50 protein-coding genes and 2 tRNA genes (1 of these 52 running past the window's edge) are annotated in these 57,671 nt (G+C 63.3%); 24 read left to right on the plus strand and 28 right to left on the minus strand.

Annotation, left to right across the window (positions count from 1 at the left end):
• Positions 1-183: 183 nt before the first annotated feature.
• Entirely contained in the window at positions 184-585 is a 402-nt protein-coding gene (locus ACREBX_RS19440; RefSeq protein WP_431563380.1) for a MerR family DNA-binding protein, read from the minus strand.
• 41 nt (positions 586-626) lie between these two features.
• On the opposite strand from ACREBX_RS19440, the gene ACREBX_RS19445 reads away from it, so the two are divergent.
• The 3 genes from ACREBX_RS19445 to ACREBX_RS19455 all read left to right on the plus strand — a co-directional run bounded on the left by ACREBX_RS19445 (position 627) and on the right by ACREBX_RS19455 (position 4,277).
• On the plus strand, positions 627-1,391 hold the full coding sequence (locus ACREBX_RS19445) for a MauE/DoxX family redox-associated membrane protein (RefSeq protein ID WP_431563381.1): 765 nt from the start codon (positions 627-629) through the stop codon (positions 1,389-1,391).
• A gap of 78 nt (positions 1,392-1,469) precedes the next feature.
• Positions 1,470-3,038, plus strand: a complete 1,569-nt coding sequence (locus ACREBX_RS19450; RefSeq protein ID WP_431563382.1) for an alkaline phosphatase D family protein — start codon at positions 1,470-1,472, stop codon at positions 3,036-3,038.
• A gap of 42 nt (positions 3,039-3,080) precedes the next feature.
• Positions 3,081-4,277, plus strand: coding sequence for an alkaline phosphatase family protein (locus tag ACREBX_RS19455; protein ID WP_431563383.1), 1,197 nt, complete (start codon positions 3,081-3,083; stop codon positions 4,275-4,277).
• Here the strand turns inward: ACREBX_RS19455 and ACREBX_RS19460 are convergent, their stop codons facing one another.
• Positions 4,278-4,799, minus strand: a complete 522-nt coding sequence (locus ACREBX_RS19460; protein WP_431563384.1) for a homogentisate 1,2-dioxygenase — start codon at positions 4,797-4,799, stop codon at positions 4,278-4,280. It lies immediately after the preceding gene.
• A 1-nt stretch (position 4,800) separates the two neighbouring features.
• Positions 4,801-6,609: a DNA mismatch repair endonuclease MutL gene (gene mutL, locus ACREBX_RS19465; RefSeq protein WP_431563385.1), complete on the minus strand. Its 1,809-nt coding sequence runs from the start codon at positions 6,607-6,609 to the stop codon at positions 4,801-4,803.
• Positions 6,610-6,801: 192 nt separating this feature from the next.
• On the opposite strand from mutL, the gene ACREBX_RS19470 reads away from it, so the two are divergent.
• The 6 genes from ACREBX_RS19470 (at position 6,802) to ACREBX_RS19495 (ending at position 12,784) form a co-directional block, all read left to right on the plus strand.
• On the plus strand, positions 6,802-7,848 hold the full coding sequence (locus ACREBX_RS19470) for a rod shape-determining protein (RefSeq protein WP_431563386.1): 1,047 nt from the start codon (positions 6,802-6,804) through the stop codon (positions 7,846-7,848).
• Between the two features lie 281 nt (positions 7,849-8,129).
• Entirely contained in the window at positions 8,130-9,038 is a 909-nt protein-coding gene (gene mreC / locus ACREBX_RS19475; protein ID WP_431563387.1) for a rod shape-determining protein MreC, read from the plus strand.
• Positions 9,035-9,556 (plus strand): rod shape-determining protein MreD, encoded by a 522-nt coding sequence (locus ACREBX_RS19480; RefSeq protein ID WP_431563388.1) that lies wholly within the window; start codon positions 9,035-9,037, stop codon positions 9,554-9,556. Before mreC ends, ACREBX_RS19480 begins: the two co-directional genes overlap by 4 nt.
• Before the next feature lie 18 nt (positions 9,557-9,574).
• Positions 9,575-11,482, plus strand: a complete 1,908-nt coding sequence (gene mrdA, locus ACREBX_RS19485) for a penicillin-binding protein 2 (RefSeq protein WP_431563389.1) — start codon at positions 9,575-9,577, stop codon at positions 11,480-11,482.
• A complete protein-coding gene (gene rodA / locus ACREBX_RS19490) occupies positions 11,479-12,585 on the plus strand; it encodes a rod shape-determining protein RodA (protein WP_431563390.1) in 1,107 nt (368 codons plus the stop codon). Before mrdA ends, rodA begins: the two co-directional genes overlap by 4 nt.
• 123 nt (positions 12,586-12,708) lie before the next feature.
• Positions 12,709-12,784, plus strand: a tRNA-Lys gene (locus ACREBX_RS19495).
• A gap of 125 nt (positions 12,785-12,909) precedes the next feature.
• Here the strand turns inward: ACREBX_RS19495 and ACREBX_RS19500 are convergent.
• The gene (locus ACREBX_RS19500) at positions 12,910-13,719 is read right to left on the minus strand and encodes a hypothetical protein (RefSeq protein WP_431563391.1); all 810 of its coding nucleotides are present in this window, start codon (positions 13,717-13,719) and stop codon (positions 12,910-12,912) included.
• Positions 13,720-13,781: 62 nt separating this feature from the next.
• Here ACREBX_RS19500 and ACREBX_RS19505 point away from each other — a divergent pair, with 62 nt between their 5' ends.
• Positions 13,782-14,024: a helix-turn-helix domain-containing protein gene (locus ACREBX_RS19505; RefSeq protein ID WP_431563392.1), complete on the plus strand. Its 243-nt coding sequence runs from the start codon at positions 13,782-13,784 to the stop codon at positions 14,022-14,024.
• Positions 14,025-14,027: 3 nt separating this feature from the next.
• Here the strand turns inward: ACREBX_RS19505 and ACREBX_RS19510 are convergent, their stop codons facing one another.
• Positions 14,028-14,657 carry a tyrosine-type recombinase/integrase gene (locus ACREBX_RS19510; RefSeq protein WP_431563429.1) on the minus strand — a complete coding sequence of 210 codons (630 nt, stop codon included), beginning with the start codon at positions 14,655-14,657 and terminating at the stop codon, positions 14,028-14,030.
• A gap of 117 nt (positions 14,658-14,774) precedes the next feature.
• On the opposite strand from ACREBX_RS19510, the gene ACREBX_RS19515 reads away from it, so the two are divergent.
• Positions 14,775-15,344 (plus strand): hypothetical protein, encoded by a 570-nt coding sequence (locus ACREBX_RS19515; protein ID WP_431563393.1) that lies wholly within the window; start codon positions 14,775-14,777, stop codon positions 15,342-15,344.
• Positions 15,345-15,834: 490 nt separating this feature from the next.
• Here ACREBX_RS19515 and ACREBX_RS19520 read toward each other — a convergent pair whose 3' ends face one another.
• From ACREBX_RS19520 to ACREBX_RS19570, 11 genes are all read right to left on the minus strand, one after another.
• Positions 15,835-17,247: a HEPN domain-containing protein gene (locus ACREBX_RS19520; protein WP_431563394.1), complete on the minus strand. Its 1,413-nt coding sequence runs from the start codon at positions 17,245-17,247 to the stop codon at positions 15,835-15,837.
• Between the two features lie 74 nt (positions 17,248-17,321).
• Positions 17,322-18,110, minus strand: coding sequence for a hypothetical protein (locus ACREBX_RS19525; protein ID WP_431563395.1), 789 nt, complete (start codon positions 18,108-18,110; stop codon positions 17,322-17,324).
• 282 nt (positions 18,111-18,392) lie between these two features.
• Positions 18,393-19,091 (minus strand): hypothetical protein, encoded by a 699-nt coding sequence (locus tag ACREBX_RS19530; protein WP_431563396.1) that lies wholly within the window; start codon positions 19,089-19,091, stop codon positions 18,393-18,395.
• 56 nt (positions 19,092-19,147) lie between these two features.
• The gene (locus tag ACREBX_RS19535) at positions 19,148-19,750 is read right to left on the minus strand and encodes a hypothetical protein (RefSeq protein WP_431563397.1); all 603 of its coding nucleotides are present in this window, start codon (positions 19,748-19,750) and stop codon (positions 19,148-19,150) included.
• Between the two features lie 41 nt (positions 19,751-19,791).
• Positions 19,792-21,018, minus strand: coding sequence for a hypothetical protein (locus ACREBX_RS19540; RefSeq protein ID WP_431563398.1), 1,227 nt, complete (start codon positions 21,016-21,018; stop codon positions 19,792-19,794).
• A gap of 240 nt (positions 21,019-21,258) precedes the next feature.
• Entirely contained in the window at positions 21,259-23,289 is a 2,031-nt protein-coding gene (locus ACREBX_RS19545; RefSeq protein WP_431563399.1) for a glycoside hydrolase family 97 protein, read from the minus strand.
• Positions 23,290-23,320: 31 nt separating this feature from the next.
• Positions 23,321-24,367 carry a cupin-like domain-containing protein gene (locus tag ACREBX_RS19550; protein WP_431563400.1) on the minus strand — a complete coding sequence of 349 codons (1,047 nt, stop codon included), beginning with the start codon at positions 24,365-24,367 and terminating at the stop codon, positions 23,321-23,323.
• Positions 24,360-25,844, minus strand: a complete 1,485-nt coding sequence (locus ACREBX_RS19555) for a tryptophan 7-halogenase (protein ID WP_431563401.1) — start codon at positions 25,842-25,844, stop codon at positions 24,360-24,362. The genes ACREBX_RS19550 and ACREBX_RS19555 overlap by 8 nt, the downstream gene beginning before the upstream one ends.
• Entirely contained in the window at positions 25,841-27,391 is a 1,551-nt protein-coding gene (locus tag ACREBX_RS19560; protein ID WP_431563402.1) for a tryptophan halogenase family protein, read from the minus strand. Before ACREBX_RS19560 ends, ACREBX_RS19555 begins: the two co-directional genes overlap by 4 nt.
• Before the next feature lie 72 nt (positions 27,392-27,463).
• Positions 27,464-30,871 (minus strand): TonB-dependent receptor, encoded by a 3,408-nt coding sequence (locus ACREBX_RS19565; protein ID WP_431563403.1) that lies wholly within the window; start codon positions 30,869-30,871, stop codon positions 27,464-27,466.
• Positions 30,872-31,171: 300 nt separating this feature from the next.
• The gene (locus ACREBX_RS19570; protein ID WP_431563404.1) at positions 31,172-32,701 is read right to left on the minus strand and encodes an MFS transporter; all 1,530 of its coding nucleotides are present in this window, start codon (positions 32,699-32,701) and stop codon (positions 31,172-31,174) included.
• A 55-nt stretch (positions 32,702-32,756) separates the two neighbouring features.
• Here ACREBX_RS19570 and ACREBX_RS19575 point away from each other — a divergent pair, with 55 nt between their 5' ends.
• Positions 32,757-33,761 (plus strand): LacI family DNA-binding transcriptional regulator, encoded by a 1,005-nt coding sequence (locus ACREBX_RS19575; protein WP_431563405.1) that lies wholly within the window; start codon positions 32,757-32,759, stop codon positions 33,759-33,761.
• A gap of 51 nt (positions 33,762-33,812) precedes the next feature.
• Here ACREBX_RS19575 and ACREBX_RS19580 read toward each other — a convergent pair whose 3' ends face one another.
• Positions 33,813-34,229, minus strand: a complete 417-nt coding sequence (locus tag ACREBX_RS19580) for a Rap1a/Tai family immunity protein (protein ID WP_431563406.1) — start codon at positions 34,227-34,229, stop codon at positions 33,813-33,815.
• A gap of 184 nt (positions 34,230-34,413) precedes the next feature.
• On the opposite strand from ACREBX_RS19580, the gene ACREBX_RS19585 reads away from it, so the two are divergent.
• Positions 34,414-37,383, plus strand: a complete 2,970-nt coding sequence (locus ACREBX_RS19585; RefSeq protein ID WP_431563407.1) for a DUF2339 domain-containing protein — start codon at positions 34,414-34,416, stop codon at positions 37,381-37,383.
• Positions 37,384-37,413: 30 nt separating this feature from the next.
• Positions 37,414-37,665 (plus strand): hypothetical protein, encoded by a 252-nt coding sequence (locus ACREBX_RS19590; RefSeq protein ID WP_431563408.1) that lies wholly within the window; start codon positions 37,414-37,416, stop codon positions 37,663-37,665.
• A 21-nt stretch (positions 37,666-37,686) separates the two neighbouring features.
• On the opposite strand, the gene ACREBX_RS19595 is transcribed toward ACREBX_RS19590, so the two are convergent.
• The 6 genes from ACREBX_RS19595 to ACREBX_RS19620 form a co-directional block, all read right to left on the minus strand.
• Positions 37,687-38,886, minus strand: coding sequence for an ABC transporter permease (locus ACREBX_RS19595; RefSeq protein WP_431563430.1), 1,200 nt, complete (start codon positions 38,884-38,886; stop codon positions 37,687-37,689).
• Between the two features lie 8 nt (positions 38,887-38,894).
• Positions 38,895-39,626 (minus strand): ABC transporter ATP-binding protein, encoded by a 732-nt coding sequence (locus ACREBX_RS19600; RefSeq protein ID WP_431563409.1) that lies wholly within the window; start codon positions 39,624-39,626, stop codon positions 38,895-38,897.
• On the minus strand, positions 39,623-40,933 hold the full coding sequence (locus ACREBX_RS19605; RefSeq protein ID WP_431563410.1) for an efflux RND transporter periplasmic adaptor subunit: 1,311 nt from the start codon (positions 40,931-40,933) through the stop codon (positions 39,623-39,625). The genes ACREBX_RS19600 and ACREBX_RS19605 overlap by 4 nt, the downstream gene beginning before the upstream one ends.
• Positions 40,930-42,357, minus strand: a complete 1,428-nt coding sequence (locus ACREBX_RS19610; protein ID WP_431563411.1) for an efflux transporter outer membrane subunit — start codon at positions 42,355-42,357, stop codon at positions 40,930-40,932. Before ACREBX_RS19610 ends, ACREBX_RS19605 begins: the two co-directional genes overlap by 4 nt.
• A 437-nt stretch (positions 42,358-42,794) precedes the next feature.
• Positions 42,795-42,879 (minus strand) — tRNA-Leu (locus ACREBX_RS19615).
• A gap of 100 nt (positions 42,880-42,979) precedes the next feature.
• Positions 42,980-44,434, minus strand: a complete 1,455-nt coding sequence (locus tag ACREBX_RS19620; RefSeq protein WP_431563412.1) for a coniferyl aldehyde dehydrogenase — start codon at positions 44,432-44,434, stop codon at positions 42,980-42,982.
• Positions 44,435-44,593: 159 nt separating this feature from the next.
• On the opposite strand from ACREBX_RS19620, the gene ACREBX_RS19625 reads away from it, so the two are divergent.
• The 3 genes from ACREBX_RS19625 (at position 44,594) to ACREBX_RS19635 (ending at position 47,061) form a co-directional block, all read left to right on the plus strand.
• Positions 44,594-45,781: an acetyl-CoA C-acyltransferase gene (locus tag ACREBX_RS19625; RefSeq protein WP_431563413.1), complete on the plus strand. Its 1,188-nt coding sequence runs from the start codon at positions 44,594-44,596 to the stop codon at positions 45,779-45,781.
• A gap of 282 nt (positions 45,782-46,063) precedes the next feature.
• Positions 46,064-46,531, plus strand: a complete 468-nt coding sequence (locus tag ACREBX_RS19630; protein ID WP_431563414.1) for a hypothetical protein — start codon at positions 46,064-46,066, stop codon at positions 46,529-46,531.
• A 131-nt stretch (positions 46,532-46,662) separates the two neighbouring features.
• A complete protein-coding gene (locus ACREBX_RS19635) occupies positions 46,663-47,061 on the plus strand; it encodes a hypothetical protein (protein WP_431563415.1) in 399 nt (132 codons plus the stop codon).
• A 46-nt stretch (positions 47,062-47,107) separates the two neighbouring features.
• Here ACREBX_RS19635 and ACREBX_RS19640 read toward each other — a convergent pair whose 3' ends face one another.
• Complete coding sequence (locus tag ACREBX_RS19640) at positions 47,108-47,566, minus strand: SH3 domain-containing protein (RefSeq protein WP_431563416.1); 459 nt, start codon at positions 47,564-47,566, stop codon at positions 47,108-47,110.
• A 125-nt stretch (positions 47,567-47,691) separates the two neighbouring features.
• Between ACREBX_RS19640 and ACREBX_RS19645 the strand changes: the two genes are divergently transcribed.
• The gene (locus ACREBX_RS19645; protein WP_431563417.1) at positions 47,692-48,690 is read left to right on the plus strand and encodes a 2-hydroxyacid dehydrogenase; all 999 of its coding nucleotides are present in this window, start codon (positions 47,692-47,694) and stop codon (positions 48,688-48,690) included.
• Positions 48,691-48,808: 118 nt separating this feature from the next.
• On the opposite strand, the gene ACREBX_RS19650 is transcribed toward ACREBX_RS19645, so the two are convergent.
• From ACREBX_RS19650 to ACREBX_RS19665, 4 genes are all read right to left on the minus strand, one after another.
• Positions 48,809-48,940: a hypothetical protein gene (locus ACREBX_RS19650; protein WP_431563418.1), complete on the minus strand. Its 132-nt coding sequence runs from the start codon at positions 48,938-48,940 to the stop codon at positions 48,809-48,811.
• 213 nt (positions 48,941-49,153) lie between these two features.
• Positions 49,154-50,557, minus strand: a complete 1,404-nt coding sequence (locus tag ACREBX_RS19655; RefSeq protein ID WP_431563419.1) for an NAD(P)H-dependent flavin oxidoreductase — start codon at positions 50,555-50,557, stop codon at positions 49,154-49,156.
• A gap of 99 nt (positions 50,558-50,656) precedes the next feature.
• Entirely contained in the window at positions 50,657-51,799 is a 1,143-nt protein-coding gene (locus ACREBX_RS19660) for a glycosyltransferase family 4 protein (RefSeq protein ID WP_431563420.1), read from the minus strand.
• Positions 51,796-52,701, minus strand: a complete 906-nt coding sequence (locus ACREBX_RS19665) for an alpha/beta fold hydrolase (protein ID WP_431563421.1) — start codon at positions 52,699-52,701, stop codon at positions 51,796-51,798. Before ACREBX_RS19665 ends, ACREBX_RS19660 begins: the two co-directional genes overlap by 4 nt.
• Positions 52,702-52,855: 154 nt before the next feature.
• On the opposite strand from ACREBX_RS19665, the gene astD reads away from it, so the two are divergent.
• From astD to ACREBX_RS19695, 6 genes are all read left to right on the plus strand, one after another.
• A complete protein-coding gene (astD, locus tag ACREBX_RS19670; RefSeq protein ID WP_431563422.1) occupies positions 52,856-54,301 on the plus strand; it encodes a succinylglutamate-semialdehyde dehydrogenase in 1,446 nt (481 codons plus the stop codon).
• A gap of 77 nt (positions 54,302-54,378) precedes the next feature.
• On the plus strand, positions 54,379-55,167 hold the full coding sequence (gene cobA, locus ACREBX_RS19675; protein WP_431563423.1) for a uroporphyrinogen-III C-methyltransferase: 789 nt from the start codon (positions 54,379-54,381) through the stop codon (positions 55,165-55,167).
• Positions 55,164-55,460: a DUF2849 domain-containing protein gene (locus tag ACREBX_RS19680; protein WP_431563424.1), complete on the plus strand. Its 297-nt coding sequence runs from the start codon at positions 55,164-55,166 to the stop codon at positions 55,458-55,460. Before cobA ends, ACREBX_RS19680 begins: the two co-directional genes overlap by 4 nt.
• A gap of 1 nt (position 55,461) precedes the next feature.
• Positions 55,462-57,093 carry a nitrite/sulfite reductase gene (locus tag ACREBX_RS19685; RefSeq protein ID WP_431563425.1) on the plus strand — a complete coding sequence of 544 codons (1,632 nt, stop codon included), beginning with the start codon at positions 55,462-55,464 and terminating at the stop codon, positions 57,091-57,093.
• Entirely contained in the window at positions 57,086-57,499 is a 414-nt protein-coding gene (locus tag ACREBX_RS19690) for a DUF934 domain-containing protein (protein WP_310254417.1), read from the plus strand. The genes ACREBX_RS19685 and ACREBX_RS19690 overlap by 8 nt, the downstream gene beginning before the upstream one ends.
• Positions 57,492-57,671 carry the 5' end (the start) of a phosphoadenylyl-sulfate reductase gene (locus ACREBX_RS19695; RefSeq protein WP_431563426.1) on the plus strand. It continues 621 nt past the right edge of the window, so only the first 180 of its 801 coding nucleotides appear in the window; its start codon is at positions 57,492-57,494; the stop codon falls past the right edge of the window. The genes ACREBX_RS19690 and ACREBX_RS19695 overlap by 8 nt, the downstream gene beginning before the upstream one ends.

Raw genomic sequence — 57,671 nt, forward strand, 5'->3', positions numbered from 1 at the left:
CCCACTTGTGGGGAGGTGACAGCGCGAAGCGCTGACGGAGGGGGCTGGCGCCCGCCCGCAACGTCGCTTCAGGCCGCCAACCCCCTCCACCACCTTCGGCGGTCCCCCTCCCCGCAAGCGGGGAGGATCTTATGGCCGCATTCGGCCGTTAGCCGCCGTTTCCGGAACCGGTTTAACAAAGTCTTACGGCTCGAACGCCGCCAATATCGGGCAAGGTCCCTTATCGCTCGCCGCGCATTGGTCGGCGAGGCGCGCGAGGGCGGCACGTGTTGCGGTCATCTGCGCGATCTTTTCGTCGAGCACCTCGATCCGCTGCCGCGCGAGGGTACGCACGCGCACGCGGTCGTCGCTCGCCTCGAGCGCGAGCAGTTCGGAAATCTCGTCGAGCGTGAAGCCCGACGCCTGGGCCGAACGGATGAATTTGAGGCGCCGCAAATCATCCTCGCCATAGCGGCGGATCCCGCCCCCCCAGCCGTCGCCGCCGCTGCGTGCGGGTGTGCCCAGCAGCCCGCGGCGCTGGTAGTAGCGTACCGTTTCGACCCCGACGTCGCCGGCGGCCGCCAATTTGCCAATCGTCAATTGCATCGCTTGACTCCGTACCATGGTACGGACGTTATATGGGGCGCATGACAAAGCAAGCAACCCTTCCCGCAGGCCGCAAGACGGCCGTTCTCCATCGCATGGTCATGCCGGGGCACACCTGCCCCTATGGCCTCAAATCGAAACATCTGCTCGAAAGCCGCGGCTTCACGGTCGACGATCGCTGGCTGACGACGCGCGAGGAAACCGACGCGTTCAAGGCCGAGCATGGCGTCAAGACGACGCCGCAGACCTTTATCGACGGCGTGCGGATCGGCGGCCATGACGATCTGCGCCGTCATTTCGGGCTGAAGGTCGCCGATCCCGACGCGACGAGCTACACGCCGGTGATCGCGCTGTTCGCGATGACCGCGCTGATGGCGCTCGCGACCAGCTTCTCGGTCTATGACGACGCCTTCACGCTGCGCGCCGCCGAATGGTTCATTTCGTTCAGCATGATCGTCCTCGCATTGCTCAAGCTGCAGGACGTCGACAAATTCGCGACGATGTTCCTGAATTATGACCTGCTTGCCAAACGCTGGGTGCCCTACGGCACCGTCTACCCCTTTGCCGAGGGGCTCGCGGGCGTGCTGATGACCGCGCATGCGCTGCCCTGGCTGTCGATCCCGCTCGCGCTTTTCATCGGCGGCATTGGCGCGGTGTCGGTGTTCAAGGCGGTCTATATCGACAAGCGCGACATCAAATGCGCGTGCGTCGGCGGCAGCAGCAAGGTGCCCTTGGGCTTCGTCTCGCTGACCGAGAATGTGATGATGGTCGCGATGGCGCTGTGGATGGCGCGGATGTGGTTCTGATCTTCACCGGCATCGGTCATTGATGAAACATATGGCTGGGCTATCAGGGGCTTCGATTCGCCCCCACGGAGCCCAGCCATGTATAACCGCCGTCACTTTCTTGCCGGTGCCGCCCTCGCCGGCCTTGCCGCTCCGGCGATCCTGCGCGCCGAAGGCGGGATTTTCCGTGAGTTTCCGTTCAGCCTCGGCGTCGCGGCGGGCGATCCGGCGAGCGACGGCTTCGTCATCTGGACGCGCCTCGCCCCCGAACCGATGGAGCGCCATGGCGGGATGCCGCTGGCGAATTTTCCGGTCGACTGGGAGGTCGCGAGCGACAGCGGCTTTCGTGACGTCGTCGCCAAGGGGACCGAACTCGCGCGGCCCGAACTCGCGCACAGCGTCCATGTCGAGGTCGCGGGGCTGCAGCCCGACCGTCCCTATTATTACCGCTTTACCGCCGGCGGCGAGCGCAGCCTGCGCGGCCGCGCGCGCACCCTGCCTGCGCCCGGCGCCAGGGCCGATGCGCTGAAATTCGGCGTCGCCGGGTGCCAGCATTTCGAGGCGGGGTTCTTTGGCGCCTATCGCCACCTCGCACGCGAAGACCTCGCCTTCGTCTATCATTATGGCGACTTCATCTATGAATATAGCGAGGAATATCTGTTCAACACCGGGCTGCCGACGCGCCCGGTGCGCAAACATGCGTTTCGCGCGTTGGTCGACATCGGCGATTTCCGCACCGCTTATGCGCAGCAGCTTGGCGACATCGACCTGCAGGCAGCGCGATCGGTCCATGCCTTCCTGTCGAGCTTCGACGATCACGAGATCCGCAACGACTGGGTGTCGGACGTCGACAATTGGAAACTGGGCCTCGACGGCAACGATCCCGAAGCGGCCTCGCCCGAAGTCTTCATGCTAAAGAAACAGGCGGCGATGCAGGCGTGGTACGAGCATATGCCGGTGCGCAAGGCTTTGCTCCCGCGCGGCGGAATGGTCGCGCTCAACCGCGAGTTCCGCTGGGGCGACCTGATGGCGATGCAATTGCTCGACACGCGCCAATATCGGGACGACCAGCCGTGCGACGACGGCTTCAAGCCCGCTTGCCCCGATGTGTTCGCCCGGGATAGGCAGGTGCTCGGCAAGGCGCAGGAGGAATGGCTCGGCCGCAATCTGGCGAAGGGCGGCACGACCTGGAACGCCTTTGCGCAGCAGATCACGATGATGTCGCTCGACCGCCGGCGGAAGGCCGACGAGCCCAAGAAGATTGTCAATCTCGACAGCTGGGCGGGTTATGAAGCGCCGCGCGAGCGCATCGTGTCGCGCATGGCGGGGCTCAAGAACAATATCGTGCTGACCGGCGACGAGCACCAGAATTTCTGCGGCGACCTGGTGTCGAAGGACAAGGTGGTCGGCGCCGAATTCGTCGCGACATCGATTTCGTCGGGTGGCGACGGCAGCGATCAGCGGGGCGGCACCGATGTGTTCCTCAGCCAGAACCCCGAGCTCAAATTCGCGAACGACCAGCGCGGCTATATCGTGTGCGACGTCAATCGCGACGCCTGGCAGACGCATTTCATGGTTGTCGACAAGGTCACGACGCCGGTGAATATGCTGTCGAAACGCGCGACGGGGGTGGTCGAGCGCGATGTCGCCGGAATCAAGATGGCGTGACGTGTCGCCGGACGGTCACACAAGCGCCATAGCGGAGCGCGCATGAACCGCCTCCTCCCGCTGCTGCTCGCCCTCCTGCTTCCCATCGCCGCGCACGCGCAGGAGAGCGACGAGCGCAAGCCCGTCCCGATCCTGATCTCGATCGACGGCTTTCGCGCCGATTACCTCGATCGCGGCATCACGCCGAACCTGTCGCGGCTCGCGGCCGAAGGCGCACGCGGCAAGCTGCGGCCGTCCTTTCCGACCAAGACCTTCCCCAACCATTATGCGATCGTGACCGGCAAGCGGCCCGACACGAACGGGATCGTCGGCAACAATATGATCGACCCGCGGCGCCCCGATGTACGGTTCAGCCTTGGCGATCCGAAACAGTCGCTCGACCCCTTCTGGTGGGACGAGGCCGAACCCGCATGGGTGACGGCCGGCAAGGCGGGCGTTCGCAGCGCGACGATGTTCTGGCCGGGCAGCGAGGTCGCGATCCACGGGAGCCGGCCACCCGACTGGCTGCGCTACGACGCCGATGTAAGCTATGCGCAGCGGATCAATACGGTGCTCGACTGGATGCGGCGTCCCGCCGACATCCGCCCTGCCTTCGTCACCCTCTATTTCGAGGCGGTCGACGACGCCGGGCACAAATTCGGTCCCGACAGCGCGGAAGTGAACGCGGCCATCACCGATGTCGATGCGCGTATCGGAGACCTTGTCTCGGGTCTGGCCGCGATGGGGCAACCCGCGCAGATGATCGTCGTCGCCGACCACGGGATGCGCGCGATCGACGAAAGCCGCGTGATCCAGCTCGCCGACCTGATCGACCTTCCCAGCATCGTCGCGGTCGAAACCGGCCCCTATGCCGCGATCGAGCCTGCCGCCGGGACCGACGACCGCGTGTACAAGGCGCTGCTGAAACCGCACAATCATATGACCTGCAACCGCCGCGAAGAGCTGCCCAAGCGGCTGCACTATGGCCAGAACCCGCGCGTTGCCGCGATCATCTGCATCGCCGAACCCGGCTGGTCGATCATCGCGGGCACGCCGACCTGGCCCGTAAAGGGCGGCGCGCACGGCTATGACAATCAGGATCCCGAGATGCTCGCGCTGTTCGTCGCGAGCGGCACGGGTCTGAAAGGCGATGTCGGGACGATCGACAATATCGAGGTCTATCCGCTGCTGATGCGGCTGATCGGCGTTACGCCGCTGCCAAGCGACGCCAACGGGGTGCTGACCAACCGCCTGCCCTGATCAGTCGCGCAGCACCGCCATCGCGTGGATCGACGCGGTCGGCGCGTTGACGATCTGGAGCTGGTAGCGCCCCGGCGTCACGTCGAATTCGACCATCTTGCGGATGCCCGAACAGGCGGGGCCATGACCGTGCGTGACCGATTTAACCACCACGCCGTCGCGCACCAGGTCGATCCAAGCGCCCGCGTCGAGCGCGACGATGAGCCGTCCCGACTTCTTCGCCTCGATCGGGATCATGCCGCCGAATTTATAGACGTCGGGCTTGCGTTCGGGTGCGATCCCGTAGCGCAGGCTTTCGAAACGATGCAGCGGCAGTTCGGTCCGCGCAGCGCCGAGCGGCGACCAGTCGGCACCAAGATCGTCGCCATAGGCGTAGATGGTCTTGCTCGACGTGTTGCGCGCCCAGTCGGCGAGTTCGGGCGGCAGCACGAGCGCTGCGGAACAAGAAGGCGCTGCGGGCGCTGCAAACACCGCCGCGGGCGATACCGCGGCCAGCAAAATGGCGATGATCCGAACCTTCATCCTATTTCCTCCCGAACAATTTCTCGACATCGTCCATCGCGAGCTTCACCCAGGTTGGGCGCCCGTGATTGCACTGGCCCGAATGCGGCGTAACCTCCATCGTGCGGAGCAGCGCGTTCATTTCGGCGACGCTGAGCGTGCGGCCGGCGCGGACCGAACCGTGGCACGCCATCGTCGCGGCGACCAGTTCGAGTTTTTCGCTGAGGCCAAGCGCGGCGTCGTAACCGGCAAGATCGTCGGCGATGTCGGTGACGAGCTTCTGGCAGTTGATCGCGCCGAGCATCGCCGGGGTCGCGCGCACCATCACCGCCGCGGGGCCGAAGCGTTCAAGCTCAACCCCGAGCGCCGCGAGTTGCGGCGCCGCAGCCTCGAGCCGGTCGCATGCGGGCTCGTCGAGTTCGACGACCTCGGGCAGCAGCAGTCCCTGCGACGGCACCGCCTGCCCGCTCATTCCGCGGCGCAGTTGCTCAAGCACGAGCCGTTCATGCGCGGCGTGCTGATCGACGATCACGAGCCCGTCTTCGGCCTCGGCGACGATATAGGTTTTCGCGATCTGGCCGCGCGCGATGCCGAGCGGGTGCGACTCGGCCTGCGGCACGGGCGCGGTCGCGGGTTCGGCGCGGCCCATCGGCAGCGCATCGCGCGGCGGCGAAAAGTCGACGATGCGATCGTGCAGCAACGCCGTTGTCGCACCATCTCCCAAATGGGTAGATGGGATTTGCGAATACGACGGATGCGCGGCGAACAAGGTCGGCGCGGGCTGCGGCGCCACCGGCTCCTGCTGCCAAGCCGCAAGCGCCGCTTCGGCGGGACGCTGGACGCTGCGGAAGCCATGTTCGTCGAGCGCACGGCGGAGGCCGCCAACGATCATCCCGCGGATGAGCTGCGGGTCGCGGAAGCGCACCTCGGTCTTCGCCGGATGGACGTTCACATCGACCTCGCCCGTGGGCACATCGAGGAACAGCGCAACGACCGGATGGCGATCGCGCGCGAGCAAATCGGCATAGGCGCCGCGCAGCGCGCCGACGAGCAGCCGGTCCTTCACCGGGCGCCCGTTGACGAACAGATATTGATGGTCGGCAATACCGCGATTGTAGGTCGGCAGGCTGATCACGCCGCCCAGATGCACGTCGCCGCGGTCCAAATCGACGCCGATGCTGTTTGCGGCCAGATCGCGCTGGGTCAGCGCGGCGACGCGCGTCAGCTGGTCCTGCCCGCCCTGGACATCGAGCACCCGGCGCCCGTCGTGCTCGACGGTGAAGCCCACGTCGGGCCGCGCCATCGCGAGCCGCCGTACGACATCGAGGCACGCGGCATATTCGCTGCGACCGCTACGCAGGAATTTGCGCCGCGCGGGAACGCGCGCGAACAAATCCTCGACCATCACGCGTGTGCCCTTGGCCAGCGCCGCCGGCCCTTCGGCCACCACCGCGCCATTGTCGACGACGCGCTTCCAGCCGTCGCCGCCCGCCACGCGGCTTTCGAGCGTCAGCCGCGCGACGCTCGCGATCGAGGGCAAGGCTTCGCCGCGGAAGCCGAGCGTCGTGACGTCCTCGATCGCGTCATCGGGCAGCTTCGAGGTCGCATGGCGTTCGAGCGCGAGCGCCATATCGGCGGCGGTCATTCCGCAGCCGTCATCCTCGACTTCCAGCCGTGAAATCCCGCCCTCGGCGATTCGCACCGAAATGCGAGTCGCACCGGCGTCGATAGCGTTTTCAACCAGTTCCTTGAGCGCCGCGGCAGGTCTTTCAACCACTTCACCGGCTGCGATCCGATTTACTAGCTTTTCCGGCAGGCGACGTATTGACATGGCCGCTCTCCTAGCGCAGTCGAACGCAAATCGCGACCCATCCGCACAGCCCTGATCATTTTGTCCAGCCACCCCAAAAGGAAGAGCCGGAATCTCCCCCTGATTGTAGCTGTCGCCGGCCGGGCGCACGGATAAATCACGACAGGGGCGTGTCCATCAGGGGCACGGCTTCGATGACAGGAAGCAGTATCGATGTCCTTCTTTTCCCGCTGGTTCAAATTCAATTCCCAAGACATGGCTATCGACCTCGGCACTGCGAACACGGTGGTCTATGTGCGCGGCAAGGGCATCGTCCTGAACGAGCCTTCGGTGGTCGCAGTCGAAACGATCAACGGGATCAAGCGGGTGAAGGCGGTCGGCGACGACGCCAAGCTGATGATGGGCAAGACCCCCGACAGCATCGAAGCGATCCGTCCGCTGCGCGATGGCGTCATCGCCGACATCGATGTCGCCGAACAGATGATCAAGCACTTCATCACCAAGGTGCATGGCGGCAAGCCCAACGCATTCCGCAGCCCCGAAATCGTGATCTGCGTCCCCTCGGGCTCGACCAGCGTCGAACGCCGCGCGATCCGCGACGCCGCGTCGAACGCCGGTGCCAGCGAAGTGTGGCTGATCGAGGAACCGATGGCGGCCGCGATCGGTGCCGACATGCCTGTCACCGAACCGATCGGTTCGATGGTCGTCGACATCGGCGGCGGCACGACCGAAGTCGCGGTGCTGTCGCTCCGCGGCCTTGCCTACACCACGTCGGTCCGCGCGGGCGGCGACAAGATGGACGAAGCCATCGTTTCCTACGTCCGCCGCCATCATAACCTGCTGATCGGCGAAGCGACTGCCGAACGGATCAAGAAGGATTTCGGCATCGCGCGCATCCCCGCCGACGGCGTCGGGCTGACGATCCACATCAAGGGCCGCGACCTTGTGAACGGCGTGCCCAAGGAAATCTCGATCAACCAGGCGCAGATCGCCGAAGCGCTGTCCGAACCGATCGGCACGATCGTCGAGGGCGTGCGCATCGCGCTGGAAAACACCGCCCCCGAACTCGCCGCCGACATCGTCGACCAGGGCATCGTGCTCACCGGCGGCGGCGCGCTGATCGCCGAGCTCGACGAGCTGCTCAAGGATGCGACCGGCCTCCCAGTCACGGTGGCCGACGACCCACTGACCTGCGTCGCGATCGGCACCGGCCGCGCGATGGAAGACCCCGCTTTCCGCGGCGTTCTCCAGCAAGCCTGATCGCGTAGGTCTTAAGGCCGAGAACCCCTGACTGACGCGCTCGAGGTTTGAAGCGATTTTGTTCAGGGCTAGGAGGCGAGGCGCAGGCATATGAGAATATTCCAAGGCTTGCCGACGCGGCCATGGGCAAAATCGGTCAAATCCCGAAGGGACGTCGAAATGGCTTCGATCTCGCCGCCGCGCGGCCTTGCAGATAGAACCACTATCCGCAGCGGCCACGCGACCGCAATATCTTCGCCATTTCGGCGCCTCGATCGCGTCAGTCAGGGGTTCTCGGCCTAATGGTCCGCCCGGCACATCGACGTCCGGGACAATCCCGAAAGGCTCAGTACAGCCTGTTCGTTGCCTATGTCATCGCGGTGACAGGGGCAGTGGCGGGCCTGTTGCTGGCGATCCTGTCGGTCGTTGATCCCATCGGCTTTGCCCAATTGCGTGTGGCGAGCCAGGAAATCGCCGCACCCGTCGCACGCGCCTCGCGGTCGGTGATCGGGTCGATTTCGGGCATCGACGATACGGTTGGCGCCTATGTCAGCGCGGGCACGCAGAACCGCCGGCTGCGCAAGGAACTCGCCGACACGCGGCGCGAGCTCGTCGCGACCAGCTCGCTGCAGGAAGAAAACCGCCAGTTGAAGGCGCTTCTGAAGCTGCAGGAAACCGACAAGACCGCGCTCGCCAACGGCTATCTGCTCACCTCGACCTCGACGAGCAGCAAGCGCATCGCGCTGCTCAGCATCGGGCGCAACCTCGGTGTCGCAGCGGGCCAGCCCGTGCGCGGCGCCGACGGCCTGATCGGCCGCGTGCTCGGCGCCGGCCCCTCGGTGTCGCAGGTGCTGCTGCTCACCGACGTCGACAATATCGTCCCCGTGCGCCGCGCGCGCGACGGGCTGCCCGCGCTCGCCAGCGGCCGCGGCAACGGCGACCTCGACATCCGCACGCTCAACATCGCAAACAACCCGTTCAAGCCGGGCGACATCCTCGTCACCTCGGGCACCGGCGGGCTCTATCCGCCCAACATCCCGGTCGCGATCGTCGTCCGGCGCCAGGACGACGGTGCCCTCGCACGCCCGCTCGCCGACCCGGGCAAGGTCGACGCGGTCTCTGTGCTGCGCCCCTACACCCCCGACAATATCGAGGCACAGGGCCTGCCCGGCCCCGCGACGCCGCCCCCCGCCCCCGCCGGCGCGCCATGAACCAGAAGGGTCCGCGCCTCGGCGAACCGGCATCGCTGTGGCGGATGCGCTTTGTTCCGGTTGCGAGCGTGATGTTCGCCTCGGCGCTGCCGCTGATGCTGCCGTTGATCGCCAGCTCGCCGGTGCTGCCGCCGCTCGGCCTGCTGTTTTTCCTGTGTTGGCAACTGCTGCGCGCCGAAATGTGGCCGGTGTGGATCGGGCTGCCGCTCGGCCTGTGGGACGATCTGTTCAGCGGCGCGCCGATCGGCACCGCGATGGGGCTGTGGACGATCGCCAGCATCGCAATCGCCTATTCGTCGCAGCGCATCTATTGGCGCGGCTTTTTCCACGACTGGGCGATTGCCGCTGCGTCGGTCGCGATCATCCAGTCGCTTGGCGCGCTGATCACCCACCCGCATGCCGCGACGGGCCGCGTGCTCGGCCTCGTGGTGCCGCAGATCATCATCTCGGCCCTGCTCGTCCCCCTGTTCATGCGCCTGACCGGCAAGTTTGACAATTTCCGCCTGAAACGCCGATAGACTGGTTCCAACCCCCTAATGCCGAAGAAGAAGAGTCCGCCGATTACCGAAGCCTGGAGGGGCATTACCTTCACCCGCCGCGCACTGGTCGTCGGCGGCGCGCAGGCGGCGGTCGGCGTCGCGCTCGCGACGCGCATGGCGTATATCTCGGTTGTCGACAACGACCGCTATGTTCTTGAATCGGAAAGCAACCGCGTCAACCTGACGCTCGTTCCGCCGCGGCGCGGCTGGATCGTCGACCGCAGCGGCAAGGCGCTTGCGAACAACCGCGTCAGCCTCCGCATCGACATCATTCCCGATCGCCTGCACAACAAGGAACTGGTGCTGGGGCAGTTGCAGACCCTGCTGCGCCTCGACGGCGACACGATGGAGCGCATCAACCGCGACCTGAAGGCGGCATCGGGATTCCAGCCCGTCGCGATCAAGGAAGATATGACCGAGGCCGAGTATAGCTCGATCCTCGTCCGCCTGCCCGAACTGCCCGGCATCGCGCCGCAGCGCGGCTTTGCCCGCAACTATCCGACCGGCGCGGCGGTTGGCCATCTGATCGGCTATGTCGGCGCCCCGAATGCCGAGGAATATCAGAAGGCCAAGGATCCGCTGTACATCACGCCGGGGTACAAGATCGGCAAGGACGGACTGGAGAAATATTTCCAGGACATGCTGAAGGGCAAGCCGGGGGCGCGGCGCGTCGAGGTGACCGCGCGCGGCAAGGTCGTCCGCGATCTCTCGACCCAGGCCGACGTGCAGGGCAAGACGGCCCATCTGACGATCGACGCCGACCTGCAGGAATTTGTCGCGCGGCGGATGGGGCGGGAGTCGGGCGCGGCGGTCGTCATCGACTGCCAGAATGGCGACATCCTCTCCTTCGTCTCGATGCCGAGCTTCGATCCGAACAGCTTTTCGGACGGGATCAGCAGCAGCGAATATGCCTGGCTGCGCGCCGACGATCACCAGCCACTGATCAACAAGGCGACGCGCGGCCTCTATCCGCCCGGATCGACGCTGAAGCCGATGGCCGCGATCGCCGCGGTCGAACATGGTGTCGACCCGAGCGAACGCCACACCTGCGTAGGGGGCTACCGCCTCGGAAGCCGCTTCTTCCGCTGCCTCGGCACGCACGGCAGCCTCGATATGCCGTCGGCGATCATGAAGAGCTGCAACAGCTATTTCTACTGGCTCGCGCACCGGCTCGGCTATGACGCGATGGCCCCTACCGCCCGGCTGCTCGGGCTCGGCGAGGAATTCCAGCTTGCGGGCAGCAACCAGCGCTTTGGCACCATCCCCGACAGCGCGTGGAAAATGAAAAAATATGACCAGATATGGTCGGCCTCGGACTCGCTCAACGCCGTCATCGGACAAGGCTATGTCAGCGTAAACCCGCTCCAGCTCGCCGTGATGGCCGCGCGGATCGCATCGGGGCGCCGGCTTTACCCGCGCCTGATCAATCGCGAGTTCAAGAATGAGCCCCTGCCCTTTTCGCCCGAAGCGCTCGCCGTTGCGCGCCACGGCATGGACCTTGTCGTCAACGGAGCCGGCACCGCGGTGCGCAGCCGCCTGCCGCTCGACGGCATCACGATGGCGGGCAAGACGGGCACCGCGCAGGTGCGCGGGCTCGGCACCGGAAACGGCAAAAGCGGGACGTGGAAATTTCGCGATCACGGCCTGTTCATCGGCTTCGCGCCCGTCGTCAATCCACGCTATGCGACGGCCGTCGTCATCGAACATGGCCTGGGGGGCGCGCGCGCTGCGGCACCTGTGGCCAAGGATTTCATGACCTTCCTCTTCGACCGCGAAAAGGCGATGGAGGCGCTCGAAACCTTCGAGGCCGGCTGGGGCGGCACGATCAAGGAACGCATGGACCGCGACTATGCCGCATGGAAATCGGGCGCATCGAGCGACCCCAAACCGGGGGTTCCGCAATGATTCCCGTTCCGCCCGCCATCCAGCGCATCCCGTGGAAACTGATCGCGATCCTCGCGGGCATCACCGGCTTTGGCCTGCTCGTCCTCTATTCGGCGGCGGGCGGCAACTGGGCGCCCTGGGCGCTGCAGCAGGGATTGCGCTTCCTCGTCTTTCTGACCGCGGCACTGGTGATCGGCCGTTTCCCGCTCCGTATTTTCGAAAACTTTGCCTATCTCGCCTATATCGGCGTCCTCGTGCTCCTGATCGCGGTCGAGCTTTTGGGCTTTGTCGGTGGCGGCAGCCAGCGCTGGCTGAACCTCGGTTTCATGAACCTGCAGCCATCCGAGCTGATGAAGGTTACGATCGTCGTCGCGCTCGCGCGCTTCTATGCGCAGCTACCTCCCGGAAATACGCGGACCTTTACCGCGTTGTGGCCCGCACTCGTCATGATCGGCCTGCCCGCCGCGCTCGTCATGTTACAGCCTGATCTGGGCACGGCGCTTTCGATCTGTATCGGCGGCGTCGTGGTCATGTTCGTTTCTGGCCTGCCCTTCTGGTGGTTCGGCAGCGCGGCGGCTGCAGGCGCGGCGGCGCTGCCGGTGCTCTTCTCGATGCTGCATGACTATCAGCAAAAGCGCGTGCTGATCTTTCTCGACCCCGAAAGCGATCCCTTGGGCGCCGGCTATCATATCAGCCAGTCGAAGATCGCGATCGGTTCGGGTGGCATCGGCGGCAAGGGCTTCCTCAACGGGTCGCAAAGCCACCTCGACTATCTGCCCGAAGGCCACACCGACTTCATCTTCGCCACGATGGCCGAGGAATGGGGGCTGATCGGCGGGCTCGCGCTGCTCTTCGGCTTCTTCCTGCTGCTGCGCTGGTCGACGCGCGTCGCGCTCAAGGCGCGGACGCGTTTCGGACAGCTCGCCGCCGCGGGCCTCACCATGACGATCTTTTTCTATATCGCGATCAATCTGATGATGGTGATGGGCCTCGCTCCCGTCGTCGGCATTCCGTTGCCGCTCTTTTCCTATGGCGGCTCGTCGATGCTGACGATCATGACCTGCGTCGGTATCCTGCTCGCGATCGAAAACGACAGCAAAACGGGCACGCGCCGCTTTCATTGAGAAAAAACTTCGACAAAAAATCATCGGGGGCATTGCCATCCCCACAGCGCCATGATAGCGGGCCGCTCGCTTCGCAGCAAAGAGGGCAACTCTTCGCAGCAAGGCACGCCGGAAAACGGCAGTGGACGCATAGCTCAGTTGGTAGAGCAGCTGACTCTTAATCAGCGGGTCCTAGGTTCGAGCCCTAGTGCGTCCACCATTTTCTCCCAGTAAATCAGCGAGTTACTGGACTTAAAAACGGCCATTTGCGATCGCTGAAATCTTATAAAGACCTATAAAGTCACCAGCCGGGCAAAAGTGTCGGCAAGGCCCCGAATTCAGCCCTCATTCTTCAATGGGTTCAGAATTCTCTTCCGTCGCAGATTCGGTGACGATGGCCGAGTTAGGGTTATCGGCAGACTGCCTTCCTCCATAACCTTGAGTTCTCAACTCGTTTCCTCGACGAATCTCTTCGTTGCGCTCAGAAATTGCTACCGCCTCTTCTTCCGCCTGTTGCTGCTTGTCGGCTAGAATTTGGTTGCGGGCATCACGGCAAGGTTGGACCACCCCCTGAAAGCCTGCATCGCTCTGAGAGAGCTGTATCGTTTCCTCTCCCTCCGTCAGCTGGAACCGAGCAACGATCCTATCTGCGGACGCCACCTGATAGGCATCGATCTTGCTGGGAAGCACTCCCTCCGGGTTCGAGCTGAACTCGACCTCGTTGTTATAGCGAGGAGCGGTTCCCAGAATTCTTTGGGACGAGGCAGAATCCAACCGCAGAAAATATGGTACGAACACGCCTCCCCGCACGTAGGTGGAACTCGGGTAGAACTTTGACTGCATCTCAGCCGGAGCGCCTCCTTTGTCGAACGACGTAAAACTGTAGCGCAAAGCTCCGCTGTCAGAGCATGTCACACGGACCAAGAAGTCGAAATCGTCGGCGATTATGTACTGTGCAGCGCTGGCAATTTCCCGATCGGTGAGAGCATCCGTTTCCGAAGTTATTCGCCAAGAGCCCGCAACGGCTTGGACCTGTTCGACCAACGACGGAGTTGGATCATTTTGATCCTCATTTTTTTGCGGCACCTCCGAACAGGCGACCAATCCTAACGCTAAAACACAGGCTCGAAAACTTGCTGCTGCTGCCGCTACCAAAACACCCTCCCCTAGATATGGAAAAACGGCATATGGGATAATGGCATTTACGACAATGCTCGATGCCCAAAACGATCTTCACTGACGCGAATCTGATCGTAATTGGGGCACTCAAGGACGAGCGTTTGCGGGCTGGAATTAAGCAGGCAGAACTCGCCAAGAAGATTGGCAAGGACCAAAGCTGGGTCAGCCTCGTCGAAGGTTCGCAACGGCGAGTTGATGTCGTCGAATTCATTCAGATTGCGAAAGCGCTCGGCGCCGATCCGATAGACCTGCTTCGACAGATCATCGATCAGATGGAATAGGCGCTAGAGGTTCACGACCTTCCTCATAGCTTCAGCGTCGACGTCGATGTATCGCTGCGTCATTGCCAGTGATCGATGACGAGCCAGAGCCTGAACGTCTCTCAAACTGCCTCCGAACCTTCCAATGTTGCGAGCGGCTTGGGTTATAAATGTGCGTCGGCCGGAATGGCTTGAACAGCCAACCAATCCGACCGCTTTATACCAAGCCTGAAACATATTCACGATGACCTGAGGCTCCGCTGCCCCGGATCGGCTGGTCTGGATGACCCTTCCCCCAAACGAAACGGGCTGAGAGCTAGCGAGAAGCTCCTCAAGCGACGATTTGATGTGCTTGGACATAGGGATAACGCCACCGCTTCGCCCCTTGCTCGCTGCGTTTTCCAGCCTGATCTCATCGGAGACATTGCCATCCGGGGTAAGGACCATCGACCACGTGATGCAGGCGATTTCCTTCGCCCGCAGCCCGGCCTTGAACGACAAAAAAAATATCGTCTTATTCCGGATTGGGTGCCTCGTTCGACATAAGTAATCCAGCACCGAATTTATTTGTTGCTGACCGAGCACTTTCGCCTGCTTCCCGAGCATAAATACCTCATGTGATTGTCGTTGAATGTTGTATTTATATAATAACATCACGACATCATATTTCCTATGGCACGAGAAATGCGAAAGATTACAACTAATTACTCACGCTCATTATGAAACTAACATTCTATAACGAAACGATTTTTTACGGACACAGAAAGGCAAATGACCCTAATTGCATCAATCAATGACTACCGAGACTGGATCAATCCCAACTTGCGCCCAAACGTATATGCAGTCGGTACGCTCAAGCAGCGTCGCCAATGTCACGACGGCGCTATCGCCTATCAGATGGTCGGGAACTACGATCGATACGATCAGATGTATTCGCAGTTCATCCGAAGACTAAGCATCGCCACCTATGGCCGAAAGCACTGGAGGCGGTATCGTGAGCTTCTGCCAAACTGCGCATCGCTCGAAGGGGGCACGATCTCATCATACTCCAAAGGTCGCCGCCACGGTATCGACCCGCATTCTGCAAAAGAAGGCATCCGGTTTCACATCAACATGTGCTTCCAGCGTCCAGGATGGATTCCCTTCGAACAGTTCAAGATCGAGGTGGTTCGCACTTGGACAGGGATGGATTGGGCGCTGCCGAATATCGTCGTTGGAATCTCGAGCGGAGATTGTGTCGCATACTCGTTGAAGGAAGGGCCTCAAACCCTGTTAGCGAACTCGATGAGCTGGCCACTTTCTGGGGCATCATCGGCGACACCTAATAGCAGTGCCTGCTAGCACTAAACTGTACCCATGACGAACCCGAAGCCGCCATCAACTAGCTTCTAGAATTGGCTGGGCCTCACTATAGGCTCCCTATTGACAACCCGTTCCGACGCCCTCTCTCTCGCTGCAAGGCATAGCTTTGCGGCTTAGCTATAATAATGCCTAAATAGAATTTATAATATTAAATCATCAATAAGAAATTATATTGCAATGTTAATGATTAATGTGCGCAGCTTGCCGATCGAAGAGAGGCAACAATTTAATATAATCTAGATAGACACTTTTTATCTTATTCAATCGATTATCGCCGGCCGTCAGGAGCAACGTACCATCGGTGGCCAGTGCTTCGATCTCGGCATCGGTAGGAACTTCACCGTTGTCCATCTCCTTAAGACGCAGCGCAGGAATTGGCGAAGGCGATCTTAGATCAGATCATCATGTCAACGGCTCGATCATAATCAGAAGATTACCTGAACTTGGCAATATAGCGAGCGACGGTGCACTAATAATGCGCAACGTCCTCCGACCAAAGCCTTTCAAAAGTTCGATGTCTTCCCAAATTTTCGGCAATTTTCTCCGCCGGGACGCCAAGTCTTTCAAGGAAAAGTACCGTCAATATCATTGATATACGCTCACTTTCATATTGAAGCCCGCTGGGATCAAGAGAATTTTCCTCGAGTTCTGCGACATAGTGAGTGTAGTAGTTTCTGGTATCGACAACCGATCCTATGAAATTCTTGACATTAAATTTTGGAGCAGAATCGCCAAATCTTTCTTGCATGTCTTTGAAGAGAGTTCGGAGGCGCTGCCTAAGACTTGGCTCGTTAGTGAAACGCAAAGTCGTCCGCAACTTTTCCGTCATCTCCTTCGACGTGGACGCCGGTATCGCAGAAACAAGCGCCGCCTGAAGAGCGTTGTGATCCGCTTCGTCCATCAATGGACTTGGCTGTATCGTACGATGAAAAGCCTCTAACGCCTGTATGGCTAACAAAAACCGGACGTTCACGAACATAGACTTGTCGGCGACTACCGTGGTTAGCAAGTTCAGGACAGCTCCGAGCGTATCGAACTGATCTAGCCAATTCGTGAGTGCATCAGAACAAGCACTGATCAGTTCCCGTGCTGAGATGACCGGCAAATCTCCAGAGCGACGATTTCCTGATGGGAACATCATGCTGGTGAGCACATCGACTGTGACTGCCCGCTCTCGATTCTGTCCCACACGCTCGACCGGACCTTTCAAGCGCAACGTCTGGGAAGGCAGATGACATCCCATGCAAAGCGAAGCCAACCGCTGAATTTTCCATGCATTATCCATATGCCAATTAAGCGACTTAGGTTCGTGCGGTGTCGCAACGAGAGTAATCTCCGATATCAGCGCAATCTCGATATCGCTCTTCGGCTGCGTTCGCATAGTCGTCGAAATCGACAATTCTTGATCGACTGCTGTGACGAGAAGTTCCTCATTCGAGGTACGTGAGGTGATCGACATAATCCGAGTGTCGAAATCGAAGCCGGAATCGAACGGCTTTTCTCCGAGCCATTTTTCGATTCCGTCAAACCGAAAATAAGATTTCAAAAAGAGAGGCTCGTCGCTATTCGAAAAATGGAGTCCGGCCGCAGCAACGTTTGCATGATACGTTTCAGTTCCAAAACCAGGGAAATTAAGGGTTCTGGATTGATTCAAGCATTCAAACAGCGAGATCAACTGCCCCTTGTTCGTTATGCCATGAATCGTCACATCTTCTTCGGCGGCGTCGGCGAAGGCGTCTGCAAGTTGGCGCAGCATTCCCGAAAGGGCTAAGCTCACTCCGACATCGGGATCAAATGAAAGTGTTCCAGATACACGATGATCAGGTGTCTCAGGAAGCCACCAAGCGCCCTCGGCGGAAAACGTATCTTGAAAATATAGCACTGATCATTTCCTCGTTTTGGGTGCTTACGATTCAGTGCTGCTGCGCCCCCCTGCATTTAGGACGGCTGCGTGCATCATGAGGGTATGAAACCTGTAGTCAGAGAATCCACTTCGGTATCAAAATATTGGTTTGGGCTCCCCGTCGCTTCAGACCAAAATTTATTGAGCGCAATTCGGAATGGAGTGGCTTTCCGAGAACTCGCTGGTTGAGAAGCTTTCGGCCAATGGCTGAAAACGTCCGTTCTCAGAAAACAAATCTCACAATAGTATGCGGCCGAAACATGAGAAAACTTGCCCTCCGTGACAGCGACACACCGAGCATCGTTCCGTTCGAGAATTTCGTAGAAAGGTTGAATATAAGCGTAGGTCCAGAATTCTTTTGGAATCACCCCAGAGGCGGCGGAGAATGAAATCGGCGATTTTGAAACCTGCACGCGCCCAACCGAAGCGATATCGCCCCGAGCGCAAGCATCCAGAAACTCCTTTCGAAGAGCATCTTCCGGTTTCTCACCGTCCTTCAGGGAGGCACATTCTGACCACCGGCTATCAACGGCCAAATGACGAAAAACCTCATGCATCGGCATCCAGCGGGACTCGGGCTTCGAAAGTTCTCCGTTCATTTCGCTGGACGGTCTGGGAGCAGATAATTTGAATCGCCACCACACGTTCCGTTCGAACCATCCGATCGAATAGAAGTGCCAAGCGGAGCCTGCTATCCCGAATGCGAGAAGCACCACTCCTAGCCAAAAGGAATAGATTGAAGCCCATTCTGGGAAAGCATCAGGCGCAAATACACCTATGAGGCCGACACCCGCCGAGGCAGGAAATCCGATCCACTTAGGTAGTTTTGAGACAGCCCCCATTCTGCATCCATACCGGGAACCAACATCAAGGCAAAGATGGTCGATCTAGACTTTGCGGAAATCCCGAACTAGCGTCTTCGCATTAAACGGAGAGATACAGGAAATGACTGAAAATCAAAGGGACAGTGGCCAGAACCGTGAAGAGCGTAGCGCTAATCCGCCTCCCCCTCCCCCTCCGGCCAGTGAGACCCCTCCTCCACAAAAGAAGGGCTGAGCGCATGACAGGCAGCAAACCTACCCCTTACATTCCAGACCACGCTCGACCACCACCGCCGCCGCCGCCTAGCTCGCCTCCCCCGCCTCAGAAGCCGAAGATGTAGGACGTCGGAAACAATCGACAATTCGCTTCATCCAACCCGCTCGGCTCGGAATGCTGATTAGGCGCATCTCGACCTGACGAATCCGTGATGCCGGTATGAAGGTAAGGTTCGCTCCCCAACCGTCGATCGACACCGTTTCCCTGTAATCTTGTTCGTCACCCTCGGGCGGGACAACACGATCGACATACATGGCAATGTCGCCGTTGTTCCCCGCCACGAATGGGCCAAAGGGTAGCGCTCTCATTTGATAAGTTTGCGAGCAGTGCAACCAGGTCCGATCTTCCAATTGCACAGAGATTTGAGTGGCCGGAAAACGGCTGTTTTCTGCGACTACGGCGCTCCATGCCGACGGTGTATCATCAGTCCACGAAATCCCCGATTGCCGAAGAAAATATCTGTAGATTCTGCGTCCCCACAGACGCCATGAAACACCGAATAGGACGGTTCCTGCAGTCGATGCAGCAATTGACCACTCGACCTTCCAGCCTTTTGTTATCGAAAGCAGAGCAATCGTCACGATTCCGAATGCCGCAGCTCGGAATGGGATATCAATCCCTTTGTGATGATCTCGAATGCCGGAATAAGCTATGACATATGCAAGGTATCCTGCGCCCAGGCCAACTTGGATATGCAACGGCAAAGAGAGCAATTTTTCGTTCATATCTATCCCCTCGCTCAGTCACCCGGATGCGTTGGCCGTCGCAAGACAATTCCTGATCACAGCCCCAGCCGGCGTCGTGCGAAGCCTTCAAATGCGTCGATTTCCTTGGCAAGCGCAGTTGCCTCCTCGTTGAGGATGTCGATCCGCTCTTGGACAAACGGTTTCGGATCCTCAGGATCGTCGTGCGTGGGGTGTACTGTGCGCAAATCGTTAGAACCGTGAACAGGCCAGGTCTTATTTGCGAGAGTTTTTGAGAACTTTCGAATGGCTTGATGGGTGCAACCCCAACGCTCGTTCAGAGCTGCATCTACGAAATCGTATCTTGAACCCTGCCAGTGGGACACCTTGAAAAGCCCCGCCGTCCCCGGATCAATGTATGACCCCACGCCGAAATCTTGGTCTTTTAGAAAATCAATAATCTCTTGCGGGATGGTTTCAACGATCAGGTCAAAAAGTTTCAAATCATGAGCGCTTGCGGCCTTCCTCCCAGAAATCTCGGCGAAAAGCCAAGCGATCGCTGTCGTAAAAATTGCCGCCGTTTTTGCAGGGTCGATTGGGCGAGCGTGGTCGGGCCAAAGGCCAATTACGATGGCAATAATGAGAGCGCAGCCCGTCGTTAATCGGCCTTGAAGGGTCGTGAGGTGATCAAGAAATTTCATTAAGCGGAAACCCTAGCAAGAGTGAACCTCCAAACTCCGAGCTAATCGCCGAAAGAGTGAAGATTCTTTACCAAATCGCCTGTCAGCGGCAACTGCTTCGCATAAAATCGCTCAATCTGATCTACCGACGTCCCAGCATTTTTTGCCAAGCTGTAGATGTTGACCTTTCCTTTCGAGTTTATCAATCGCATGCAAATGGCGGTGTGGCGCAGCGAATAAAGCGAGTATTTTTCTCCGGTGCTTGGGTCGTTTTCAATTCCTGCCTTGTCCATCACTTCCTTGAACTGACGAGCAGCAATTCGACCTGCCGTTGTTCGATTTTCGTACTCCGGAAAGAAGAGAAAGTCGGATGGCTGAGAATCCGGGTTGCGAAGCTTAATTCTTTCAAACACCGACACCGCCGCTTCCATCGTGTTGCTTATGCGCCGGCCGGTTTTCCCGGTTCTGACGTTGATCAGGAGTCTTCTTGGTTCGTCGCCGGCGACAGAAACATCTCGGTGCTTCAAAGCGAATAGCTCGCTCGTCGTGGGGCGGACGAAGGAATGGACAACGAAGATAATGAGGTCCCGCATCTCAGCGGTGATGCGAACTCCCCTCACCTTCTTTTCATCGTCCGCTAAAGCCTTCGCAGCTCTCAGCAGCTTTTGATATTTGTCGTCCTGTTTCGAAACCAACGGATAGAAGTCAAACCGAGATCTCGGACTATCCTTCTGCGGCGTCCTTGGAGTGGATGGAATGCTATCGATAGCACCGTCATCTCGGGCGAGCTTCAAGACATTTCTTAATGTGGCTGAGATTGAATTCAACGTCGACGACTTCAAATCCGGCCGCCGCCTCCTGACATCTTCGATATACTCTTGATACTGGCGAGTCTTAATCTCTCGCACGTCTTTCCCCCGAAAAGCGGGCATCAATCCCCACTCGGGATTCACAATGCACAGCTTGATCGTACGGACATAATTGGCGTTGCGCTCCCCCCTGTCGATCCGTGTTTGCCCAGCTCGAATGAGCCGATCCGCATAATACTCGAACGAAAATTCCCGTTTGACCGTCTTGATTCCGCTGAGCAAATCCTGAGCAAGGTCCTCGGCAGCCTGACGAGCCTTAACTTTCGACGTCTCCTTGGTGGATCGAACCTTGTTGCGCTTCTCGCTCGGAATCCAAATTCTCGCCATCCAATATGGGCTAGCGTTGACCCTATAGATTGCGAGCCCCGGGCGAAGGATTTGGATTGGCTCGGACAGGGCGTTCGGTGAGGGTTTAGCCATGCCATGTTTTTAGAGAAAAAAACTATAAAGTCATCCTATAAAGTCTCGTATAAACCTTTGAAAATCAACTTGTACGTAATAACTCTTAATCAGCGGGTCCTAGGTTCGAGCCCTAGTGCGTCCACCATTTTCTTGACATATGATGGCTTCATCTGGCGCCTCCGGCCGGAATGGGATGCAGGTCGGTCAACTCCGATTTTGCCGCCTGTCAAGCCGCTGAAATTATAGTGGGCCCCGGTTTCACGGACGGGTGTCCAGAAGCTTGAAGCGGATCGCAACCCCGCCACCCGGCGCCATTGCCAGATCCAGGCTGTCGGCGCTCGTCACCAGGCGCTTGCTGATCGTCAACGCCGCCGGGTTGGTGCGATAGTCCGCGCCCGGTCCATCGGCATAGATTTGCGCTTCATAGCGCTTGCCGGGCGCGAGGAAATCGAGCCGCTGTGTCAATTTCCGCGCCTCCTCGTCGGTGATGCCGCCGAGATACCAGTCGCCCTGCCCGCGCGGCTGGCGCGCGATGACGACATAATCGCCGATGGCGCTCTGCAGCGTGTGCGACACCTCCCAATCGGCGGGGACGTCGCGGATGAATTGAAAGGCATCGAGCCGTGCCTCGTAATTTTCGGGGAGGTCCGCCGCCATCTGGATCGGCGAATAGATCACGATATATTCGGCGAGCTGCGTCGCGAGCGTCGACTGCACCCGCCGCGTCAGCTCCTTGCCGCTCCGCGCGATGTCGAAGATTCCCGGCGTATAATCCATCGGCCCGGCGAGCATGCGCGTGAAGGGCAATATCGTCATATGCTCGGGCGGGTTCGTGGGATTGCCCCACGCATTGAATTCCTGCCCGCGCGCGCCCTCGCGGCTCACCCAGTTCGGCCAGGTGCGGCGCAGGCCCGTGTCCTTCACTGGTTCGTGCGTGTTGATCGCGATATGCAGCTTCGCCGCGCGTTTCACGACGTCGAGATGGTGGTGCACCGCATATTGGCCCGCGAACCATTGCCGTCCGCCGTCGCCATCGACGATCGTGCCGCTGTGGCGGACATAGCCGGTCTTGATCAACGACACGCCGTTGTCGGCGTAGAGCTCGAGCGCCGCATCAAGCTGACGCGCGTAATTTTCGATGCCGCCGCCGGTCTCATGATGGCCGATCAGTTTAACGCCCCTGGTCTTGCCATAGCGGGTGATCTCGGGAAGGTCGAAATCGGGATAAGCCTCGGCAAAACTGAACTTGTCGCCATTGGCGATCCAGTCGCCGTCCCAGCCCTTGTTCCACCCCTCGACGAGCACGCCGTCGAAGCCATATTTCGCCGCGAAATCGATATAGCGTTTGACGTTGGCGGTGTTCGCGCCGTGCGTCGGCCCGCTGCCCCAGGTCGATTTCTCGAGGTGCATTTCCCACCAGATGCCGACATATTTGCCGGGTTTGAACCATTTGCCGATGTCGGGAAGCTTGTTCGGCTCGTTCAGGTTGAGCGCGATCCGGCTGTCGGCGAGCGCGCCGGGAGTTTCGCCGACCAGCACGGTGCGCCACGGCGTCGTGAACGGCCCCGCTTTCTTCGCCAGCGTCCCGTCGGGCCACGGCATCAACCATGCGCTGTAGGTGCCCGCGCCATTGCCTTCGAGCAACATCGAGGGGAAATCGACCAGCGCCGCTTCGTGGAAAGACAGATAGAGACCGTTATCGCCCTTCAACGTCAGCGGCGTTTCGGCGAGCGTGATCCGCCGCGCGTCGGTCTGGGTATAGAGATATTCGTCGCGCTCCTGGCCGAGACCCTGATACCACCACGCCTGATAGGCGCCGACGGTGCGGAATTGCGTCTGATCGGTGGTGACCGAAACCGTTTGTCCTGCCGGAATAGCGGCATAATCGTACCGGAAACCGAACCCGTCGTCGAACAGGCGGAAGGTCACGCCCACCGCCTTGTTCAGCGCGGTGTCGCCCGCGAGCGTCACCGACAGGTCGTTGTGATGGTCGCGGATCAGCCTTTGTTCGCCCCATGGCTGTTCCCAGCTCGTATCGACCGACGACCGCTTCGCATGGCCGATCGCCGTAAAGCGCGGATCGGCCTCGCCCGCGAAGCGCAATCCCAGCCGCGACGGCGCGATCACCGTCACATTGCCGCGCTTGACCTCGTAAAGCGCCTCGCCGCCTTCGACCGAAACGCACAATTCGAGCCGCTTGTCCGGCGACTGCGCACATTCGCGCGCCGCCGCGGGCGATGCAATCGCAAGCATCGAAAGGCCGAACAAAAGGGACGTTTTGGAGATCATTTCATTCTTCTTTTTGCTGGGGAAGCGTGGATTATTTCTGGAAAGCCGAAAGCAGTTGCTGGCGCAGCATCGCGCGCTCATCGGGACGCATCGGGCCGAGTGCCCCGCGCAGCGCCGCGGGGATATGCCCCGATGCGATACCGGGATCGCCGAACACATGGGCGTCGAACATCGCCCGCCAATAAGCGCGCTCGCCGGGCGGCAGGTCCTTGAGCGCGAGCAACGCTGCGAGAAAAATATCGTTCGGCCTTTCGATCCCCTTGGCGGTGTCGCCCCACCAATAATTTACCATCGCATTGTATGGGTCGAGCGAGGCGACATGGTGCCACCAATATTTGGGGATGAAGATCGCGTCGCCGGGTTCGAGCAACGCAACCCGCGCCGCAGCAAGCGCCTCGCGGAAACGCGGGAAGCGGTCGAAATCGGGATTTTCGGGGTCGACGAGCGATAGCGGCGGCGGATTGTCTAGCGGGCCGATATAGAGGTTCGCGGCTTGGTCGGGCGGAAACAGGATGAAGCGCCGCCGCCCCGCGATGACGCACGCCAGATTATGGTCGCGGTCGTTGTGCGTCTGCGTCTTTACCGCCCCGCCGAGCCACAGTTTCGGGCCAACCGCGGCGGGCAGCAGCAGCATCGGATTCTGCCGTATGAATTCGGGCAAGGCGTCGGCGAGCGACAGCATCTGGATTGCCACCGTCGGCGCATTCTCCTGCCCGATCAGCCCCTCGATCCGCGCCAGCGTTTCGCGCAGCGGCGCGCTCCGTTTGGTGAAGGTGAATTCGCGCATGTCGGCGCGATAGGTAAAGCGTCCCCCGGCGCGCGCGGGTGCTTCCATCACCGGCACCGCCGCGCCGCGGTCCATTCCCGCGAGATAGGCGTTTAGGCGGCCGGGCGAATGCCGCCCGGCCGCCAGCGCGACCCAGTCGTCGAACAATCCCTTGATGACGACGGGCGTTTCGGCTGCAACGAGCGCGGCAAAATCAGCTGGCGCCGGCGCGCCACGCGCGGCGATACGCGGCAGCGTGTCGAGCGGCGACGGCTGCCCTGCGGCGGCCCCGAGACGCGCGGGCTCAACCATGCGTGCGCTGTACGATGCCCGTCAGATAGGCGTCGTGCGGGGGCTGGCGCAGCACCTGTTCGCGCACGAAACCCAGCATCTTGCGGAAATGGACTTTCACCTCGTCGGGCGGCACCCGGTCGACCGCTGGGCGCCAGCTTTCGGGGACGATGCCGTGTCCGGTGAACAGCGCGCGCCAGCTGTCGGGCGGCAGGCTTTCGTCTTCCTGCGGCGCAAGCTCGCCGCGCGCCCGAAAGAAATCGATCATGTGCGCGAGCTCGTCCGAAACCGGCAGCGCGCGCGCCGCGTCCCAAAAGGGGCCGGCATAATTCTGCAGTGCATGGTGCGCCGCCTGGAAATCGGCGACGCGCGCGAAATGAGAGCGCGTGATCCGGTTACATTCGGCGCGCCGTGCCGCATAGCTGTCGCCATCAGCCGGATAGACGCCAAGCAGATGCACGATGCCAAGCTGGAGGCCGTGCAAACCCAGGCCGTGGCTGGGGTCGAACGAACAGGCCGCCTCGCCAAGCCCTATGACATTGCCCGCCCATGGCTCGCTCGCCACGCCGGGCGCGAGCGCGCGGATTGTCGCCGCGTCCAAAGTCAGGCCGCTCGCCGTCTCTGCGGCTCGCAGCGCCGCGTCGTCGGTCGTCGCGGCACTCGAAAAGACATGCACGACATGCGTGTGGGTCAGGCCGGGGAACAGCCCGGTCCAACCGTTCGCGCCCGCGCGTATCTCGGCATAGACGGGCAGCGCGGCAAAGCGCGGGGCCAGCGCGGTCAGCATCCGGTCGCCGGGCATTGCCCAGCCTTCGAACGCGCCGCCGAGTGCCTCGCGCAGCAGGCCCTCGCGCGTGACATCGGCGAACAGCGCGCTTTCGACCCGTCGCCCGTCATCGAGCAGCAGCGCGGCGATGCCGTCGCCGCCGCGCTCGACCGCGACGCTTGTCGCCTCGAAAATCTCGACCCCCAGATGCCGCGCGATCGCTTTCAGGCTCTTCGCATGGGCGACAGCGGGCAGATGATAGCCATAATCGCTGCGGCCGTAGACCTCACTGTCCTCGTCGGGCAGGAACAGGCGGCCATTATGCGCGGCGGTTGCGGTCAGCGAAAAATCGTCGAGCCCGACGCCCAGCCCATGCCGGCGCGCCTTGACCCAGTGCGGGAAGAAATCGCCGCCGTTGATGCCGGTGCCATAGGCGCCATAGCTGTGCAAGAAGGCGCCGCGCCCCGCCCCGCTCGCATCGACGAAATTCTGGCCGAGCGTGAACGCGCCGCGCACCCCGCGCAGCAGCGCCGCCTCGTCGATGCCGATCTGGTTGTGGAGCGCCTCGATTGCCGGCAGCGTCGCGTAGAGATCGGCCGGGCCGTTTTCATCCGGCAGCGCGACCGCACGAACGACGACGCCGGCGGGTCCGAGCGCGCGCCGCAACGCCGCCGCCGCCAGCCACAGCGGCGCATCGCGGCCGAGCAAGGTGATGTCACGAACGCCGCTCATGCCGCGTTCGCCGGAACGCCGGGTCGCGCCTTGGCCTCCGACGCGCAATAGCTCGCAAGGAATTCCGCGTGCGGCGTCATGTCCGCCGCATTGACCGCGATCCGCTCCGCCAGATCGTCGAGCCGCGCCTGCAAATCTGCCGCCGACAGGCGACGGGTTAGCGGATTTGCCGCCGACGGCAGAACGCCCTGCCCCTCGAGCACCGACAGCCAGCTGTCGCGCGAGAAAAGGCCAAGCCTGTATTCGGGCGCGGCGGCGCTTTCGCGAAACAGCGCCATCTTGTGCGCGAGGCTGTCGGGCAGCGTCATGTTGCGCACATGGTCCCACATCGGCTCGCCGACGCGTTCGTTGGCGGTGTAGTGGAGCACAAGGAAATCGCGCGTGCGGTCATAATGGACCGCGAACAGCCGGTTAAATTCGCGCACCATGCGCGGATCGACCTTTTCACCGCGCCGCGGGATCAGGCCGGCAAGGTCGATCGTCGCGGCCTGGATCAGAAAGATGCTCGTCGATTCCAGCGGTTCGAGGAACCCGCTCGCGAGGCCGACCGCGATACAGTTGCCCGCCCAGCCGACTTGCCGGCGCCCCGCCTGAAAGCGGAGCAGGCGTGGTTCGTCGAGCGCTTCGCCGTCGATCACGCCGAGCACGGTCTGCCGCGCTTCCTCCTCGCTGCAAAAGCGGCTCGAAAAGACATAGCCGTTGCCCGTCCGGTGCTGCAGCGGGATGCGCCAGGTCCACCCCGCCCGTTGCGCGGTCGCGCGCGTATAGGGGGTCAGCGGCTCGACGCTCGTACATGGCACCGCCATCGCCCGGTCGCAGGGTAACCAGTCGCTCCAGTCGATCCACGGCACCCCCATCGTCTGCCCCAGCAGCAGCGAGCGGAAGCCGGAGCAGTCGATGAAGAGATCGCCCGAGACCTCCGCTCCCGAAGCCAGTGTCAGGCTTGCGACATCCCCGCTTTCGGCGTCACGGACGACATCGACGACCTTGCCTTCCATCCGGCGGATCCCGCGCGCGGTCGCCCATTTGCGAAGATAGGCGGCATAAAGCCCCGCATCGAAATGATAGGCATAGCTGTAGGTCGAGCGGATCGATTTCGGATCGCCGTTCGGATGCTCGAAGCCATTGGCGTGGCACGCCGCGACCGCAAAGCTGTAGTCCTGCAGCGAGCGGCTGTCGGTCCCGGCCAGCCGCGCGCGTGCCCAGTGATGCTGGAAGTCGGCGTTGGTCCAGCGATCGCCGAAGGTGCCGAACGGGTGAATATAACGCACCCCGGGGCGCAGCCAGTCGACGAATTCGATCCCCAGCTTGATGGTGCCGGCGGTCTCGCGCATGAATTCGGCTTCGTCGATGCCGATCATGTCGTTGAAGGTCTTGATGTGCGGCAGAGTGGCTTCGCCGACGCCGACCGTCGCGATCTCGTCGCTCTCGATCAGCGTGATGTCGTAGTCGGCCGCCGCGAGCAGCCCCGACAGCCCCGATGCACACATCCAGCCCGCGGTGCCGCCGCCCAAAATGACGATGCGATAGGGTCCGTGCGCGGTCATGACCGGTTCCTTACTCCCTTTGAAAACGAAGACGCGACCGCCGCAAGGGAACGGCCGCGTCCCAGTGGAGGATCAGAACTTCACGCGCGCGCCGAACTGGAAGCGACGGTCGACGCGGCTCCACGCCGAGTCGAAATATTTTGCCGCCGCGCCCGGGGTCTGCGGAGAATCGCCGAAGACCTGCTGTTCATAGACCGTCGTCGTGTTGAGCAAGTTGGTTCCGTCGATCGAAAGCTCCAGCCACTTCGTCGGCGAGAAGCGCAGCGACGCGTCGAGGAAGCCCGCCGCCTTCTGGAACACCGGCAAGCCGATGCAGCAGTCGAGATTCTGCGTCAGATAGCGCGACCGCCAATTATAGGCGACGCGCAGCCCGACCGGTCCCTTTTCGTACAGTCCGACGAGGTTGAACGTGTGCTTCGAGATCCCGGCGAGCTTGTGCGAGTCGAGGACGAAGCCGGTGCCGCCCAGCGACTGCTGGCCCGCGCCGAACGCCCCCACGTCGCCGCTCGACGACGCGGTGAACAGGTTCGAGTTGTTGATCCCCGATTGATGCACATAGGTATAGTTCGCCTGCATGCCGAGCCCGCTGAGCAGGCCGGGCAGGAAGTCGAAGAAGGTCTGGTAGGCGACTTCGCCGCCCCAGATTTCGCCGCCCTTCCGGACGTTGCTCGGCCCGTTGATCTGCACCGTCTGGGTCGACGTCCCATTGGGAACGTCGCGACCGAACTGGCCAAAGGAGATCGCGTTGGTCAGCTTCTTGTAGAACAGACCGGCCGTTACCGAGCTGTTCGACCCCATATAGCGTTCGAACGTCAGGTCGAACTGGTCCGCGCGCAGCGGCTTCAGCGCCGCATTGCCCGAATTGGCCAGGAACACGAAATTATAGCCGGTGACATTCTCCGGCGTGTGCGCGGCGGTCGGCGAATTATACACGACATAGGGTGAATCCGCGGTCGTGTTGATGATCGGCGCGTTGATCGCGAGCGTGTTGCGCAGGAAACCCATCTGCGGCCGCGAGATCGCCCGCGAATAGGCGAAGCGGACGAAAGTCTTGTCGTCGAATCCGAAACGCAGGTTGAGGCTGGGAAGCCAGTCGGTGCGCGTCGTCTTGTACTTGTCTTCCGCCGCGGCGCCGTTGGCGAACGCGATAATTTCCGGCGTCAGATAGCAACGCGGATTGACGACATTATTGCCCGTCAAAGGCGTGTTGCACGGCACCAGATTGTCGAAGATGTTCGCGGCGGGAAAGGCAACGCTGCCGGTACTCGCGATCTTCGTCCGCACGACGCGCAGCCCGACATTGCCCTGCAAGGCGACGCCGCCGAGCATCAGCTTGTCGCCCCCGCCGAATTTGACCATCGCATAGGCCGCTTGCGTCTGTTCGCGAACGCGAAACTTTTCGCCGGGTGTGAAGCATTCGTCGACGGTCGCATCGGGGCGATCGCAGATTGCGGTATAGCCCGTGCCGAGCGGCGACCCCGTGGTCGCGCCGCTCAGCGACTGGATCAGGCGCGGAAAGTCGCGAAGCGTATCGCGGTTGAGGAATACGAGCGGCCCGTTGGGATAGGCGCTGCCGTTATAGAAATCGCCGAGGCTCTGTGATTCCCATATCCCCTCGCCATAGCCCTGAAAGGGCGCATGGCCGGCGTTGCCGCCGCAATTTCCCGTGCCCGTCGGATAGGCGCCGCCGGTGGTGTTATCGGCGTTGAAGCCCGGGCCATTGCAGTTCCAGCTGGCAGCGATCGGCGTCCAGTTGAAGGTCGAATAGCGCACCGTCTGCTTGCGGTCGGCGTAGCGCACCCCGACCTTCAGCGAATCGAGCCAGTCGCTTTCGGGGAAATCATATTCGGCGTCGCCGCGCAGCGCGAGTTCGTTGGCGTCATTGTCCTCGACATGCCCCTGGATGAACGGGATCCAGTAATTGTGCGGATTGGCGAGACCGCCCGTCGCATAATTGACGTTCGATCCGGGGAGCAACGTCACCTGCGGCGTGCCATCGCCGTTCACGCTATAATCGTAATTGGCCATCGATCCGGTCGCGACCAATATGTCGTTATTATAGGTCGACGCATCGATATACTGCGCATCGAGGTCGAAATGCAGCCGGTCGCTCGCGTCCCAGCTGATATTGGCTGAGAAATCGCGGGTTCCTTCGCGATGGTCGAAATTGCGCGCTTCGTTCTGAAAATAAAGCCCGTCGCGCTGCGTCGCGCAATTCCCGCCCGGACCCGCTCCGCAATAGTTGACGAACGGCTGGCCCGGCACCGCCGAACCCGCGTTGATCGCCGCCTGCACGCTCTCGGTCGTGCCACTGAAGCTGCCGTGCGGCTGGGTCAGCAGTCCCCCGGTCAGCATGCCGTCTGCACCGAAGGTCAGGCCGCTGCTTCCGGCGAGGATCGATCCGGTGCGCGGGTTATAAGCGCGCGTGCCGAAATAATTGCCGTCCAGGACGGCGTGGCTGGCGCGCTCGAGCCAGGCATTGGTGTAATGCGAGTCGATATACTGGATCGTCGCGCGCAAGCTGCCCGAATTATTTTCATATTGCAGCGCGCCCGCAATGCCGCGCCGCTTGCGGTCATAGTCGACCTGCGAATAGCGAATGCCATCGGGCGCATAGGCCCAGCCCGTGCCCCCGAACGGATTGGCGCTGCAAGGCACGCTGCCATCGGCGTTCACCGTGGCGCGCACGACTCCGTCGGGGGCCACCGTGCCGAAACCCGCCGAACAATAGGTATCGATCTTGTCCATGATCACGCTCTCGGTTCGCGTGACGACATGGCTTTGCGCATAACTCGCGAGGATGCCGAAGCGACCGATCGCGGTATCCCAGGTGTTGCTGATCAACCCCGAGAATTCGGGCGTCCAGCGGCCCGAGCGATCGCCGTAATTTATCCGGACGGTCCCCGTGACGACGAGCCCTTTCTGGTCGAACGGCACGCGTGTCCGCAGATCGACCGTGCCGGCGAGGCCGCCCTCGATCATGTCCGCCGTCTGGTTCTTGTAGACGTCGATGCCGGCGAGCAGTTCGGGCGCGATATCGTTGAACTGGAGTCCGCGCGCGGCGTCGGCGGAGAAGCTGTCGCGGCCGTTGATCTCGGTGCGGACATTGGTCAGGCCGCGGATGAGCACGTCGGTCGGCTCGCCCGACGGGTGCGTCGAGTCATCGGCCGATTGCAGGCGGTTGACCGTAATGCCCGGAATACGCTGCAGCGCCTCGGCGGCCGACTTGTCGGGAAAGGCCCCGATATCGGTCGCGGTCACCGAATCGACCACGGTCAGCGCGTCGCGCTTGCGGCCTGCGGCATCCTCCAGCGCGGCGCGCACGCCGGTGACCACAATCTCGTCATTGCCCGAACCGCCCTCGGGCGCGTCCTGCGCGATCGCCGGCGACGTCATCAACAGTCCGACGGCCAGTACCGACAGCGAGGCGCCGCCCGACAGCATGCGCCCACGACATTTCGCGAATCCCTTGAGCCTCATCGCTCTCCCCTTCCCATGGCGCCCCATTTGCGGGGCTTTCTCTTTATCGGTGCGATGCAGGAATCCCCGCTCGCCCATTTGCATAGTTTTGCGTATTGTTGCACAAATGGCAAGCCCCTTTCGGAGCGCGCTAAAATCGTAATAAAACCCAACTAAATATGCAGTTTAATTGGAATTTCTGCCTTGCCCGCCCGCCGCGTATCCGCTGCACGCATACGTTTGCATCGATAAGCATTAATGCAAATATTTGCATTACAAGTCAGAGGAGATGCGCTTTTTTGCTGCAGGTTCCGGGCAGCGTCAGGATTGCGAGCGCGGAATACGCAGCGCGGCAAGCGCGGCCGACGCAAGGAACAGGGCCGCCAGCGCGAGGGCCAACGCCGGCTCGCCAGCAAACAGGTGGCGCACGATGGGGCCGAGACAGATCGCCGCGACGAGCTGGGGAATCACGAGGAAGATATTGTGGATGCCCAGATAGACACCGACCTTCCCGGGCGGCACGGCGTTGACGATGATCGCATAGGGCAGCGACAATATCGCCCCCCACGCGACGCCGATCCCGGCGGCCGCGATCCACAACCATTGCGGGCTCGGCGCAAGCACGAAACCCGCCATGCCCGCCGCACCGCACAGCAGGCACAGCGCATAGGTCGCCCGCTCGCCGATGCGCGCTGACACCGCAGGCAGCGCAAGTGCGCCGATCGCGGCGACGCCATTATAGGTCGCGAACAATATGCCGACCCAATCGGCCGCAGCAGCATAGGGTGCAGACACCGGATCGGTGGTGCCGAAATGACGCGCCGCAACCGCGGGCGCCGCATAAATCCACATCGCGAACAACCCGAACCAGGTGAAGAATTGCACCGCCGCCAGCCGGCGCAGCGCGGCCGGCATGCGCTGGAAATCCTCGCCGATCTGCAGCAGGCCGAGCGAGCGGTCGCCGCGCGCGCGCCGCCGCCCGGCCGCGAGCTGGGCAGCGCCCCCCAGCATCGCCGTCGACGCAAGCACGATCACCTCCCATTGCCAGCGCTGCAGCAGCGCGAGCAGCAGCAGCGCCGCGCCGGCCACCGCCGGCGTCCAGCCGCCGAGACTGAGCCGCGCGATCGGCCCCGCCACGCCCGTACCCGCAGGCCGATCCTCCGCCGCGACGGCGCCCGTCGCGGGCTGCTCGCGCGTCGACAGCGCTGTCCAGAACACCGACAACAACAGACAGGCGCTGCCGATATAATAGGCGTAGCGCACCGACGGCGGCAGCGCACCGCCGCTCCCGGTGCCTGCGACCCCGAACCAGTTCACCAGCATCCACGGCAGCGACGAGGCAAAGACCGCCCCCGTGCCGATGAAGAAAACCTGCACCGCATAGCCCTTGGCGCGCTGGGTGTGCGGCAGATTGTCGGCGACCAGCGCGCGCGACGGGTCCATCGCGATGTTGATCGACGCAGTGAGCAGCCACAGCGCCGCGATCGCCGCCCACAAGGTCGTCGCATTGGGCATGACGAAGAGCGCGATCGCGGTGAGAAGCCCGCCCGTGATCAGGAAAGGACGCCGCCGACCAAAGCGCGAGCGCGAATGATCGCTGAGATGCCCGACGATCGGCTGGACGATGAGCCCGGTGAGCGGCCCCGCGATCCACAGCACGGGCAGCGCCGCGACATCGGCGCCCAGCGTCTGGAAGATGCGCGTCGTGTTCGCATTCTGCAGCGCCCAGACAATCTGGATGCCGAACAATGCAAAACACATGTTCCAGACATGCAAATTCGTCGCGGCAAAGCCGCGCGATGCCGCCCCCGCCCCGCTCTTTAGCGGGTTGTCGGCATGCAAATCTTGCATTACCTCCCCCTTCCTGTGCTATCGCATCCCCACGTCAAACACGGATGGCATCATTATGGGCACCAACAATACGAGATTGGAAGACTTGGCAAGGCTGGCCGGGGTGTCGATCTCGACCGTGTCGCGTGCGCTCAACGACCATCCGCTGATCAGCCTGAATACCAAGAAGAAAGTCTGGGCTCTCGCGCGCGAGCATAATTATCCCTTCCGCAACAATATGGCGGCCGCGCCGGTGGGCGCCGAAGGGTCGATCGTCGTCGTCACCCCGCACATGCACGGCCGCCCGCTGCCGCTGTCGCATCCCTTCTTCCTCGAACTGCTCGCGAGCATCGGCGAGGCAGCGCGTGCGCGCGACTGCGATTTTACCGTCAGCCATACCGCGCCGCGCGATGTCGACGACCTGATCGCCGTGATGAACAGCAGCCGCGCCAATGGCGTGATCTTCCTTGGGCAAAGCATGCTCCACGACGGCTTCAACCAGCTCGCCGAGGCGAACAGCAATTTCGTCGTGTGGGGCGCACACCTGCCCGGGCAGAAATATCGCTCGGTCGGGTCGGATAATGTGCTCGGCGGCCGCCGCGCAACGCTCCATCTCGCGCGCCTCGATCGCAAGGCGATCGCCTTCGTGGGGTCGAGCGATCCCGAGGCGATGCAGCGGCGCCAGGGCTATCTGGAAGCGCTTGAATCGAATGGGCTGGATGCGGACCCCGCGCTCGACATCCGCGTCGACTTCGGCTTCGAATCAGCCGAACGCGCGCTCAGCCAACTGCTCGCGCGCGGTCGGAAGTTCGACGGCCTCGTCGCGTCGAGCGACCTCATCGCGCTCGGCGCCATCCGCGCGCTGCGCAAGGCCAATTTGTCAGTCCCCAAGGACGTCTCGGTCGTCGGTTATGACGACATGCTGCTCGCGCGGCTGAGCACCCCCGCGCTGACGACGATCCAGCAGGATACGCTGGAGGCGGGCCGCCGGCTCGTGTCGCAGGTCATGGACGCGCATTCCGAACAGTTTCTCGACTATCTGCCGACGCACCTGATCGTCCGCGAATCCTGCGGCGCCTGACCGCGCCGCCGCGCTCTGGCGGGGCTGTCCGGCCCTGGTTGACGCACCATCCTATCGCGGTTTGGGCACCGAGATGTAAACACCACCGGTGTTCGGATCGACCGAGAGATGGGGCGAGCTCGTGCATGGGAAGGCGACGTTCATCGCCATCAGAAACAGATGGTGCGTGGACAATTGCCGGGTCTGCGGATTGTCGCGAAGGAACTTGTGAAACACGTCGCGATACTGCTCATACGTCGCGCCTGCCTGCGGGCAATACACAGCCTCTTCGGGCGATTTCCCCGTGTTCATGACGGGCGCATCGGCGATGCCCATGAAATACCCGATGCAAGCGCTATAATCCTTCGGACCCGCGACGCATTGGCTGTAATAGGAATTGCCGCCGGCAAGGCTTTCGCGCGCCTGAAAGGCCGCGGCGTCGGCCGGCGACAGTGCCACGAACAGGGCTGGAGCAATCAACCGCTTCATTCGCCCTCCCCAGGGATTTTCCTCTACCAGCGTCATATACCCGATGTGCTGCTGGCACCTAATGTTATGAAGCGCTGTCGGGCCGATACATCGATCTGCCCTGAAATGCGCCAACTATTAGTCCTGCCAAACAGATCGAAATTGCTCACGCTGCCTGCTAGGACTGCCGGCTGAAGGGATCAACGTGTTCGACTTCCTTGTGTTTCTGGCCATCATTGTCCTGTTCATCCTGTTGATGGAAACCCGCGGCCGGTTGAAGCGCGCCGAGGCGACGCTGCTGGAGGCGGCCAGGCGGATCGGCGCGCTGCAGCGCGGGGATGCGGATGCTGCGGAGATCGTGGAAGCCATCCACGACGCTCCTGCTCCGGTCCAGCGCCAGCCCGCCGTCGCCGCCGATGCAGTATCGCCCGCCGCGCGATCGGCCGCCCCCGTCGAGACGGCCGACACCATCAGCTCGCCGCCCGCACCCGCCGTTGCCGCGGCGCCTTCGCCGAAACCGCCAAAGGCACCCGCTGCGGCGGGACGGACCGTCAATCTCGCATCGCGGTTCGAGAATCTGTTCGGAAAGACGCTGCCGATCTGGGCCGGCGGACTTACCCTCGCAATCGCCGGCGTCCTGATCGTTCGCTATGCGATCGATGTCGGCTTCTTTGCGCGCATCTTCACGCCCGGCGTGCAGATCGTCGCGGGCCTGCTGTTCGGCTTCGCACTGATCGGCGGCGCCGAATATGCATGGCGTAACGAAGAAAAATTGCGCGACGTTCGCGTGCCGCAGGCGCTTGCGGGCGCCGGCATCGCGACGCTCTATGCCGCGATCATGGTCGCGGCGAACGTCTATCAGCTGGTCGGGCCGCTGCTCGCCTTTCTCGCGCTCGCGCTCGTCACCGCCGCAGCGCTCGGCCTGTCGCTCCGGTTCGGCCCGCCGAGCGCGCTGCTCGGCCTTGCGGGCGGACTGGCGGCGCCTGCGATGGTCGGAGCGGTCGAACCCAATGTGCCGCTGCTCGCGGTCTATCTCGCGTTGACGATTGCCGGGCTTGCCGGGGTTGCGCGCGCGCGGCGCTGGCCGTGGCTCGCGCTCGCCGCGCTGATCGGCGGAATCGGCTGGGGGCTATGGATGGTCCTCGCGAGCGCGGCGCTCGATGTCGCCGCGGCGCTCTCGATCGGCGGCTTTGTCCTTCTTCTCGCGATCGCGTTGCCGATGATGGCGTTCGAGGGGCCGCGTTCGACGCTGCTGCGCGCCGCCTCCGCGGTCGTCGGCGCGCTCCAGCTGGCGCTGCTCGTTGGCTATGGCGGCTTCGTGCCGCTTCACTGGGGCCTGTTCGTGCTCATCGCCGCCGCGGGGCAATGGCTTGCCTGGCGCGAGCGCGGCTTCGCGATCGTTCCGGCGATCAGCCTGCTGCTCTCGCTGGCCCTGCTGGTCGCCTGGCCCGATCCCACGCCCTTCTGGTTCGGCCTGATCGGACTGTCGCTGCTGATCATCCACGCGCTGCCGCTCCTTGTGCGGATGTGGGCGATCCCCGGAAAGCTGCGTCCGACGCTTGAACTTTGCGCGATCGCGATCGCTGCGGCGCCGCTGACGAAATGGCATTTCTGGGGTGTCGCCGACGGGTCGCTCGCCTTGGTGGCGCTCGGCGGCGCGCTGCTGACCGCAACCGCCATCGGTCGCGGCTGGAAGGTCGAAGGGCGAACAAGCGACGGCCGTATGGCGTGGCTGGCGGCGACGGTGGGCGCGCTGCTCGCGCTCGCCATTCTCCTCATCATTCCCGCGTGGCTCGCGCCGCTTGGCATCGCAGCAGTGGCAGCCGCGCTGCTCTTCTTCGCAAAGGCCGCGCTCGACCCGCGCATCGAACGCGTCGCGGCGGGCTTCGTCGGCGCCGCACTGGTCGCGCTGGTCACGACATCGCGCGCCTTGGCCGAACTGCCGCGGCTGTTCGAGGGTGCGGATAACGCCGACGGCATGGCGATAATCCGCTGGGTCGGCCTTGCCTTCGCCGCGCTGCTGTTCGCGGTTCGCGGCGAAGGCGCCATCTTGCGCCGGCTGGGTCAGATTGCCGCGGCATTATTCGCTTACGGCGCGTTCGCGCAGCTCGTCCCCGCGAACGCGTTGATGCTCGTTCCGGCGCTGGGCGGGGCGGCCGTGCTTCTTGCCACACGGCGCGTCGCCTTGCGCCGCGTCGACGGCGCGGCGGCCAGCCTTGCCGCGCTCAGCCTTGCGTGGGCGGCGCTCCCGATGATCCTCTGGTCGACGAAAGCATCGCTATCGCTCGTCGGTGTCCCGATGCAATTCGACGTCGCGCTGCTAACGGTCGAGCCGTTGCTGCTGCGGCTGCTGCTTCCCGCATTGCTGTTCGCGATACCGGTCTGGCTGATCCGCGGCGCACTCCCGCGTTGGCTGTGGATCGCCGCCCTCAGCCTCGCCGCCATAGTCGGGGGCGTCGCCGTCCATTCGCTCTATCGCATCGGCTTCGCTGCGATAGCGGGCGAGGACTTTGTCGCGACGGGCATGCTTCAGCGGCTATTGTGGGAAGCGTTGTTGATCGGCGCGGGCTGGTTCGCGATGGTGCGCGGGATGACCGGCATCGCCCGTCCGCTGCTTGTCGCGAGCACCGCCCACGCGCTCTTCTACGGCCTCATCCTGCACAATCCCTTGTGGTCGGCGCAAGCGGTCGGCGGCTGGCCGCTCGTCAACCTGCTCGTCCCGCTCTTCATGCTGCCGTGGCTGGGGCTGACGCGGATGCCGGCGCTGTTCGCCAGGACACCGGCAGAGCTCGACCGCGCGATCCAGATTATAACGATGCTGCTCGTCGTGGGCTTTGCGTGGGCGACGCTTCGCCAGCTGTTCCACGGCGCGCTGCTCGCCCAGCCGGGCGTCACCGAGGCGGAAAATATCCTGCGGTCGATCCTCCTCCTCGCGCTCGCGCTCGGCTTCCTCCTCTGGGGCATCCGGGCCAAGCGCCACGACTGGCGCATCGCGTCGCTGGTGCTGATGATCGGCGCGGCGGGCAAGGTCTTCCTCTTCGACGCCTCGGGGCTTGAAGGGCTTGCGCGGATCGGCTCGTTCGTCGCGCTCGGTTTCAGCCTGATCGGCATCGGCTGGCTCTACAGCCGCCAGCTCGCCCCCGACCGCGACGATCCCGCTCCGGCATCGGCCTGAAGCACCCCGACAAGCCAGAGAATCGAAACGATGTTGCGTAGCCTGCCCCCCGTCCCGGCCTGGTCCTCGGCGCTGATCGCCGCGCTCGTCGGTTTTGGCGGAACGATCGCGCTCGTCGTCCAGGCGATGCGCAACCTCGGCGCCTCGGCCGACCAGACGGGTTCGGCGGTCACCGCCACCGGATCGGGACTGACGCTGTTCGGGCTCGGATCGGCCTTCTGCGGGCTTGTCGTCGGCTTTCTGGCGCTGGCAGCGAGCCGATGGCTAACGACGCGGGCCTGAAATTCAGGTGATGCCGCGCAGCTATTCGTGCCGGAGCGCGTCGATCGGATCGAGCTTTGAAGCCCGCCGCGCGGGATAAAAGCCGAAGGTGATCCCCATCAATGCCGAGAACAGGAAGCTCAGCGCGTTGACCAGCGGATCGAACAGGAAAGGCACGTCGATCACCCCGGCCATGCTCCACGAAAGCAGGAAGGCGAGCGCGATGCCGACGACCCCGCCGAAGCAGCAGAGGACCACGGCTTCGGTCAGGAATTGCAGCTGGACCTCGCGCGCGAGCGCGCCGATCGCAAGGCGAATGCCGATCTCGCGCGTTCGTTCGGTGACCGAGACGAGCATGATGTTCATAATACCGATCCCGCCGACGAGCAGGCTGATCCCCGCGATCACCGCGACCATCGCGGTCAGCGCCCCGGTCGCGGCGCCCAGTGCCTGGTTGACCTGCGCGGTGTCGACGACGTTGAAGTCGTTGGCGGCGGTTCCCTGTAACAATCGCCGTTCGCGCAGCAGCCCGACGAGCGAAGCCTGGATCGTCGCGCTCGAATAAGCGCTGTCATATTTGATCACGAAATATTGCAGGTCGTCGTTGCCGCTAAAGCGCCTCTGCACGGTCTTGAGCGGCATCATCACGACATTGTCGCTGTCCTGATCGGGCCCGCCGCCCTCGCCGCGTTCCTTCAGCATGCCGACCACGGTGCAGGAGACATTGTCGAGCCGGATTTTCGCGCCGAGCGGGCTCGCACCCGCAACAAAGATCGCCTGCCGCACCTTGGGGCCGACCAGACAGACGCTCTTGCCCGCGCTCTCTTCCTCGGCCGAGAAGCTACGCCCCTCCTCGACCTCGACCGACCGTGCGCGAAGGAAGGCATTTTCGACGCCCTGCACGCTCGTCTGCCAGCTCTGCCCATTGTGGAAGGCGGTCGCGCTCGCGGATACGCTGCCCGACACATCCTCGACCCCGGCGATCTGGTTTCGCGCGGCGTCGATGTCGTCCTGCTTGAACGGCCGCGGCGCGCCGCGATCGCCGCGGACCGGAAAGACGATCAGCACATTCGATCCCAGCGAGGAGATCTGGCTCTTGACCGACGCGGTTACGCCGTTGCCCAGCGTCACCATCGTGATGACCGCAGCGACGCCGATGATGATCCCGAGCGTCGTCAGGAAGGACCGCAGCAGGTGCCGCCGGATTTCGCGGAAGGCGAGGAGCAAAGTCGCGCCGAACATGCCGAGCATCAGCCAGCCTCCCCGGCGGCAGTTCGCGTGCGATGCTCGACGCTCTCGACCAGTCCGTCGCGAAACCGGAACACGGTCCGCGCGAATGCGGCCATTTCCTCTTCGTGCGTCACCATCAATATGGTGATGCCCTCGCCGTTGAGCCGGGTGAGCAATTGCATGATCTCGATCGAGCGTTCGGTATCGAGGTTGCCCGTCGGCTCGTCGGCGAGCAGCACCGCGGGTTCAGTGACGAGCGCGCGCGCGATGGCGACGCGCTGTTGCTGGCCGCCCGACAGTTCGGCGGGCGTATGATCGGCCCACGGCGCCAGCCCGACCTGATCGAGCGCGCGCATCGCGGCGGCGTGGCGCACCGCCTTCTTCTCGCCGCGATAGAGCAAGGGCAGTTCGACATTTTCGACCGCCGTCGTCCGCGCGAGCAGGTTGAAACCCTGGAACACGAAGCCGAGATAGCGGCGGCGCAGCAGGCTGCGCTGGTCGCGATCGAGCGCCTGCACCTCGACCCCGCGAAAGCGGAAGATGCCGCTCGTCGGCACGTCGAGGCAGCCGAGGACGTTCATCGTCGTCGACTTGCCCGAACCCGAAGGCCCCATCACCGCGACGAAATCGGCCCGCTCGACGCGCATGTCGACGCCCTTCAGCGCCTGAAAAGCCGCCTCGCCCTTGCCGAAGGTCTTGGTAATGCCTTCCAGTTCGATCAGCGGTGGCTTCGAGGACGGATCGGCGCTCACTGGGGCGCGGCCGCCTTGCCCGTCACGACCTTCATGCCCGCCTGCAATTGCTTCGACGTCACCGCGGTCAGGCGTCCGTCGCTCTCGCCCGTAACGACGTCGATCGGCTTCAGCTTGCCATCGGCCTGCAAAACCCAGACCCGCTGCCGGCTGCCCGCGCCGATCGTCGCGCGCTGCTCATTCTGCTCGAGCCCGATTTCGGGATTGAGCACGCTCGCCTCGCCCTTCTCCTTTGCGTCGGGCTGGAAGCGCAAGGCGCCGTTGGGGACCAGAAGCTGCTTGCCCGTGCTTCCGGTGGCGATCGTTGCGGTGGCGGTCATCCCCGGTCGCAAAACGCCCTCGGCATTGGCGACGGCGAGCCGTGCCTCGTAACTGACGACGGCGTTGCTGCCCGCGGTCGCCGCGGACGCCTGCTGGCTCGCCTGCGACGCGGTGTTGCTCGATGCCTGATCGACGCGTTCGACGCGCGCGGGGAAGCGACGGCCCGGATAGGCGTCGACGGTGAAGCTCGCCCCCTGCCCCTCGCGCACCTGCCCGACATCGGCCTCGTCGATTTCGACGCGAAGCTGCATCGCGGACAGATCCTCGGCGAGGATGAACAGGGTCGGGGTGTTGAAGCTCGCCGCGACGGTCTGCCCCGGCTCGACCTGCCGCGCGAGTACGACGCCCGAGACCGGCGAGCGGATCACCGCGCGGTTGCGGTTGGTGATCGCCGACGACAGCTGCGCCTCGACCGCGCGGACGTTCGCGTTCGCCGCCGCGACGCCTGCGACGTCGCGCTTGACCGCGCCCTTGGCCTGATCGAACTCGACTTGCGACGGCACCTTGCCGCCCGAAATGCGAAAGACATTCTCCAGCCGCGCGAGCTGCGCGCGGTCGACGTCGAGCGTCGCCTGCGCCTGCGCCACCTGCGCGCGCGCCGCGTTCAGATTGGCCTGCGCCTGCGTGATCTGATCCTCGATCACGTCGGTGTTGATCTGCGCCAGCACCTGCCCCTGCGTCACGCGGTCGTTCACATCGACATAGATATGGTCGATCTTGCCCGACACTTCGGACCCGACCTCGACCTGATTGGTCGGGCGCAGATTGCCCGTCGCGGTCACGCTGAGCACCAGCGAACGCTGGGCGACCGCCTCGGTGATATATTTCGGTTCGCCGCCCCCGCGCGAAAAGGTCGCGACGCCGAGCAGCACGAGGAGCACCAGCAACGCCGGCAGCCAATATTTCATCCAGCGCCGCCAGCGCGGGCGGGGTTTGGCACCGAGGAATTCGTCGAGTTCCTGCGGCTCGGTTGCGGTGTCGGTCATTGTGGCAATCCCCCATCCGGACCAAGGTTGGCCGGACCAAGGCTATCCGGACCCAAATTCGTGTCGCTCACCCCGCCGCCGAGCGCCTGGTTCAGCGCGATGAAGGCATTGGCGCGCTCGGCCTCGCTGGCGGCGAGCGCGTTGCGCGCGCCGAGCAATTGGCTCTCGGCAGTGAGCAGCGTCTGGAAATCGATCAGCCCCGACTGATACTGGCTGCGCGCGAGCAAGGCGGCGTTGTTCGCGGCCTCGAGCGCGGTGCCGAAAAGAAGGACACGCTCGCGGGCCGCCGTCGACGCGACCGCGGCGCTTTCCACATCCTCGAGCGCAGCAAGGATCGCCTGCTCCCACGCCGCGAGCGACGCCTTCGCCGAAGCCTCGGCGCCGGCAACCTGCGCACGGGCGCGCCCGCCGTCGAATACAAGCTGGCCGACCCCGGCGAATAGGCCGCCGGTGACGACGTCGAACAGATTGTCGATCCCGAACGAAGAGGTTCCGATATTGCCCGTCAGCCGGACGAGCGGCAGCAATTGCGCGCGCGCGACGCCGATGCGCGCGGTATCGGCAAGCAGCGCGGCTTCGGCCTGGCGCACGTCGGGCCGGTTGCGCAGGATCGCCGCGGGCGTTTCGAGCCCCGCCGCCTCGGGCGGAACGGGGATCGGACGGGCATCGGCTTCCAGCGCGGCGCGCACCGCGCCGGGCGGTTCGCCGATCAGCGTCGAAATGGTGTTCGCCGTCTGCGCGAAATCGCGTTCAAGGGCGGGGATGCTCGCCGCGGTCTGCGCGCGCTGCGCGGCGGCCTGCTCGACGTCGAGGCTGGACACGAGACCCGCCTGCAGGCGCCAGCGCGCGATTTGCAGATTTTCGTCCTGGATCGTCAGCGTTTCGCGCGCGATCGCGCGCTGCACGGCAAGCGCGCGCGCCGAAACCGTTACCTGCGCCACTTGCCCGGCGATCAGCCGCCGCAAGTCGGCAAGGCCATAGCCCGCCGCCGCGAGGTCGGCGCGCGACGCCGCGACACTGTTGCTGATCCGGCCGAAGAGGTCGATTTCCCATTGCGCGTCGGCGCCGAGCGAGAATTGCAGCCGGTCATCAGCGAGGTCGCCGACGTTGCGCCGGACGCCGCCCGAGGCGTCGATCTGCGGCAGGAAGCTGGCACGCGCTGCGCGCACGCCCGCACGCGCCTGCGCCACGCGCGCGGCCGCCTGCACGATGTCGCGGTTGTTCGCCAGCGCGCGCTCGACATGGCGATCGACCAGCGGGTCGTTCAGCCGGGTCCAATAGCTTGCGGCATCCGCCGGAAGTGCCTGCGCGCCGGCCGACCAATGGTCTGGCAAGGCAATGGCGGGCCGCGGAGCGGTCTGCATGGTGGTCGGGGCGCAGGCAGCAAGCCCGCCGGCAAGGGCCGTAACGAGCAGCCACCGCATTCCAGCTTTTCGTATTCGCCCCCTCAAAACTGTTGAAGCCTTGGCTTTTTCACATGTGAAACCGGCGAGGCCATAATGTATTGAATGGGCATAATTTCCGGGCGAGACAATATCAAATCGCCCCGGATCGAAACCATTTCTCTTCTATTTCTAATTCTCTAGCCCAATTGGCCCGCGTCCGGCGGGGCTAGAACCACGCCTTCACCCCGACGACCAGACTGACGCTGCCGGCATCCTCGCCGCCCGCGCGGGCGAAACGCGCGGTATGCGGACGATCTCGTATCGCATCCGCAGGCCGAGTTCGACGTCGGACAGGCCCGAACCTCGGTCTCGGCAACGACCAGATCGCAATCTGCGGCTCGAAACTTGCGCTCGAGCATGCCCTCGTTCGGGGTGACCGCCACCCCGGCGGGGTGGTGCCCAGTTTTGACCGATTTTGGTGCCCCTGGCCGGACTCGAACCAGCACTCCTTGCGGAACCGCATTTTGAGTGCGGCGCGTCTACCAATTTCACCACAGGGGCTCCGCGCCTGACAAAGCCAGATGCGAAGACTTCCCGGGATCGTGGCCAGCCACGATCAGGAAGGCCGCCCCGATAAGCCGGGACGCCCTCTTTTGCCAAGCTATTTCTTGAGCTCTTTCGCCAGCGTCTTCGCGGTCGCCTTGCCATAGGGCGGCTTGAAGCCCGCAAGCCCCGCGACATCGAGCTTGGGCTGGCGATAGACCGCGCGCGCATGGCTGAAGGTGCGGAAACCGTCGACCCCGTGATAATTGCCCATCCCCGACGGCCCGACCCCGCCGAAGGGCAGATCCTCCATCGCGTTGTGAAACAATACGTCGTTGACCGTGACGCCGCCCGAGATCGTCCGCGTCAGCACGCGGTCCTCCTCGCTCTTGTCCTGCCCGAAATAATAAAGGCCGAGCGGGCGGTCGTTGGCATTCACATAATCGATCGCGTCGTCGATATTCTTGTAGGTCTTCACCGGCAGGATCGGGCCGAAGATTTCCTCCTGCATCACCTTCATGTCGTCGGTCGGATTGCGAACGATGTGGAGCGGCATCTTGTGGCCGTTCGAGCTCGCAAAATCCTCCGCGCCTGGATTGACCTCGATCACCTCGGCGCCCTTTTCGCGTGCGTCGGCGAGATAGGATTGCAGCCGGTCGTAATTGCGCGTGTTGACGACCGAGGTGTAATCGTCATTGGCGAGCAAGGTCGGATAAAGCGCGGCCGCGCCCTTGGTGACGCTGTCGATCACGTCGCCTTCCTGATCCTCGGCGACGAGCAGATAGTCGGGCGCGAGGCAGATCTGCCCCGCGTTCATCATCTTGCCGAGCGCGACACGCTGACCGACAAGATCCTTGTTTGCGCTACGCCCGATGAAGGTCGGCGACTTGCCGCCGAGTTCGAGCGTCACGGGCACCAGATTATCCGCCGCGGCGCGCATGATATGGCGCCCGACGCTGGTCGCGCCGGTGAAGATCATATGGTCGAAGGCGAGTTTCGAGAAGGCCACGCCGACATCGGCATCGCCCGTAAAAACCGCCATTTCGTTCTCGTCGAAATAGTCGTGAACGAGCCGCGCCATCAGCGCCGAGACATTCTCGGTGAATTCGCTCGGCTTGATCATCGCGCGATTGCCCGCGGCGAGCACGCCCGCCATCGGCACGAAGACCATGCCGACGGGGAAATTCCACGGCGCGACGATCCCGACGACGCCCTTCGGCTGAAAGACGACCTCGGCCTTGGCGCCGAGCAGCCCGAGCGGGAAGGTCGGCTTGCGTTTTTCGCCCTTCGACCAGGCGGCCATATGCTTCTTCGCATGCTTCAATGCGCTGACCGAGGGCATGATGTCGGTCATCAGCGTCTGCTCGCGGCTGCGATGGCCGAAGTCCTCGCTCACCGCCTTCGCGAAATCCTCTTTATTATCGACGAGCAGCGCGATCGCACGGTCGATGCGGTCGGTGCGGACGCTCAGGCTTTCGGGCATCGCCGCGGTAAAGCTCGCTTTCTGCGCCGCCAGCACCTTGTGCATGCGCGCCGTTTCGCCGGCAATGTCCTGCTTGATCGCGCTAGCCATGACCCGTCTCCCCTAACCCTGTGCGGGCGTGTTTGATCATGCCGTGCGGCGGGTTGCAAGATGAAACGGGCCACCCATCTCTTCCCTGCCCCTTTCGCAAGTGCAGCAAAAACGCTAAGCGACCCGCCGACGTATCTTTCCCCACCGGAGTCTCTCGATATGACCGCCACCGATCCCGTCGTTTTCCTCTCCTACGCCCGCACCCCGATGGGCAGCATGCAGGGCAGCCTGTCGGACGCGAGCGCGACCGATCTCGGCGCCACGGCGGTCAAGGCGGCGGTCGAGCGCGCGGGCGTGTCGGGCGACGATATCGAGCGTATCTATATGGGCTGTGTGCTTCCCGCAGGTCTCGGCCAGGCGCCGGCGCGTCAGGCGGCGATCAAGGCGGGCCTGCCCAAGTCGGTTCAGGCAACGACCGTCAACAAGGTGTGCGGTTCGGGCATGCAGACCGTGATCATGGGCGCCGAAGCGCTCGCCGCGGGCAGCGTCGACCTGATCGTCGCGGGCGGCATGGAATCGATGACCAACGCGCCGTATCTGCTCAAGAAGCATCGTTCGGGCGCGCGCATCGGCCATGACACCGCCTATGACCATATGTTCCTCGACGGTCTGGAAGACGCCTATGAAGCCGGCCGCGCGATGGGCACTTTCGCGCAGGACACCGCCGACGCCTATCAGCTCAGCCGTCAGGCGCAGGACGATTATACGCTCGAATCGCTGAGCCGCGCCAAGGCCGCGATCAGCGACGGCGCGTTTGCCGCTGAAATCGCGCCGGTCACTATCGCGGGCCGCAAGGGCGACGTGATCGTCGACACCGACGAAGCGCCGGGCAAGGCGATGCCCGACAAGATTCCGACGCTGAAGCCCGCCTTCGCCAAGGACGGCACGATCACCGCCGCGACCAGCTCGTCGATTTCGGACGGTGCCGCCGCCGTCGTGCTGACGCGCCAGTCGGTCGCCGATGCCAAGGGCGCAAAGCCCGTCGCCCGCCTCGTCGCGCACGCTGCGCACGCGCAGGAGCCGAAGGATTTCACCGTCGCCCCCGTCGGGGCGATCAACAAGCTGCTCGCGAAGACCGGCTGGTCGATCGGCGATGTCGACCTGTTCGAAGTCAACGAAGCCTTTGCCTGCGTCGCGATGTTCGCGATGCACGACCTTGGCATCCCGCACGAGAAGATCAACGTCCACGGCGGCGCGACCGCGCTGGGTCATCCGATCGGCGCCAGCGGCACGCGCATCATCACGACGCTGATCGCGGCGCTCCAGCGCCACGGCAAGACGCGCGGCATCGCCAGCCTCTGCATCGGCGGCGGCGAAGCGACCGCGGTTGCGATCGAACTCGTCTGAACCCATCACTCTCTCGTCATTGCGAGGAGCGAAGCGACGCGGCAATCCAGAGTGTGCGGTAACCGCGCTGGATTGCTTCGCTTCGCTCGCAATGACGAAGAGGAATGGTTCCGACCAAACAACTCGCAAGCGAAACGCTCCACCGCAATGCCGCGACATTTTGCGACACTAATGTCCTGAAAATAAACGGCGCATTCCGGCTCCGTTCAAACGGGCCGGCCTATTCCATCCTTGTCATCGGGCAGATCCCCTCCCCCTGACCGACTGAAAAGGAATGGCACAATGAAGAGCAAATTTCTCACCGCCGGCCTGATCGCCGCGATGATGGTCCCCGCCATGGCGCAGGCCCAGACCCGCGAGATCCGCGAAGATCGCCGCGACGTCCGCGAAGAGCAGCGCGAATTGCGCAACGCCCAACGCTATGGCGACCGCGACGATGTGCGCGAAGAACGCCGCGAATATCGCGACGCGCGCCAGGAACTGCGCGAAGACCGTCGCGACTGGCGCCAGGATCGTCGCTATTCAAACTATCGCGCGCCGTTCAAATATCAGCAGTTCCGCATCGGTTCGACCCTGCGTTCGAACTATTACGCGCCCAGCTATCGTCCGAGCTGGGACAGCCGCTGGGGCGTGCCGCGCGCCGGTCGCAACCTGACCTATGTGCGCCACTATAACGACCTGCTGCTCGTCAATGAACGCAATGGCCGGGTCGTGAAGGTTTATCGCAACCACTTCAACTGGCGCCGCTAAACGATCGATATTCTTTCGTTTCAAAGAGGGTCGATGGGCAACCATCGGCCCTCTTTTTCGCCCGGCGATTGTCGTTGCGGCACGCTTACGAAGGGCATAACCTGCTCGAATTCTTGTGGGGAGATGTCGACATGAAAAAGCTGCTCCTGCTGGCCGCGCTGACCGCGCTGTCGGCCTGTTCGCAAAAAGCCGAAGAGTCGAAGGATACCGCCCCCGCGCCCGCCGAAACGGCAGCGCCTGCGCCGGCGGCCAACCCGGGGACGGCGCCGGGCAGCTATGACGTCAAGATGGCCGACGGCACGACGGCCTCGACGGTCATCAACGCCGACGGAACCTATGCCGACATCGATGCGACAGGAAAGACCGTCAAAAAGGGCAAGTTCGTGCACAAGGACGGCAAGGATTGCTTCGATCCCGACGGCGACGAAGCCGAGGAATGCTGGAGCCTGTCGCCCATTGCCGCGGATGGCAGCTTCACCGCAACAAACCCCGAAGGAACAGCGGTGATCGTCACGCCCAAGAAGAGCTGACCCTAGCAGTCGAATCCGGGACCACCGGCCGATATTCGGAGCGCGGTCAGTCGCCCCAGATATGGTCGGTCTGGATCCAGCCCTTGCGGCCCTTGACGTCGAACAGGCACCAGCCGTCCTTGCAGTCGGTGATCCGGCCGACGACGCCGGGCTCGGCGCGATACGCAACCCCCGCCGAAACGCTGGCGTCTTCGCGAAGCGGGCGGATTTCGGCGGTGACGATCGCAGTCCTGGTTCGGCTGAGCAAACGCGCCGCCATCCAGCCCTGCGTTCCATCGGGATCCTCGATCTTGCGCCAGGTTTCAAACCGCGCGACGACTTTGACCGGCAGGTCCTTGCGCCGATACTCCCAGATCACCGGGACGTGGGGCGACGGCCCCTTGCGCATCCGCGCCTCGTCGACGCTGATCGACGCCCAATAGGGCAATTGCGGGTCGGATTGCGCCGATGCCGGTCCCACCACGGCAAGGCTGAGCAAGATCATTGCAAATTTTCGGCTGGTCATAACCAACCCTTGTCAAAATCGGCGGGCATTATCAACCGGTCGCACGTCGCAAACGGTCCGCCGTCCACTGTTATCCGCGCGACTTCCCCTTGACCCCTTCGCATCGGCGCGCTCTATCGGCGGCCATGCCCGATTCATCCCGTCCGAAACGCCCGCGCGTCATCGTTACCCGCCAGTTGATGCCGCATGTCGAGGGCCGCATGGCCGAATTGTTCGACGTGTCGCTGTCGGCGCGCGACGCGGCTTTTACCCGCGATGAATTGAAGGCCGCGGTTGCCGACTGCGATGTCTTCGTGCCGACCGTTACCGACGAGATCGACGCGGACATCATCGGCGCCGCGGGCGACCGGCTGAAACTGATCGCCAATTTCGGCGCCGGGGTCGACCATATCGACCTCGCCGCCGCGCGCGCCAAGGGCATCATGGTGTCGAACACCCCGGGCGTGTTCACCGAGGACACCGCCGACATGACGATGGCGCTGATCCTCAGCGTCCCGCGCCGGCTGGCCGAGGGCGAGAAACTGATGCGCTCGGGGCTATGGGCGGGTTGGGCGCCGAGCGCGATGCTCGGCCACCGCGTCGGCGGAAAATTGCTCGGCATCATCGGCATGGGGCGTATCGGCCTCGCGGTGGCGCGCCGCGCCCGCGCCTTCGGGCTGTCGATCCATTATCACAACCGCCGCCGTCTGCCCGAAGCGATCGAGGAGGAATTGGGCGCGAGCTATCACGCCAGCGTCGATACGCTGCTGCGGATCAGCGACGTCGTGACGATCCACTGTCCGCACACCGCCGAAACGCACGAGATGGTCAACGCGGCGCGGATCGGCGCGATGAAGCCGACCGCTTATCTGATCAACACCGCGCGCGGCGAAATCGTCGACGAAAAGGCGTTGGTCGCCGCGCTCCAGACCGGCCGCATCGCAGGCGCCGGGCTCGACGTCTATACGCACGAGCCCGCCGTCGATCCCGCGCTGCTCGCGCTTCAGAATGTCGTGCTGCTCCCGCACCTCGGATCGGCGACGATCGAGGGCCGCGAAGCCTCGGGCGAAAAGGTCATCGCCAACATCCGCGCCTGGTGCGACGGCCACCGCCCGCCCGATCAGGTGCTGGAGGGGTGGGCCTAGGTTCGCCGCTCAACGCCGGTTCAATGACGCTCTGGATTGCTTCGTCGCTGCGCTCCTCGCAATGACGAGGCTTCCTAATGCACCGTCATTGCGAGCGTAGCGAAGCAATCCAGAGCGTTCATTCGCTGCCGTCGAGAATATCCAGCCACAAGTCGCGCCAAAGCGGATTCTCCGTCTCAATCAGCGCAATCTTCTTAGCGCGGCTTCCCGCCTTAATCTGCTTCTCCCGCCCGATGGCGGTTTCCATCATCGCATGCATCTCGAACCAAACGAGCATCTTGCAATCGTAGCGCGTCGAAAAGCCCCCAGCCCTTCGCGATGCTACCAAACACGCTGGACTAGGTTCGACGTCACACCGGTAAGACCGTGCCGTTGCGCCGGTTCGCCATGATATAAACCGCTGGCAGACGTTCGCGCATGGCCACTCTGGATTGCTTCGCTTCGCTCGCAATGACGAAGGAATTTAATCCCCCGTCAAAATCCGGTCGACGAGCTGCTTCACCGTCGGGGTGAAGTTGTTCGAATAAAAGGGGTCGGTCTTGAAATTGAATGCGGCGTGGCCCGCAAACATCAGATTTTGCTCGGGGTCGCCGCCGTGCGCGATGTCCTGCAGCGTCTTCTGGATACAGAAGCTGCGCGGGTCGGCGAGGTAGCCGGTGGTGTAATCGTCATGGTCCTTCCACGACGAAAAGCCGCAATGCGACAGGCAGCCCATGCAATCGGTCTGGTCCTTGCGGATCACCGCCTTGTCGTCGTCGGTGACGAAAACGACGGTGTTGTCGGGGGTCTTCAGCGCTTCGGTATAGCCTTCGGCCGCCCAGTCGCGTGCCCTTGCCCGATCATGCGGAGTGACCCAGAAATTCTTGCCCTTCACCCCGACATCGAGCTGGACGATATGATCGCCCGCTTCCTGCTTCGAATAGGGGATCTGGCGTTCCGAGCGCGCTTCGAGATCGCGCAAAAAGGGCGTGCGCACCGCGCTCGAGTAAAAGCCGGTGGGCGAAAAACGGTGAAGCAGCACATCGCCGTCGTCGAGCGTGCGGAGGCGGTCTTTCCACGCCTGCGGGATCGGGCTTTCCTCGGTCAGCAGCGGCCGCGTGCCGTACTGGAAAACGATCTGACCGAGTTCGGGATTGTCGATCCAATTCTCCCAGTCGCGCAGATACCAGACGCCGCCGGCCATCACGATCGGCACGCTGTCGGCAATCCCCTCGGCGCGCATTGTCTCGCGCACCGCGGCGACGCGCGGATAGGGGTCTTGCGGCACCAGCGGGTCTTCGGCGTTCGACAGGCCGTTATGGCCGCCGGCGAGCCAGGGATCCTCGTAAACCACCGCTCCGAGCAGATGCGGCACCTTGTGATAGGCGCGTTTCCACAGCGCGCGAAAGGCGCGCGCCGAGCTGATGATCGGCAGGTACATCACATTGTGGCGCTCGGCGATTTCGCTGAGCTTGTACGGCATGCCCGCACCGCAGGTGACCCCCGCGACCATTCCCTTGGTGCGCGCGAGCACGCCTTCGAGAATCTGCTGCGCGCCGCCCATTTCCCACAGCACATTGATGTTGATCGCGCCCTTGCCGCCCGACACCTCATAGGCGCGCTCGACCTGCGCGACCGCGCCGTCGATGCCATATTTGATCAGCTCTTCGTGGCGTTCCTTGCGCGTCAGCGTGTGATAGATCTGGGGAATGATCTTGCCTTCGGCGTCATAGCTGTCGGCATTGACCGCCGACACGGTGCCGATCCCGCCGGCGGCCGCCCATGCACCGCTCGACATATGGTTGGTCGCCGACACGCCCTTGCCACCCTCGACCAGCGGCCAGACCTCGCGTCCGCCATAAAGGATGGGCTTCAAACCTTTGAACATTCTAAATCTCTTTCTCTCCACCGGTCGCGTCCCGCGTACCGGCCCCCTTGGCCGTTTCCGTAAGCGGAACACGGCCGTGAAAGTCAATGGGGGCGCCGCCTAATCCCCGGAGAAAAGGCGGCGTCCTGCAAGCGCCCGACCATAGAGATTTTCATACCCGGCGACCATGGTAGATTCGTCGAAGCGTTCGGCGGCAACGCGCCGATTGGCCGCGCCGACATCCGCACGCAGATCGGCATTGCCGGCGAGTTCGGTCAGGGCGCCGCGGAACGCAGCCTCATCGGCAGCGATGAAACGGCGGTTTTCGTCCGACACCATTGCCGCAACGTCGCCGACCTGGGGGCTGACCACGGGCAAGCCCGCCGCCATCGCCTCGATCACCGCAATCGGCGCCTGTTCGCTGCGCGACGACAGCGCGAGCAGGTCGAAATGTCCGATCCAGCACGCGGGTTCCGCCATGAAGCCCGGCATCACCAGCCGCTCGCCCATCCCGCAAGCAGCCGCTTCGGCTATGATCGCCACGCGCTCGGGCCCTTCGCCGACGATGACCAGCCGGACATGCGCGGGCAACGCCGCGACCGCGCGGACGAGCCGCGGCAAGTCCTTGACCTTGCGCAGCCCCGCGACGGTGCCGATCACCACCTCGCCCTCGCGCCGTTCGAAACCGGGAATCGCCACCGAAGGCGCATCTGCATAAGCGGCGACGTCGATCCCGTTGCGGATCAATCGCGTGCGCCGCTTTGCCCCCCACTCGTCCGCCGCGATGCGCTCCAGCAAAGTCGAAGGCACGACCAGCGCCTCGGCGGTCGGCAACGCCAGCCTGCGAAAGCCGTTCCGCTTCCAGTTGCGCCTGATGCTCTCGTCTTCGTTGAAGCCATCCTCGTGATGGATCAGCGGGGGAAGCCCGCGAAAAGACGCAAAAATGCGGTGTGCCATCACCCCGTCCATCGATCCCCAATTATAGCTGAGGACCAGGTCGAACTGGCGCATATAGCGCGCAAGATCGCGGTAGCGCGTGGGTCCGGGCTTGCCATGCAGCGCGGGCGCGTCGGCCGGAAACGCAACGTCGATCTCCCGATCGATCGCATCGCGCGCGCCCAAAGCCTCTGGCACCGCCGACAGGATGGTGTGGCGCGCGCGCAGCCCCATCAAATTCATCAACCGGACGGCGCGCGCCTCCTTCCCGCCCAGCGAGAAGCTCGAATGGAGATGGAGCAGGCGAGCGGGACGATTGCCGGTCACGCGGCGGGCAATTCCGCCGCCCAGGCATCGATCGCGGCCCGCGCCTCGGGCTCGTCCATCGTCGGCGCATGCCCGACCCCCGGCACCTCGACCAGCCGCGCGCGCGGAAGTTCGGCGACCATCTTCTCGCCCGCCGATCGCGCAAGGATGTCCGACAGCTGACCGCGCAGGATCAGCAGCGGGATATTGCCCAGCGCACGGTATACCGGCCACAGGTCCATCGCCGCATCGCCGCCGCCGGGGACGCGCAGCGGCGCCGCGATCTGCTTGTCATAATCGGTGACGATGCGGCCTTCGGCGGTCAGCCGGTGCGTGCGCTTCGTCAGCCGCAGCCAGTCGTGGATTTCATACCCCGGATAGACCGCGCCGTTGAGTTCGGCGAAGGCGCGCGCCGCGTGCATCCACGTCGGCTGGCTGCCGCCCGCACCAATATAATCGCGGATTCGCTCCAGCCCGGCGGTCTGGAGTTCGGGGCCGACGTCGTTCAGCACCGCGCCGACGAGCCGCCCCGGCAGCGCCGCCGCCAACAACATCGCGACCAGCCCGCCAAGCGAGGTGCCGATCGTCGCAAAACGCTCGATCCCCAGCTCGCCCAGCATCGCGACGACGTCCTGCATATAGGTCAGCGGCACGTAAGTCATCGGATCCTTGGCAAAAGCGCTTTCGCCGCGCCCGCGAAACTCGATCACGATGATCTTGCGATATTGCGCAACATGCGGTGCGAGGTCCTCGAAATCGCGGGCATTGCGCGCGAGGCCCGGCATGCACAGTAGCGGCGGCGCGCTTTCGCTGCCCTCCGGTCCGGCATAGATGCGCGCGTGCAGCCGGACGCCATCGGACGACCACCAATATTGGTCCGACCAGTCGCGGCGCCCATCCTGCTTTGCATCCTGCTGGGCCAATATGGCACGTCCCCTTGCTTGGCTTTTCGTCTGCCCCGGCAAGCGGGACTCATCCCGCGTCTATCGCCAACCACGCCGCGCGGCGCAAGCAATCCGTCGCATAGGCCCGCGACAGGTTGCCGCCACCGGCTTTCGCCGATAAGAGCCGAGCGGCATGAGCGAGACCCTGCTTTCCTTCGAACCCGCAACCGGCGAAGAGCTTTGGCGCGGTCCGGTCAGCAATATCGACGACGAGGTCGCTATCGCGCGCCGCGCATGGCCCGAATGGGCCGCAAAACCCGTCTCCTTCCGCACCGAAACGCTGCGCCGCTTCGTCGACCGCGTGAAGGCCGAGGGCGAGGCGTTCGCCGACCTGATCGCGCGCGAGACCGGAAAACCACTGTGGGAAGCGCGCACCGAAGTCGAATCGGTGACGAACAAGGTCGATATTTCGGTCAAAGCCTATGCCGAACGCACGCCCAATCGCCGCATCGAGGGCGCGATGGGGCTGCGCAACGCGGTGCGTCACAAGCCGCATGGAGCGGTCGCGGTGCTCGGCCCGTATAATTTCCCGGCGCATTTGCCGAACGGCCATATCGTCCCGGCGCTGATCGCCGGCAATTCGGTGCTGTTCAAACCGTCCGAAAAAACTCCCGCTGTCGGGGCCAAGCTCGTCGAGCTGTTCCACAGCGCGGGGGTGCCGCAGGACGTGCTCCGCCTCATTGTCGGCGGCCCCGAAACGGGCAAGGCACTCGCGGGACACGAGGGCATCGACGGACTGCTCTTCACCGGCTCGGCGCGCACCGGCCTCGCGCTCAACCGCCAGTTCGCGGGCCAGCCGGGCAAGATGCTCGCGCTCGAAATGGGCGGGAACAACCCGATCGTCGTGTGGGACACCGCCGACCTCCGCACCGCCGCGATCATCGTCGTGCAGTCGGCGTTCCTCAGCGCCGGGCAACGGTGCAGCAACGCGCGGCGGCTGATCGTGCGCGACAGCCTTGCCGACAAGCTGATCGAGGAGGTGCGCGATCTTGCGGGCCGGCTGATCGTCGACCATCCGCACGCCGACCCCGCCCCCTATATGGGCCCGGTGATCGATAACGAAGCCGCCGACGGCCTGACCGAAAGCTTTCTGGTCCTGATGTCGAACGGCGGTCAGGTGATCCGCCACATGACCCGCCCTGTCGCGGGCCGCCCCTTCCTGACCCCCGGCATCATCGACGTCACTGGCATGCCCGAGCGCCCCGATATCGAGCTGTTCGGTCCATTGCTGCAAGTCATCCGCGTCGATAGTTTCGAAGCCGCGATCGCCGAGGCAAACAACACCGCCTTCGGCCTCTCGGCGTCGCTGATCGGCGGCACGCCGCAGCTTTACGACCAGTTCTGGGCCAATGCGCGCGCGGGCGTGATCAACTGGAACCGCCCGACCAATGGCGCCTCCTCCGCCGCGCCCTTTGGCGGGATCGGCCTGTCGGGCAACCACCGGCCCAGCGCCTTCTATGCCGCCGACTATTGCGCCTATCCGGTGGCGTCGGCGGAAAGCGATACGATGCGCGCCTCGATCGGCGTCGGCCTGCGCGATCCCGAAGGCTCGCAACTGGTGCTCAAGAACTACAATTAGGCCACCCCAATTTTACCTTCACCGGTGTCAAAAAAGCCTGCTTTGCCATGCGGGCAGGCGCGGACCATTTACGGTGCATGGAAAAGACGCTCCCTCCTGTTGGCAAGCTGTGGCTCGTCGGCGCCGGTCCCGGCGACCCTGACCTGCTCACGCTGCGCGCCGCGCGGCTGCTCGAAAGCGCCGACCTGGTGGTCCACGACGGGCTCGTCGGCGAGGGTGTCCTCGCGCTGATCCCGCCGCATGTGGAACGGATCAGCGTCGCCAAGCAGCGCAGCCGCCACACGATGAAGCAGGAACTGATCAACGAACTGCTCGTCCGCGAAGCGCTCGCCGGCAAACAGGTCGTGCGCCTGAAGGGCGGCGATCCCTTCATCTTCGGCCGCGGCGGCGAAGAGCTCGACGCCGCGCGCGAAGCCGGCGTCACCTGCGAAGTCGTCCCCGGCATCACCGCCGCTGCGGGCTGCGCCGCGCAGGCGGGCCTCCCCCTCACCCACCGTGAGGACGCCAGCGCGGTCAGCTTCGTCGCCGGCCAATGCAAGGATTTGACCGATCAGGACTGGTCGGGGCTCGCGGGCCATTGCCGCACGCTGGTCATCTACATGGGCCTCGCGACCGCCAGCGCGATCGCCGACAAGCTGATCGCCGACGGCGTTTCGCCCGATCTGCCCGTCGCGGTGATCGAGCGCGGCACAACCGCCGAGGCGCGCGTCCTGCGCACGCTGCTTACCGATCTCGGCGACCTTGTTGCACGCGAGAAAGTTAAAAGCCCCGCACTGATCATCGTCGGCAAGGTCGCGGCGCGCGCCGATGCGCTCGACTGCCTCGGCGCACCAGGCGTTGCCGAACAAATAAGGGATTTCACATGAAGCTGCTCACGGGCAATGACCTGAAAACAGGATTTGTCACCTGGTGGACGGGTAGCGACTGGTCGCTGCACATCGAGGACGCCGCCGATGTCGGCGAGCATGGCGAGGCGATCCTTGCCGCCGAGGAAGGCGCGCGCCGCGTCAACGCCCCCTATATCATCAACGGCGAACAAGCCGCCGACGGCCCGCGCCCCGCGCATATCAAGGACCGCATCCGCGCGCTCGGCCCGACCGTGCGCCCCGACCTGACGTTAAAACCCGCCGATCCCGCGGCCGGCGACTGGGTGATCTGACATGTATAAATATGACGAATATGACCATGCGATGGTCGACGCGCGTGTCGCCGAATTCAGCGACCAGGTCCGCCGCCGCCTGGCGGGCGAAATCACCGAGGATCAGTTCAAGCCGCTGCGGCTGATGAACGGCCTCTATCTTCAGCTTCACGCCTATATGCTGCGCGTCGCGGTGCCGTACGGGACGCTCGACAGCCGCCAGATGCGCATGCTTGCGCATATCGCGCGCAAGTACGACCGCGATTACGGCCATTTCACCACCCGCCAGAATATCCAGTATAACTGGATCAAGCTGGAGGATGCGCCCGCGATCCTCGAAGATCTGGCGTCGGTAGGGATGCACGCGATCCAGACGAGCGGCAATTGCATCCGCAACATCAGCTCGGACCAGTGGGCCGGCGCCGCCGCGGACGAAATCACCGACCCGCGCCCGTGGGCCGAGCTGCTTCGCCAATGGTCGAGCTTCCACCCCGAATTCAGCTATTTGCCGCGCAAGTTCAAGATCGCGGTGATAGCGGCGGACGAGGATCGCGCGGCGATGCGCCTCCACGACATCGGCATCCAGATCGTCGAGAAGGACGGGCAGCACGGTGCCGCCTTCTACGTCGGCGGCGGCATGGGCCGCACTCCGATGATTGCGCCTCTGATCAAGGATTTCGTGCCGCTGGACGACATGCTGAGCTATGCCGAGGCGTGCCTGCGCGTCTACAACCGCTACGGCCGCCGCGACAATATCTACAAGGCGCGGATCAAGATCCTCATCCACGAACTCGGCGCCGACGAATATCGCCGCCAGGTCGAGGAAGAATTCGTCCATGTGAAGGCGCTCGGCATCGACCCGCCGAAGGCCGAATTCGACCGCATCGCCGCGCAGTTCGCACCGCCGCCGTTCGACGCCTCGGCCCCCGACGCGATCGACCGCAACGATCCCGACTTCGCGGTCTGGGTCGATCAGAATGTCGCGGCGCACAAAGTGCCCGGCCATGCGATCGTCAACATCAGCCTGAAGCCCGTCGGCGGCATCCCCGGCGACGCCAGCTCGGCACAGATCGACCTGATGGCCGACCTCGCCCAGACATACAGCCATGACGAGCTGCGCGTCACCCACGCGCAGAACATCGTACTGCCGCACGTCCGCAAGGCCGATCTCTATGCGGTCTGGCAGGCGCTCGATGCTGCGGGGCTCGCGACGCCGAACCTCGACCTGATCAGCGACATCATCGCCTGCCCCGGCCTCGATTATTGCAGCCTCGCCAATGCGCGTTCGATCCCGGTCGCGCAGAAGATCGCGACGCGCTTTTCGGACCTCGGCCGCCAGAAGGAACTGGGCGAACTCAAGCTCAAGATTTCGGGCTGCATCAACGCCTGCGGGCATCACCACGCCGGCCACATCGGCATCCTCGGCGTCGACCGCAAAGGCACCGAAAACTATCAGCTGTCGCTCGGCGGCTCGGGCGCGGAGGACGTCAGCCTCGGCACGATCACCGGCCCTGGCTTCGACGAGGACGGCGTCGTCGATGCGATCGAGCGCGTCACCGACAAATATCTTGCGACGCGCACCGAAGGCGAACGCTTCGTCGACACCTTCCGCCGCGTCGGCATGGCCCCCTTCAAGGAGGCGATCTATGGTTGAGCATATCCATTCCGACGGCGAAGAACCCGCGGTCACCCTCGACGCCTTCCTGTCGCAGTCGAACGCGACCGCGGTGCGGCTCGAACCCGATGAGGACGCGCGCGCGCTGATCCCGCATCTCGACCGGCTTGCGCTGATCGAAGTCGCGTTTCCGAAGTTCCGCGATGGCCGCGGCTATTCGTCGGCGCGCATCCTGCGCGAGGCGGGCTATGCCGGCGAACTGCGCGCGCAGGGCGACGTCCTCGTCGACCAGATCGCCTATATGAAGCGCTGCGGCTTCGATACTTTCGCGCCCGAAAAGGAACTCAATTCGGCCGATGTCGAAGCGGCGCTCGCGCGTTGGCCCGAACATTATCAGGGCGCCGCCGACGGCGCGGTGCCGATCTGGAAATTGCGGCATGGCTAGCAAGACCGCACCCCCCAAACGCTCCGACGACCGCACCCGCGACCGGATCGACGTAGCACCGCGCTTCACGCAGGCCGACGTCATTCGCCTCAACAACCTCTTCCGCGGCCAGGACGCCGCCGAAGTGGTGACAAGCGTGATCGGCGCGGGCCTGCTGGGCGAGACCGGAATC

This window comes from Sphingopyxis sp., from assembly GCF_050725655.1.
Lineage (GTDB): Bacteria > Pseudomonadota > Alphaproteobacteria > Sphingomonadales > Sphingomonadaceae > Sphingopyxis.

Coding starts and splice junctions, on each gene's coding strand:
- ACREBX_RS19685 (WP_431563425.1), top strand. CDS start 55,462: ATGTATAAATATGACGAATATGACCATGCGATGGTCGACGCGCGTGTC.
- ACREBX_RS19550 (WP_431563400.1), bottom strand. CDS start 24,367: ATGGTTGAGCCCGCGCGTCTCGGGGCCGCCGCAGGGCAGCCGTCGCCG.
- ACREBX_RS19595 (WP_431563430.1), bottom strand. CDS start 38,886: ATGTTCGGCGCGACTTTGCTCCTCGCCTTCCGCGAAATCCGGCGGCAC.
- ACREBX_RS19560 (WP_431563402.1), bottom strand. CDS start 27,391: ATGACCGCGCACGGACCCTATCGCATCGTCATTTTGGGCGGCGGCACC.
- ACREBX_RS19440 (WP_431563380.1), bottom strand. CDS start 585: ATGCAATTGACGATTGGCAAATTGGCGGCCGCCGGCGACGTCGGGGTC.
- ACREBX_RS19480 (WP_431563388.1), top strand. CDS start 9,035: ATGAACCAGAAGGGTCCGCGCCTCGGCGAACCGGCATCGCTGTGGCGG.
- ACREBX_RS19455 (WP_431563383.1), top strand. CDS start 3,081: ATGAACCGCCTCCTCCCGCTGCTGCTCGCCCTCCTGCTTCCCATCGCC.
- ACREBX_RS19655 (WP_431563419.1), bottom strand. CDS start 50,557: ATGTTCAAAGGTTTGAAGCCCATCCTTTATGGCGGACGCGAGGTCTGG.
- ACREBX_RS19525 (WP_431563395.1), bottom strand. CDS start 18,110: ATGGGGGCTGTCTCAAAACTACCTAAGTGGATCGGATTTCCTGCCTCG.
- mreC (WP_431563387.1), top strand. CDS start 8,130: ATGGTCCGCCCGGCACATCGACGTCCGGGACAATCCCGAAAGGCTCAG.
- ACREBX_RS19445 (WP_431563381.1), top strand. CDS start 627: ATGACAAAGCAAGCAACCCTTCCCGCAGGCCGCAAGACGGCCGTTCTC.
- ACREBX_RS19540 (WP_431563398.1), bottom strand. CDS start 21,018: ATGGCTAAACCCTCACCGAACGCCCTGTCCGAGCCAATCCAAATCCTT.
- ACREBX_RS19545 (WP_431563399.1), bottom strand. CDS start 23,289: ATGATCTCCAAAACGTCCCTTTTGTTCGGCCTTTCGATGCTTGCGATT.
- ACREBX_RS19645 (WP_431563417.1), top strand. CDS start 47,692: ATGCCCGATTCATCCCGTCCGAAACGCCCGCGCGTCATCGTTACCCGC.
- ACREBX_RS19505 (WP_431563392.1), top strand. CDS start 13,782: ATGCCCAAAACGATCTTCACTGACGCGAATCTGATCGTAATTGGGGCA.
- ACREBX_RS19610 (WP_431563411.1), bottom strand. CDS start 42,357: ATGCGGTGGCTGCTCGTTACGGCCCTTGCCGGCGGGCTTGCTGCCTGC.
- ACREBX_RS19450 (WP_431563382.1), top strand. CDS start 1,470: ATGTATAACCGCCGTCACTTTCTTGCCGGTGCCGCCCTCGCCGGCCTT.
- cobA (WP_431563423.1), top strand. CDS start 54,379: ATGGAAAAGACGCTCCCTCCTGTTGGCAAGCTGTGGCTCGTCGGCGCC.
- ACREBX_RS19630 (WP_431563414.1), top strand. CDS start 46,064: ATGAAGAGCAAATTTCTCACCGCCGGCCTGATCGCCGCGATGATGGTC.
- ACREBX_RS19620 (WP_431563412.1), bottom strand. CDS start 44,434: ATGGCTAGCGCGATCAAGCAGGACATTGCCGGCGAAACGGCGCGCATG.
- ACREBX_RS19640 (WP_431563416.1), bottom strand. CDS start 47,566: ATGACCAGCCGAAAATTTGCAATGATCTTGCTCAGCCTTGCCGTGGTG.
- mutL (WP_431563385.1), bottom strand. CDS start 6,609: ATGTCAATACGTCGCCTGCCGGAAAAGCTAGTAAATCGGATCGCAGCC.
- ACREBX_RS19555 (WP_431563401.1), bottom strand. CDS start 25,844: ATGAGCGGCGTTCGTGACATCACCTTGCTCGGCCGCGATGCGCCGCTG.
- ACREBX_RS19690 (WP_310254417.1), top strand. CDS start 57,086: ATGGTTGAGCATATCCATTCCGACGGCGAAGAACCCGCGGTCACCCTC.
- mrdA (WP_431563389.1), top strand. CDS start 9,575: ATGCCGAAGAAGAAGAGTCCGCCGATTACCGAAGCCTGGAGGGGCATT.
- ACREBX_RS19605 (WP_431563410.1), bottom strand. CDS start 40,933: ATGACCGACACCGCAACCGAGCCGCAGGAACTCGACGAATTCCTCGGT.
- rodA (WP_431563390.1), top strand. CDS start 11,479: ATGATTCCCGTTCCGCCCGCCATCCAGCGCATCCCGTGGAAACTGATC.
- ACREBX_RS19510 (WP_431563429.1), bottom strand. CDS start 14,657: ATGTTATTATATAAATACAACATTCAACGACAATCACATGAGGTATTT.
- ACREBX_RS19565 (WP_431563403.1), bottom strand. CDS start 30,871: ATGAGGCTCAAGGGATTCGCGAAATGTCGTGGGCGCATGCTGTCGGGC.
- ACREBX_RS19470 (WP_431563386.1), top strand. CDS start 6,802: ATGTCCTTCTTTTCCCGCTGGTTCAAATTCAATTCCCAAGACATGGCT.
- ACREBX_RS19590 (WP_431563408.1), top strand. CDS start 37,414: ATGTTGCGTAGCCTGCCCCCCGTCCCGGCCTGGTCCTCGGCGCTGATC.
- astD (WP_431563422.1), top strand. CDS start 52,856: ATGAGCGAGACCCTGCTTTCCTTCGAACCCGCAACCGGCGAAGAGCTT.
- ACREBX_RS19570 (WP_431563404.1), bottom strand. CDS start 32,701: ATGCAAGATTTGCATGCCGACAACCCGCTAAAGAGCGGGGCGGGGGCG.
- ACREBX_RS19575 (WP_431563405.1), top strand. CDS start 32,757: ATGGGCACCAACAATACGAGATTGGAAGACTTGGCAAGGCTGGCCGGG.
- ACREBX_RS19680 (WP_431563424.1), top strand. CDS start 55,164: ATGAAGCTGCTCACGGGCAATGACCTGAAAACAGGATTTGTCACCTGG.
- ACREBX_RS19580 (WP_431563406.1), bottom strand. CDS start 34,229: ATGAAGCGGTTGATTGCTCCAGCCCTGTTCGTGGCACTGTCGCCGGCC.
- ACREBX_RS19515 (WP_431563393.1), top strand. CDS start 14,775: ATGACCCTAATTGCATCAATCAATGACTACCGAGACTGGATCAATCCC.
- ACREBX_RS19460 (WP_431563384.1), bottom strand. CDS start 4,799: ATGAAGGTTCGGATCATCGCCATTTTGCTGGCCGCGGTATCGCCCGCG.
- ACREBX_RS19530 (WP_431563396.1), bottom strand. CDS start 19,091: ATGAACGAAAAATTGCTCTCTTTGCCGTTGCATATCCAAGTTGGCCTG.
- ACREBX_RS19625 (WP_431563413.1), top strand. CDS start 44,594: ATGACCGCCACCGATCCCGTCGTTTTCCTCTCCTACGCCCGCACCCCG.
- ACREBX_RS19535 (WP_431563397.1), bottom strand. CDS start 19,750: ATGAAATTTCTTGATCACCTCACGACCCTTCAAGGCCGATTAACGACG.
- ACREBX_RS19635 (WP_431563415.1), top strand. CDS start 46,663: ATGAAAAAGCTGCTCCTGCTGGCCGCGCTGACCGCGCTGTCGGCCTGT.
- ACREBX_RS19650 (WP_431563418.1), bottom strand. CDS start 48,940: ATGATGGAAACCGCCATCGGGCGGGAGAAGCAGATTAAGGCGGGAAGC.